Source organism: Trichlorobacter sp. (assembly GCF_034008105.1).
Taxonomy (GTDB): Bacteria; Desulfobacterota; Desulfuromonadia; order Geobacterales; family Pseudopelobacteraceae; genus Trichlorobacter.
Genome location: NZ_JAVEPN010000002.1, coordinates 113,273 through 170,943 on the forward strand (window position 1 = coordinate 113,273; position 57,671 = coordinate 170,943).

51 protein-coding genes (2 of these 51 running past the window's edge) are annotated in these 57,671 nt (G+C 59.9%); 29 read left to right on the forward strand and 22 right to left on the reverse strand.

Features of this window, described 5'->3' with window-relative positions:
• On the forward strand, positions 1-975 hold the 3' portion of the coding sequence (locus RBQ93_RS02160) for a 3-deoxy-7-phosphoheptulonate synthase (RefSeq protein ID WP_320370364.1). It extends 78 nt beyond the left edge of the window; the window shows 975 of its 1,053 coding nt (coding positions 79-1,053); the start codon falls outside the window, past its left edge; the stop codon is at positions 973-975.
• A 17-nt stretch (positions 976-992) separates the two neighbouring features.
• Here RBQ93_RS02160 and sppA read toward each other — a convergent pair whose 3' ends face one another.
• A complete protein-coding gene (gene sppA, locus RBQ93_RS02165) occupies positions 993-1,880 on the reverse strand; it encodes a signal peptide peptidase SppA (protein ID WP_320370365.1) in 888 nt (295 codons plus the stop codon).
• Between the two features lie 44 nt (positions 1,881-1,924).
• On the opposite strand from sppA, the gene RBQ93_RS02170 reads away from it, so the two are divergent.
• Positions 1,925-2,395: a metallophosphoesterase gene (locus RBQ93_RS02170; protein ID WP_320370366.1), complete on the forward strand. Its 471-nt coding sequence runs from the start codon at positions 1,925-1,927 to the stop codon at positions 2,393-2,395.
• Here the strand turns inward: RBQ93_RS02170 and pssA are convergent.
• The 8 genes from pssA to ilvD all read right to left on the reverse strand — a co-directional run bounded on the left by pssA (position 2,383) and on the right by ilvD (position 10,002).
• Complete coding sequence (gene pssA / locus RBQ93_RS02175) at positions 2,383-3,186, reverse strand: CDP-diacylglycerol--serine O-phosphatidyltransferase (protein WP_320370367.1); 804 nt, start codon at positions 3,184-3,186, stop codon at positions 2,383-2,385. The genes RBQ93_RS02170 and pssA overlap by 13 nt on opposite strands.
• A 23-nt stretch (positions 3,187-3,209) precedes the next feature.
• Positions 3,210-3,869 (reverse strand): phosphatidylserine decarboxylase family protein, encoded by a 660-nt coding sequence (locus RBQ93_RS02180; RefSeq protein WP_320370368.1) that lies wholly within the window; start codon positions 3,867-3,869, stop codon positions 3,210-3,212.
• An 85-nt stretch (positions 3,870-3,954) separates the two neighbouring features.
• A complete protein-coding gene (gene ilvC, locus RBQ93_RS02185; protein WP_320370369.1) occupies positions 3,955-4,965 on the reverse strand; it encodes a ketol-acid reductoisomerase in 1,011 nt (336 codons plus the stop codon).
• A gap of 155 nt (positions 4,966-5,120) precedes the next feature.
• Positions 5,121-5,555: a hypothetical protein gene (locus RBQ93_RS02190; protein ID WP_320370370.1), complete on the reverse strand. Its 435-nt coding sequence runs from the start codon at positions 5,553-5,555 to the stop codon at positions 5,121-5,123.
• Positions 5,556-5,659: 104 nt separating this feature from the next.
• Positions 5,660-6,157: an acetolactate synthase small subunit gene (ilvN, locus tag RBQ93_RS02195; RefSeq protein WP_320370371.1), complete on the reverse strand. Its 498-nt coding sequence runs from the start codon at positions 6,155-6,157 to the stop codon at positions 5,660-5,662.
• A gap of 22 nt (positions 6,158-6,179) precedes the next feature.
• Positions 6,180-7,880: a biosynthetic-type acetolactate synthase large subunit gene (ilvB, locus tag RBQ93_RS02200; RefSeq protein ID WP_320370372.1), complete on the reverse strand. Its 1,701-nt coding sequence runs from the start codon at positions 7,878-7,880 to the stop codon at positions 6,180-6,182.
• An 18-nt stretch (positions 7,881-7,898) separates the two neighbouring features.
• Complete coding sequence (locus tag RBQ93_RS02205) at positions 7,899-8,312, reverse strand: DUF995 domain-containing protein (RefSeq protein ID WP_320370373.1); 414 nt, start codon at positions 8,310-8,312, stop codon at positions 7,899-7,901.
• A 28-nt stretch (positions 8,313-8,340) separates the two neighbouring features.
• Positions 8,341-10,002, reverse strand: a complete 1,662-nt coding sequence (gene ilvD, locus RBQ93_RS02210) for a dihydroxy-acid dehydratase (protein WP_320370374.1) — start codon at positions 10,000-10,002, stop codon at positions 8,341-8,343.
• A gap of 252 nt (positions 10,003-10,254) precedes the next feature.
• Between ilvD and RBQ93_RS02215 the strand changes: the two genes are divergently transcribed.
• From RBQ93_RS02215 to corA, 6 genes are all read left to right on the forward strand, one after another.
• Positions 10,255-12,744, forward strand: a complete 2,490-nt coding sequence (locus tag RBQ93_RS02215) for a glycogen/starch/alpha-glucan phosphorylase (protein ID WP_320370375.1) — start codon at positions 10,255-10,257, stop codon at positions 12,742-12,744.
• 74 nt (positions 12,745-12,818) lie between these two features.
• The gene (locus RBQ93_RS02220; RefSeq protein WP_320370430.1) at positions 12,819-14,069 is read left to right on the forward strand and encodes a replication-associated recombination protein A; all 1,251 of its coding nucleotides are present in this window, start codon (positions 12,819-12,821) and stop codon (positions 14,067-14,069) included.
• Positions 14,070-14,112: 43 nt separating this feature from the next.
• Positions 14,113-15,207 carry a 6-phosphofructokinase gene (locus tag RBQ93_RS02225; RefSeq protein WP_320370376.1) on the forward strand — a complete coding sequence of 365 codons (1,095 nt, stop codon included), beginning with the start codon at positions 14,113-14,115 and terminating at the stop codon, positions 15,205-15,207.
• Between the two features lie 166 nt (positions 15,208-15,373).
• Positions 15,374-16,201 carry a hypothetical protein gene (locus tag RBQ93_RS02230; protein ID WP_320370377.1) on the forward strand — a complete coding sequence of 276 codons (828 nt, stop codon included), beginning with the start codon at positions 15,374-15,376 and terminating at the stop codon, positions 16,199-16,201.
• A gap of 293 nt (positions 16,202-16,494) precedes the next feature.
• The gene (gene pfkA / locus RBQ93_RS02235; protein ID WP_320370378.1) at positions 16,495-17,454 is read left to right on the forward strand and encodes a 6-phosphofructokinase; all 960 of its coding nucleotides are present in this window, start codon (positions 16,495-16,497) and stop codon (positions 17,452-17,454) included.
• A 2-nt stretch (positions 17,455-17,456) separates the two neighbouring features.
• Complete coding sequence (gene corA, locus RBQ93_RS02240; protein ID WP_320370379.1) at positions 17,457-18,530, forward strand: magnesium/cobalt transporter CorA; 1,074 nt, start codon at positions 17,457-17,459, stop codon at positions 18,528-18,530.
• On the opposite strand, the gene RBQ93_RS02245 is transcribed toward corA, so the two are convergent.
• On the reverse strand, positions 18,531-18,800 hold the full coding sequence (locus RBQ93_RS02245) for a hypothetical protein (RefSeq protein ID WP_320370380.1): 270 nt from the start codon (positions 18,798-18,800) through the stop codon (positions 18,531-18,533).
• Between the two features lie 33 nt (positions 18,801-18,833).
• On the opposite strand from RBQ93_RS02245, the gene tilS reads away from it, so the two are divergent.
• The 15 genes from tilS (at position 18,834) to RBQ93_RS02320 (ending at position 33,850) form a co-directional block, all read left to right on the forward strand.
• Complete coding sequence (gene tilS / locus RBQ93_RS02250; RefSeq protein WP_320370381.1) at positions 18,834-20,246, forward strand: tRNA lysidine(34) synthetase TilS; 1,413 nt, start codon at positions 18,834-18,836, stop codon at positions 20,244-20,246.
• Between the two features lie 120 nt (positions 20,247-20,366).
• Positions 20,367-22,280 (forward strand): ATP-dependent zinc metalloprotease FtsH, encoded by a 1,914-nt coding sequence (gene ftsH, locus RBQ93_RS02255; RefSeq protein ID WP_320370382.1) that lies wholly within the window; start codon positions 20,367-20,369, stop codon positions 22,278-22,280.
• The gene (gene folP / locus RBQ93_RS02260) at positions 22,277-23,479 is read left to right on the forward strand and encodes a dihydropteroate synthase (RefSeq protein WP_320370383.1); all 1,203 of its coding nucleotides are present in this window, start codon (positions 22,277-22,279) and stop codon (positions 23,477-23,479) included. The genes ftsH and folP overlap by 4 nt, the downstream gene beginning before the upstream one ends.
• 10 nt (positions 23,480-23,489) lie before the next feature.
• Positions 23,490-24,269 carry a diadenylate cyclase CdaA gene (cdaA, locus tag RBQ93_RS02265; RefSeq protein WP_320370384.1) on the forward strand — a complete coding sequence of 260 codons (780 nt, stop codon included), beginning with the start codon at positions 23,490-23,492 and terminating at the stop codon, positions 24,267-24,269.
• On the forward strand, positions 24,266-25,624 hold the full coding sequence (glmM, locus tag RBQ93_RS02270) for a phosphoglucosamine mutase (protein WP_320370385.1): 1,359 nt from the start codon (positions 24,266-24,268) through the stop codon (positions 25,622-25,624). Before cdaA ends, glmM begins: the two co-directional genes overlap by 4 nt.
• Positions 25,625-25,626: 2 nt before the next feature.
• Positions 25,627-26,343, forward strand: coding sequence for a pyridoxine 5'-phosphate synthase (locus tag RBQ93_RS02275; RefSeq protein WP_320370386.1), 717 nt, complete (start codon positions 25,627-25,629; stop codon positions 26,341-26,343).
• The gene (locus RBQ93_RS02280) at positions 26,340-26,714 is read left to right on the forward strand and encodes a holo-[acyl-carrier-protein] synthase (protein ID WP_320370387.1); all 375 of its coding nucleotides are present in this window, start codon (positions 26,340-26,342) and stop codon (positions 26,712-26,714) included. The genes RBQ93_RS02275 and RBQ93_RS02280 overlap by 4 nt, the downstream gene beginning before the upstream one ends.
• Before the next feature lie 3 nt (positions 26,715-26,717).
• The gene (locus RBQ93_RS02285; RefSeq protein WP_320370388.1) at positions 26,718-28,307 is read left to right on the forward strand and encodes an NAD(P)H-hydrate dehydratase; all 1,590 of its coding nucleotides are present in this window, start codon (positions 26,718-26,720) and stop codon (positions 28,305-28,307) included.
• A gap of 10 nt (positions 28,308-28,317) precedes the next feature.
• Positions 28,318-28,767, forward strand: a complete 450-nt coding sequence (locus tag RBQ93_RS02290; protein WP_320370389.1) for a CBS domain-containing protein — start codon at positions 28,318-28,320, stop codon at positions 28,765-28,767.
• A gap of 11 nt (positions 28,768-28,778) precedes the next feature.
• Positions 28,779-29,240 carry a tRNA (adenosine(37)-N6)-threonylcarbamoyltransferase complex ATPase subunit type 1 TsaE gene (tsaE, locus tag RBQ93_RS02295; RefSeq protein ID WP_320370390.1) on the forward strand — a complete coding sequence of 154 codons (462 nt, stop codon included), beginning with the start codon at positions 28,779-28,781 and terminating at the stop codon, positions 29,238-29,240.
• 121 nt (positions 29,241-29,361) lie between these two features.
• Positions 29,362-30,576: an aspartate kinase gene (locus RBQ93_RS02300; RefSeq protein ID WP_320370391.1), complete on the forward strand. Its 1,215-nt coding sequence runs from the start codon at positions 29,362-29,364 to the stop codon at positions 30,574-30,576.
• A gap of 6 nt (positions 30,577-30,582) precedes the next feature.
• Positions 30,583-31,227 carry a molybdenum cofactor guanylyltransferase gene (locus RBQ93_RS02305; RefSeq protein ID WP_320370392.1) on the forward strand — a complete coding sequence of 215 codons (645 nt, stop codon included), beginning with the start codon at positions 30,583-30,585 and terminating at the stop codon, positions 31,225-31,227.
• A 104-nt stretch (positions 31,228-31,331) separates the two neighbouring features.
• Positions 31,332-31,511, forward strand: a complete 180-nt coding sequence (locus tag RBQ93_RS02310; protein WP_320370393.1) for a hypothetical protein — start codon at positions 31,332-31,334, stop codon at positions 31,509-31,511.
• 98 nt (positions 31,512-31,609) lie between these two features.
• The gene (locus RBQ93_RS02315) at positions 31,610-32,578 is read left to right on the forward strand and encodes a hypothetical protein (protein WP_320370394.1); all 969 of its coding nucleotides are present in this window, start codon (positions 31,610-31,612) and stop codon (positions 32,576-32,578) included.
• A gap of 24 nt (positions 32,579-32,602) precedes the next feature.
• Positions 32,603-33,850, forward strand: coding sequence for an MFS transporter (locus tag RBQ93_RS02320; RefSeq protein ID WP_320370395.1), 1,248 nt, complete (start codon positions 32,603-32,605; stop codon positions 33,848-33,850).
• On the opposite strand, the gene RBQ93_RS02325 is transcribed toward RBQ93_RS02320, so the two are convergent.
• The 3 genes from RBQ93_RS02325 to RBQ93_RS02335 are packed head-to-tail and all read right to left on the reverse strand — an operon-like array spanning position 33,814 to position 40,654.
• Positions 33,814-36,885, reverse strand: coding sequence for a CHAT domain-containing tetratricopeptide repeat protein (locus RBQ93_RS02325; RefSeq protein ID WP_320370396.1), 3,072 nt, complete (start codon positions 36,883-36,885; stop codon positions 33,814-33,816). The genes RBQ93_RS02320 and RBQ93_RS02325 overlap by 37 nt on opposite strands.
• A 19-nt stretch (positions 36,886-36,904) precedes the next feature.
• Positions 36,905-37,288 carry a hypothetical protein gene (locus RBQ93_RS02330; RefSeq protein WP_320370397.1) on the reverse strand — a complete coding sequence of 128 codons (384 nt, stop codon included), beginning with the start codon at positions 37,286-37,288 and terminating at the stop codon, positions 36,905-36,907.
• Positions 37,289-37,339: 51 nt separating this feature from the next.
• Positions 37,340-40,654 carry a caspase family protein gene (locus tag RBQ93_RS02335; RefSeq protein ID WP_320370398.1) on the reverse strand — a complete coding sequence of 1,105 codons (3,315 nt, stop codon included), beginning with the start codon at positions 40,652-40,654 and terminating at the stop codon, positions 37,340-37,342.
• A gap of 210 nt (positions 40,655-40,864) precedes the next feature.
• Here RBQ93_RS02335 and RBQ93_RS02340 point away from each other — a divergent pair, with 210 nt between their 5' ends.
• Positions 40,865-41,365 (forward strand): BPTI/Kunitz domain-containing protein, encoded by a 501-nt coding sequence (locus RBQ93_RS02340; protein WP_320370399.1) that lies wholly within the window; start codon positions 40,865-40,867, stop codon positions 41,363-41,365.
• Here RBQ93_RS02340 and RBQ93_RS02345 read toward each other — a convergent pair whose 3' ends face one another.
• Positions 41,366-42,592: a glycosyltransferase family 9 protein gene (locus RBQ93_RS02345; protein WP_320370400.1), complete on the reverse strand. Its 1,227-nt coding sequence runs from the start codon at positions 42,590-42,592 to the stop codon at positions 41,366-41,368.
• A 38-nt stretch (positions 42,593-42,630) separates the two neighbouring features.
• Positions 42,631-45,330: a valine--tRNA ligase gene (locus RBQ93_RS02350; protein WP_320370401.1), complete on the reverse strand. Its 2,700-nt coding sequence runs from the start codon at positions 45,328-45,330 to the stop codon at positions 42,631-42,633.
• A gap of 213 nt (positions 45,331-45,543) precedes the next feature.
• Between RBQ93_RS02350 and RBQ93_RS02355 the strand changes: the two genes are divergently transcribed.
• The 5 genes from RBQ93_RS02355 (at position 45,544) to RBQ93_RS02375 (ending at position 52,018) form a co-directional block, all read left to right on the forward strand.
• On the forward strand, positions 45,544-45,864 hold the full coding sequence (locus tag RBQ93_RS02355) for a hypothetical protein (protein ID WP_320370402.1): 321 nt from the start codon (positions 45,544-45,546) through the stop codon (positions 45,862-45,864).
• A gap of 87 nt (positions 45,865-45,951) precedes the next feature.
• Positions 45,952-46,053, forward strand: a complete 102-nt coding sequence (sbtA, locus tag RBQ93_RS02360) for an SbtA family thio(seleno)oxazole RiPP natural product precursor (protein ID WP_320370403.1) — start codon at positions 45,952-45,954, stop codon at positions 46,051-46,053.
• 325 nt (positions 46,054-46,378) lie between these two features.
• Positions 46,379-47,911, forward strand: coding sequence for a thio(seleno)oxazole modification radical SAM maturase SbtM (gene sbtM / locus RBQ93_RS02365; protein ID WP_320370431.1), 1,533 nt, complete (start codon positions 46,379-46,381; stop codon positions 47,909-47,911).
• 75 nt (positions 47,912-47,986) lie between these two features.
• On the forward strand, positions 47,987-50,023 hold the full coding sequence (locus RBQ93_RS02370) for a bacteriohemerythrin (RefSeq protein WP_320370404.1): 2,037 nt from the start codon (positions 47,987-47,989) through the stop codon (positions 50,021-50,023).
• Positions 50,024-50,029: 6 nt separating this feature from the next.
• The gene (locus tag RBQ93_RS02375) at positions 50,030-52,018 is read left to right on the forward strand and encodes an ATP-binding protein (RefSeq protein ID WP_320370405.1); all 1,989 of its coding nucleotides are present in this window, start codon (positions 50,030-50,032) and stop codon (positions 52,016-52,018) included.
• Here the strand turns inward: RBQ93_RS02375 and rfaD are convergent.
• The 7 genes from rfaD to RBQ93_RS02410 form a co-directional block, all read right to left on the reverse strand.
• Complete coding sequence (gene rfaD / locus RBQ93_RS02380; RefSeq protein WP_320370406.1) at positions 51,970-52,971, reverse strand: ADP-glyceromanno-heptose 6-epimerase; 1,002 nt, start codon at positions 52,969-52,971, stop codon at positions 51,970-51,972. The genes RBQ93_RS02375 and rfaD overlap by 49 nt on opposite strands.
• Positions 52,968-54,188: an L-2-hydroxyglutarate oxidase gene (lhgO, locus tag RBQ93_RS02385; protein WP_320370407.1), complete on the reverse strand. Its 1,221-nt coding sequence runs from the start codon at positions 54,186-54,188 to the stop codon at positions 52,968-52,970. The genes rfaD and lhgO overlap by 4 nt, the downstream gene beginning before the upstream one ends.
• Complete coding sequence (locus RBQ93_RS02390) at positions 54,185-54,772, reverse strand: aminodeoxychorismate/anthranilate synthase component II (RefSeq protein WP_320370408.1); 588 nt, start codon at positions 54,770-54,772, stop codon at positions 54,185-54,187. Before RBQ93_RS02390 ends, lhgO begins: the two co-directional genes overlap by 4 nt.
• Positions 54,773-54,847: 75 nt before the next feature.
• Positions 54,848-55,612 carry an SDR family NAD(P)-dependent oxidoreductase gene (locus RBQ93_RS02395; protein WP_320370409.1) on the reverse strand — a complete coding sequence of 255 codons (765 nt, stop codon included), beginning with the start codon at positions 55,610-55,612 and terminating at the stop codon, positions 54,848-54,850.
• Between the two features lie 92 nt (positions 55,613-55,704).
• A complete protein-coding gene (locus RBQ93_RS02400) occupies positions 55,705-56,250 on the reverse strand; it encodes a 2-oxoacid:acceptor oxidoreductase family protein (protein WP_320370411.1) in 546 nt (181 codons plus the stop codon).
• Between the two features lie 158 nt (positions 56,251-56,408).
• Positions 56,409-57,227 (reverse strand): 2-oxoacid:ferredoxin oxidoreductase subunit beta, encoded by an 819-nt coding sequence (locus tag RBQ93_RS02405; protein WP_320370412.1) that lies wholly within the window; start codon positions 57,225-57,227, stop codon positions 56,409-56,411.
• A gap of 2 nt (positions 57,228-57,229) precedes the next feature.
• Positions 57,230-57,671 carry the final stretch of a 2-oxoacid:acceptor oxidoreductase subunit alpha gene (locus tag RBQ93_RS02410; protein ID WP_320370413.1) on the reverse strand. The gene runs 692 nt beyond the window's last position, so the window shows 442 of its 1,134 coding nt (coding positions 693-1,134); its start codon lies beyond the right edge, outside the window; the stop codon is at positions 57,230-57,232.

A 57,671-nucleotide genomic window follows, 5' to 3' on the forward strand; every position in this document is an offset into this window, starting at 1 on the left:
ATGTCGGACAGCTCGCGCGAGTTCGTCTCCCGCAGCCGGGAGCGGATCAAGGAGATCATTCAACGCAGCGATCGCCGGCTGATGGTGGTGGTGGGCCCTTGCTCAATCCATGACCCGGCCATGGCCCTTGAGTACGCTCAACGCCTGGCCGCCCTCTCCCGCCGGGTCGATGACCAGTTGCTACTGGTGATGCGGGTCTATTTTGAAAAGCCCCGCACCACGGTTGGCTGGAAAGGTCTGATCAATGATCCGGACATGGACGGCAGCCACCTGATCTCAAAAGGGCTGGGCATCGCCCGTAGCCTGCTCTGCAAGATCACTGAACTCAACATCCCGGTGGCCAACGAGATGCTGGACCCGATCACCCCCGAATATGTAGCTGACCTGATCTCGTGGGGGGCCATCGGCGCCCGCACCACCGAATCGCAGACTCACCGGGAACTGGCCAGCGGTCTTTCCTTCCCGATCGGCTTCAAAAACGGCACCGACGGCAACCTGCAGATCGCCATCGACGCCATGATTGCTGCCCGGGCCTCCCACAGCTTCCTGGGTATCAACCGCGAGGGCAGGACATCGATCATCCAGACCGCCGGCAATCCCGATGTGCATATCGTGCTGCGGGGCGGTTCACGCAAACCGAACTATCACCCAGAGGATATCCTCCATACCGAAGAGATACTTGCCAAAAACGGCCTGCCGGCCACCGTCATGGTGGATTGCAGCCATGGCAACTCCAACAAGGACTACCGACGTCAACCCGAGGTGCTGGAAGCGGTCATCTCACAGGTGGTGGCCGGCAACCGCTCCATTTCCGGCCTGATGATTGAAAGTTGCCTGGAGGAAGGCAACCAGAAGATCTGCGCCGATCAGAACCAGCTGAAATACGGTGTATCCATCACCGATGCCTGCATCAACTGGGAAACCACCGAAAAGATCCTGCTGGATGCCCATCACCGGCTACAAAAACGCAGATAACCCGGAAGCAGATGATCCTACTCGTAGGTCACCTGCAGGCCGCGTCCAAGCGCCTTGTTCAACACGCCGTCGAATCGTTGCTCGGCCCCTTCAACCAGCAGGTCAAGGTAGTTGACCTTTTTCTTGGGGGGCAGGAGTATTTCAGGCTCACCACTGATACCGGCCAGTCGTCCGGCCTCTTCGACGGCATCCTGCAGGTTCCCCAGCCTGTCCACCAGCTTGACCGCCTTGGCCTGCTCGCCGGAGAGAATCCGGCCATCGGCAAGCTGACGCACCTCCTCAACCGGCAGCTTGCGGCCCTCGGCCACGGCACGCACAAACTGCTCGTGGGTGCTGTCGATCACCGCCTGAAACATGGCGCGGTCTTCAGCGGACAGCGGCCGGTCCGGCGATCCGGCATCCTTGAAGGTGCCGGTCTTGATGGTGGCTGACTTGATGCCAACCTTGCCCAGCAGCCCTTCAATGTTTGAAAATTTGATCAGCACACCGATGCTGGCGGTGATGGTACCCGGATTGGCGTAGATTACGGTGGCCGGAGCGGCAACATAGTAGCCGCCGGAGGCAGCCAGGCTACCCATGGAGACCACCACCTTCTTTTTGGCTGCCAGCCGCTTGACCTCCTGATAGATTTCCTGCGATGGTCCAACAACGCCACCCGGTGAATCCACCCGCAGCACCACCGCCTTGACGTTGTCCTTTTTCAGGAAGTAGCGCAACTGGCGTACCGGCTCACTGGGATCAACGATCATCCCCTTGATCTCTACCAGGCCAATCCCCTGGCCTCGGGGGAAGTCGGAATCATCACTCTTCAGGAGCAGACGGCCCAGCATGACTGCACTGACCAGCATCAGCAGCAGTGCAGCAAAAAGGCCGACTATGATCAGCAGAATTTTTTTGGCGGACATGTATGCTGCCTCCGGATAGAACCATCACTACGAAAGGAAAGGGAATGCGTATTCTGGTAGTTTCAGACAGTCACGGTAATGACGGCATGCTATTCAGAGCCCACCAGCAGGCTGGCCCCGTCGATGTCATCATCCATACCGGCGATGGAGAGCTGGACGCTCAACTCCTTGAGGAAACCCTTGGTGAAACGGTGCTGCGGGTGGCCGGCAACTGTGATCATGGCTCCAGCGCGCCGCGCGAGCTCCTGATCACCCTGGCCGACCGGCGAATCCTGATTACCCATGGCGACCGTTATCTGGTCAAAAGCGGGCTTGAACAGCTGTTGAGTTACGGCAAGCAACATGACGCCGACGTGATCCTGTTTGGCCATACCCATCTGGCGTTGTCTGAGCAGCGCGACGGCATACAGCTCTTTAACCCGGGTACCCTGTGGGGCCGCGCCCCCTTCCTCTCCTACGGCATTCTTGAGCTCACACCGCAGCAGATCAGGGCAACCATCCATCAGCTGGAATGAGTCTGCTCCTCATGCCCCTTGTGCATCGCCTTTTCAAGCCGCATCCGGCGCGGCAGGCCAACAAAAAAACCGATCGGCCCTGACAGCACGTAACAGAGCATGATCACGAACACCATCACGGCCGGTTCAGCAGCCACAATGATCAGCAGCACCACCGCCAACACCAGAAAACCGAACGGCTGCCGCTTGATCAGCTCAGGGTCTTTAAAGGAGTAATACTTGACGCTGGAGACCATCAGGAAGGCCAGCAGATAGATCAGGGCCAGGATGGCCAGCCGCTTATAGGAACTGGGCCAGCCGAAATGGTTGAATAGCAGCACGGTGGAGGCCACCATGCTGGCTGCAGCCGGAATCGGCAACCCCACAAAGCGCTTGCTTTCAACCGTTTCAACCTGGACGTTGAATCGGGCCAGCCGCAGGGCCCCACAGACTACAAACAGAAAGGCCGCCAGCCAGCCGAGACGGCCAAAGGGCTTCAACGCCCAGGCATACATCATCAGGCCCGGCGTCACACCGAAGGCCACCAGGTCGGCCAGGGAATCAAACTCCACCCCAAACTGGCTGGTGGTGCCGGTCAGACGGGCCACCTTGCCATCCAGACCATCGCAGATGGCCGAGATGAAGATCCAGACCGCAGCGGAACCATAGTTGCCGCTCAAGGTCTCGATCATGCTGTAGAACCCCGCAAACAGGCTGCCGGCTGTGATCAGGTTGGGCAGGATATAGATGCCACGCCTGATGTTTTCCTGTCGTGCCTTGACGGTGACTACCGTTTCTTCAGCTGGTTCCATAGACGCTTGCTCCTTGCTACGGCTCACGAAAGCTTGGTCAGCGCAGTGACGCCGGCAGTGGTAGTCTGCCCCACCGCCACCATCGGCTCACACATGGTCGGCAGATAGACATCCACCCGGGAACCAAAACGGATCATACCGTAACGCTCAGCACGCTCCAGCCGATCCCCTGGTTCCACATAGCACAGTATCCGTCGTGCTATCAGACCAGCGATCTGCACAAAGGCCACCTTCACGCCGCTTGCGGTCTCCATCACCAGGCCACACTGCTCGTTTTCAGAGGAGGCCTTGGCATGGCGGGCATCGTAAAACCTGCCCTGCTTGTAAAAATGTTCCACCACGGTGCCGGTCACCGGAGCGCGATTGACATGCACGTTGAAGACCGACATGAAGATGCTGATCTTGAGACAATCGCCCAGATGCTCCTGATGTGCCGGCCCCACGTAGACCACGGTACCGTCGGCCGGAGCCACCACCAGACTGCTATCCGCCGGCGGTTGCCGTTCTGGGTTACGGAAAAAGGAGATAATGAATAGCAACAGCGCAAAGGTAATCACTGCCGGCACGGCCAGGGCCACCGAGTGCAGCAGCAGGGCGCCGACACTCAGAAACAGGAACAGACCGCCGCTATAGGCGATAAACGGGTATCCTTCGGGGGTAATCAAGGCATTGGATGGGCGCATGGCATACCAGTTACAGATAAATTCTGTAGAATGTAGAAAACCCCGCTCCCAAAAGAGCGGGGTTCGAACTCAACAACAAGGCTGATTAGTTCTTTGACTTATCAACGATTTTCTGGATCCAGGGCATCATGGAACGCAGTTTTTCACCGACCTGCTCGATCGGGTGGGCAGCGTTCAGGCGACGACGGGCCGTCATCTCGGGATAGTTGGACATCCCCTCCAGAATGAAACGCTTGGCGTACTCGCCATTCTGGATGTTGTTCAGGCACTCCTTCATGGCTGCACGGCTCTGGTCGTTAATCACCCGGGGGCCGGTGACATACTCGCCGTACTCGGCGTTGTTGGAGATGGAGTAGTTCATGTTGGCGATGCCGCCTTCATACATCAGGTCGACGATCAGCTTCAGTTCGTGCAGACACTCGAAGTAGGCCATCTCCGGGGCGTAACCGGCCTCAACCAGGGTCTCGAAGCCGGCCTTGACCAGCTCCACCGCGCCGCCGCACAACACGGCCTGCTCACCGAACAGGTCGGTCTCGGTCTCGTCCTTGAAGGTGGTCTCGATGATACCGGTGCGACCGCCGCCGATGGCACTGGCGTAGGACAGGGCTACTTCGCGGGCCTTGCCGGAGGCGTCCTGGAATATGGCGATCAGGTCAGGGATGCCGCCGCCCTTGACAAACTCGGAGCGCACCGTGTGGCCCGGAGCCTTGGGAGCGATCATGATCACGTCCAGGTCGGCCCGCGGCACGATCTGGTTGTAATGGATGGCAAAACCATGGGCAAAGGCCAGGGTGGCGCCCTTTTTCAGCTTGGGCTCGATCTCGTTGCGGTACAGCTGCGACTGGAACTCATCCGGGGTCAGGATCATCACCACGTCAGCCGAAGCCACAGCCTCGGCGACGCTTGCCACTTTGAGGCCGGCGTTCTGGGCCTTGACGGCGGAGGCGGAACCTTCGCGCAACGCAACCGTCACATCAACGCCGGAATCCTTCAGGTTGCAGGCGTGGGCATGGCCCTGGGAACCGTAACCGACAATGGTTACCTTCTTGGATTTAATCAATGCAAGATCACAATCCCGATCGTAATACACATTCATGGCTGTTACATCCTCCTCAAAATATCCGGAAAACCGGTAATGAATCTACGACAAAATGAGCGAAATAAATACTATGTTTCCATACCCTTGTCAATCAGATAGCTGTTTTGCACCCGGAACAGAGGGCACGAGTCAGCCACCTGGCAGAACAACAACTATTGACCATTAAGTCGCTGTAAAAACTCTCGATACAACCACTTGCCGGCACGGTCACCGTCGGCCTCGCCAACCACGATACTCTCCAGCACGCATTGACGATCGGATGAAGCAACGAGAAAGCTGCGTACATCACGTGGCGGCACATCGAGGTAGAAACGCTTCGGCAGCCGGTCCAGCATGGCATTGGTGTCCCAGCGGTCCACCAGGGCATTCCTGAATCCGGCTCGATAGGCATCAACGTCACATATCCAGCGGCTGGGGCGGAAGGTCAGATCTTTGAGCTGATACCGCGTTTCCCCCACCGTGCCGATCATCACCGGGTCCCCCTGCCAAGCGCCTTCATCCGGGCGCAGATTGAGCAGTGAACAGCCACTCATCAGCACACCCAAGGCCAACAGCAGGCCATATCGCCGCATCCTGTTCAGCTTCATGCCATCCTCGTTAACAACAGCAGCAGGCTGATCACTAATGTCAAAGGCCGCCTGTGCTCGACACACAGGCGGCCTTACACGTAACGTCCTGAGCGAGAGGAATCCTACCCCTTCCAACCTTTTGCGCCACGGCCGATGGCAACCGCCCCGGTCCGCACCAGCTCCTTGAGCCCCAGCGGACGCAACAACTCCATAATAGCATCGATCTTGATCGGCGCGCCGGTGGCCTCGATGGTGTAGGACTTGGGCGTAACATCGATGATCTTGGCCCGGAAGATATCCACGATCCGCAGCACCTCGGCCCGACTCTCGTCCTCGGCCGTGACCTTGATCAGGGCCATCTCACGCTCGATGGCGCTGCCGTCGCTAAAGTCGATTACCTTGATCACATCCACCAGCTTGTTGAGCTGTTTGGTGATCTGCTCCAGGATATTGTCATCGCCCCGCGTGACGATGGTCACCCGGGAAAGCCCCTCTTCATTGGTGGGGGCCACGGTCAGGGAGTCAATATTGAACCCCCGTCCCGAAAAGAGGCCGGAAACCCGGGCCAGCACCCCAAACTCGTTTTCCACCAGCACTGATATGGTATGACTATGGTGCATGAGCTTCATTTCCTCCGCTACACTAGGCGTTCAGAACCATTTCATTCAGGGATGCACCGGCCGGAACCATCGGCAACACCTTCTCCTCACGGGCGATCTTGAATTCCATCACCACCGGACCGTTGTGGGCCAGGGCCTCCTTGATCACCTGCTCAACCTCAGCCGGCTTTTCGGTCCGTAGGCCTTTGGCGCCATAGGCCTCGGCCAGCTTGACGAAGTCGATCGGCAACTCCATGCAGGTCTGTGAGTAACGCTTGTCGAAGAACAGCTCCTGCCACTGACGGACCATCCCCAGGAAGTTGTTGTTGAGGATCACGATCTTGACCGGCAGACGGTTCTGGACCATGGTGGCCAGCTCCTGAATGTTCATCTGCACACCACCGTCGCCGCAGACGCAGATTACCTGGCGTTTGGGGAAGGCAGCCTGGGCCCCCATGGCAGCCGGCAGACCGAAGCCCATCGTACCCAGACCACCCGAAGTCAGCAGGGTGCGGGCATGGTGGAATTCGAAAAACTGGGCAGCCCACATCTGATGCTGGCCCACGTCGGTGGCCATGATGGCATCGTCGTTGGAGAGTTCACGCAGTTTCTGGATCACGTACTGCGGTTTGATCACGCTGGTGCTCTGCTTGTAGGAGATCGGATGTTTCTCTTTCCAGCCGCTGATGTCCTCATGCCAGGCGGCCAGATTCTTCAGCAGAGCCTTGATGCCCGGAGCCTGCTTGTCCAGCTCGGCCAGCATCTTGGCCAGCACATCTTTCGTATCGCCCACGATCGGCAGATCCACCCGCACGTTCTTACGGATCGAGGTGGGATCGACGTCGATATGGATGATCTTGGCATGGGGCGCGAAGGTGGCGATCTTGCCGGTTACCCGGTCGTCAAAGCGGGCACCCACCGCCACAATCAGGTCGGAATGGGTCATGGCCATGTTGGCGGCATAGGCGCCGTGCATCCCCAACATCTTCAGGGCCAACGGATCGTTTTCCGGGAAGGAACCTAGCCCCATCAGGGTGGTGGTCACCGGGAACTGCAACCGACGGGCCAGGGCGGTCAACTCATCGGCCGCATTGGCCAGGATCACGCCACCGCCGACGTACATCACCGGGCGGCGGGCAGCCAGCATCATCGAGATCGCCTTCTCCACCTGGCGCGGATGCCCACCCAGGTTAGGCTTGTAACCACGGATGTCCACACTCTCCGGCCACTTGAACTCGGCCTGGGCGATCTGGACATCCTTGGGGAAGTCGATCAGCACCGGACCGGGACGGCCGGAACGGGCGATATAGAACGCCTTGCGGACAATGGTCGGGATATCCTTGGGGTTGCGCACCAGGAAGCTGTGCTTGGTGATCGGCCGGGTGATGCCGATCATGTCCACTTCCTGAAAGGCGTCGTTGCCGATCAGCGGAGTGGGCACCTGGCCGGAGATGATCACCATCGGGATCGAATCCATGTAGGCCGTGGCGATGCCGGTCACGGTGTTGGTGGCGCCGGGGCCTGAGGTGGCAATGGCCACCCCCACCTTGCCGGTGGCCCGGGCGTAGCCGTCGGCGGCATGGGTGCCGCCCTGCTCATGGCGGGGCAGGATATGCCGGATCTCCCGCACATTCATCAGTTCATCATAGATATTGATCACGGTGCCGCCGGGGTAGCCGAACACCAGATCAACTCCCTCGCGCTTCAGGGATTCAAGGAGGATACGCGCGCCATTCATTTTCATACGAAAACCTCGATCAGTTTAGAAATTGTTAGGGTTGCCGGTCAGGATGTTAATGACCGTGTATTGCACGTCGCCGTTGGCATCCACCAGCTTGCGCTGCTGGCTGACGTTGTCGAAAAAGACCTTGTAGCAGGCGCTGGGGGCATAGCTGCTATTCCAGTTGCTGAAGCAGAGCTGCCCCTCGGGAGTGATGTTCCAGTTGGCCTTAATCTTATCGCCGTAGGCACCCTTACCCACCACCACACCGCTGCGGTCAAAGTAATAGACCTTGCCATCGGCAGAGGTAACCGTATTGCTGACAAAGACATCCTTGACCTCACGGGCCGACAGCAACAGCGAGCTGGAATCACGCAGAGCCTGCTCATCGGTGGTGCAGGCTGCGACAGTCAGGGCCATAAGCAAAGCAGCACACAGGGCCAGTAGCTTTTTCATGGCAGGATACCTCCGTTCGAGTTAGTAGTTAGTCCGCAGTTGTCACTGCGCCAGTATAGGCGGATGTCACCACCTTGGCATAACGTGCCAGCCAGCCGGTCTTTATCTTGGGCTCCGGGGCTTTCCAGGCTGCCTTACGGGCAACCAGGGTGGCCTCATCCACCAACAGGTCCAGCTTACGGTTCGGGATGTCCAGCAGGATCCGATCGCCGTCCTGCACCAGGGCGATCGGACCGCCTTCGGCCGCCTCGGGCGAGATATGGCCGATGCAGGGACCACGGGTGCCTCCGGAGAAACGGCCGTCGGTGATCAGGGCCACCGAATCGCCCAGTCCCAACCCCATAATGGCGGCGGTGGGGGCCAGCATTTCGCGCATACCGGGGCCACCCTTGGGGCCTTCATAGCGGATCACCACCACATCGCCCGATGTCACCTTGCCCTCCATCAGGGCGGCCATGGCCAGTTCTTCCGAATCAAAGCAGCGGGCGTTGCCCTCAAAGAGCATCATCTTGTCCGAGACGCCGGACTGCTTGACCACCGCGCCCTTGGGGGCGATGGAGCCGAACAGCACCGCGATGCCGCCCTCTTTCTTGACCGGGTTGGTCAGGGGACGGATGACGGTTTCATCGACATTCTCGATGCTGGCGGCCAGCTGGTGGGTGGTCAGGCCGAACAGGGTCTGGGTGTCATTGATCTTGTCCCCCAGTTGCTTCAGCACACCGCTGACGCCGCCGGCAATATCCAGGTCTTCCATGAAATGCTCACCGGCCGGATTCATGGAGGCCAGCTGCGGGGTCTCCTTAGCCAGGACATCGAAGGTCTCCAACGGCAGTTCCACACCAGCCTCGCGGGCAATGGCCAGTAGGTGCAGCACGGTATTGGAGGAGCCGCCCAGGGCCAGATCAACCCGGATGGCATTCTCAAAGGCCGCCCGAGTCATGATATCGCGGGGCTTGACATCGTTGTGCACCAGCTCAACGATCTTCTCACCGGAGGCAAAGGCGATCCGCCGCTTCATGGCCGATACCGCCAGGGCGGTGCCGCAACGGGGCAGACTCATCCCCAGCGTCTCGGTCAGGATCGCCATGGTGTTGGCGGTAAACAGGCCCTGGCAGGAACCCATACCGGGGCAGGCGTTGTCCTCGCAGACCTGCAGCTCCTTGGCATCGATCACCCCGGCCTTATAGCGGGCCATGGCCTCAAAGGTGTCGGTCACAAAGGAATAGGCCCGCCCCTCCCGCCCTCTCCCGCTCATCATCGGACCGGCGGTCACGATGATACAGGGGATATTGAGGCGGGCGGCAGCCATCAGCATGCCGGGGGTGATCTTGTCGCAGTTGGTCAACAGCACCAGACCGTCCAAGCGATGGGCCTCAGCCACCGACTCCACCATATCGGCAATCAGCTCACGGGTCGGCAGGGAGTAGTGCATCCCCTTGTGGCCCATGGCAATACCGTCACAGACACCGGGAATACCAAAAAACTGGGCATAACCGCCGCCACTGTGGATGCCCTTTTCGATAAAGCGCTCCAGATCCCGCATGCCCACATGGCCGGGGATCAGATCGGTAAAGCTGGTGGCCACGCCGATGAACGGCCGATCCATCTGGCTCTGCGGTATCCCGGTGGCCTTGAGTAATGCCCGGTGCGGTGTCCGCTCCAGGCCTTTCTTGATCATATCACTCCGCATAAGCCGCTCCCAAAAGCCAAAAATTAGTTTGCCGCTGTCAAATCAAGCGGTTGCCTGGCAATTAAAGAAAATTACTTTAATACAACCAAGCCAGGGGTGTCAACCGCGATGCCACCAACCTGCGCCATGAGACACAGCGGACCGTCACACGTCCGGCACCATTCTTTTTAAGGCGCTTTACTTGAAGCCCTCCCGGTTTGCCAGTATACTTCAAGGCCACTGACACCAACTTAGCCCGGCAAAGGTTATCCCATGCTCCCCAATCAGCCCCAACAACAGCCCTGCACGCCCCCCACCACCGATGAGCTGCGGCGGTCATTCCTCTACCACCTGCACCACACCCTGGTAAAGGACAAGTATTCCGCCACCAAGCCTGATCTGTACATGGCCCTGGCCTATGCCGTGCGTGACCTGCTGGCCGAACGCTGGCTGGATACCCAGCAGGCCTACTACCGCAATGACGCCAAACGGGTCTATTACCTCTCAATGGAATTTCTGATGGGGCGCACCCTCAATAACGCCCTGATCAACCTGGGACTACGGGAAGAATGGGATACCGTACTCAAGGAGTTGGGGCTGGATATTGCCGAATTGCAGGAAATGGAGTGGGATGCTGGCCTTGGTAACGGCGGCCTGGGGCGGCTGGCGGCCTGTTTTCTCGATTCGCTGGCCACCATGCAGCTGCCGGCCTATGGCTACGGCATCCGCTACGAATACGGCATGTTCTATCAGAAGATCGCCGACGGCGCCCAGGTCGAGGTGCCGGACAACTGGCTGCGCTATCCCAACCCCTGGGAGTTCGACCGCCAGGAACACCTGCACCCGGTCAAGTTTGGCGGGCGGGTGGTTGAATTCACCGACCGTGACGGCACGGTGCGCCACTCCTGGGTCGACTGCGACGAGGTGATGGCCCTGGCCTATGACTTCCCGATCCCGGGTTACCGCAATGACACCGTCAACACCATGCGGCTCTGGAGTGCCAAATCCAGCCGTGATTTTGACCTGCGCTTCTTTAACGAGGGCAATTACATCGGTTCGGTCGAATCCAAGATGAAGACCGAAAACATCTCCAAGGTCCTCTACCCGGCCGACCATATGGCCGAAGGCAAGCAACTCAGACTGCGTCAGGAGTATTTCCTGGCCTCGGCCACGGTGCAGGACATCTTCTACCGCTTTGCCAAAAAGCACGACGATCTGTCCCAATTACCGGACAAGGTGGCGATCCAGCTCAACGACACCCACCCGGTGCTGGCAATACCGGAGTTGATGCGAATCCTGGTCGACGAAAAACGCCTCAACTGGGAAGATGCCTGGCGGATTACCACCCAGACCTTTGCCTATACCAACCACACCATCCTGCAGGAGGCCCTGGAAACCTGGCCGGTACCGATGCTGCAACGCCTGCTGCCGCGTCATCTGCAGCTGATCTTTGAAATCAACGCCCGCTTTATGACCGAAGTTGCAGCTCGCTTCCCCGACGACGCTGCACGGCTGCAACGGATGTCGCTGATCGACGAGTTTGGCGAAAAACGGGTGCGGATGGCCCACCTGGCCATCGTGGCCAGCCATTCGGTCAACGGTGTCTCGGCCCTGCACAGCGACATCCTCAAGACTGATCTGTTCAAGGATTTTTATGAGCTCTGGCCGGAACGGTTCAACAACAAGACCAATGGCATCACCCAGCGCCGCTGGCTCAAGCATTGCAACCCCTGGCTGTCGGATCTGATCAGCGAGGCGATCGGCGACGGCTGGACCCGCAACCTGGATGAGCTGCGCAAACTGACGCCACTGGCTGAAGACAGCGCCTTCCGCACGCGCTGGATGGAGATCAAGCGTCGCAATAAGCAGCGTCTGGCCGAACATATCTACAAGCGTAACTGCATCCAGGTATCGCCTGATTCAATGTTTGACTGCCAGACCAAACGGATCCACGAATACAAACGGCAACTGCTGAACATCATGCAGGTGATTGCCCAGTACAACCGTCTCAAGGAATATCCGGGTCTGGGGCTGCCGCCCCGCACGGTACTGTTCAGCGGCAAGGCGGCCCCCTCCTACGCCAGCGCCAAGCTGATCATCAAGCTGATCAACGGGGTGGCCAACGTGGTCAACAACGACCCGGCCACCAATCAGCAGCTTAAAGTGGCCTTCCTGGCCAACTACAGCGTCTCGCTGGCCGAGCTGATCTTCCCGGCCGCCGACCTGTCGGAGCAGATCTCCACCGCCGGCACCGAGGCATCCGGCACCGGCAACATGAAGTATGCCCTGAACGGGGCGCTGACCATCGGCACCCTGGACGGCGCCAATATTGAGATCATGGAAGAGGTCGGCCGAGACAACATCTTCATCTTCGGCCTGGATGCGGCGGGAGCCGCCAAGGTGCGCAGCGAAGGCTACCGCCCCCAGGACTACTACTACCGCCTGCCGCAGCTGAAACAGGTGCTCGACCAGATCAGTTCAGGCATGTTCTCTCCCGCTGACCAGGGACTGTTCCATCCCCTGGTGGATCAACTACTGAATTCCGATTACTACCTGCTGCTGGCCGATTTTGACGCCTACCTGGATGCTCAGGCCGAGGTGGATCGGCTCTACATGAACCCGGAACAATGGGCCAGGAAATCAATCCTGAACACGGCCGGCATGGGCAAGTTTTCCAGCGATCGCACCATTGCCGAATATGCCGATGATATCTGGGGGATTGAACCGCAACAGATCACACGCCAGGGAGTGTACCACTGGTGAGTAAGAAAAACGTCCCATTGTTCCAAGCTGCACCTCCCGTCCCCTCTGTCGAGACGGCGCCGCTGGCCGAACGGATGCGCCCCCGCTCGCTGGATGATTTCTACGGCCAGGGGCACCTGCTGGGGCCAGGTAAGGCGCTACGCAGAATGATTGAGGCCGACCGGGTGCCCTCACTGATCTTCTGGGGACCACCCGGCTGCGGCAAGACCACCCTGGCCCACATCCTGGCCCAGGAGACCAAGGCCCGCTTTGTCTTTTTCTCGGCTATCATGGCCGGTGTCAAAGAGGTGCGCGAGATTTTTAAAGAAGCCGAGGAAACGGCACGCACCGGTCAGCGCACCATCCTGTTTGTAGATGAGATCCACCGTTTCAACAAGGCCCAGCAGGACGCCTTCCTGCCGGCGGTGGAAAAAGGGTTGGTTACCGTCATCGGCGCCACCACCGAAAATCCCTCCTTCGAAGTGATCGCCCCCCTGCTCTCCCGCTGCCGGGTGCTACGGCTGCAGCAGCTGCAGCCGGAAGAGCTCTCAATGCTGATCCGGCGTGCCTTGGCTGATTCCGAGCGGGGCCTGGGAGGCCTCAACCTGACCATCAGCGACGAGGCGGTGGTCTTTCTGGCCGAAGCAGCCCAAGGGGACGGACGCAAGGCGCTCAATACCCTGGAGGTAGCTGCTGGCCTCACGCTGGACGCAGCCATCTCCCTGGAGGTCATGCAGGAAGCACTGCAGCAGAAGGCGCTCTTGTACGACAAGGGGGGCGAGGAGCACTACAACGTCATCTCGGCCTTCATCAAATCGATGCGGGGCAGCGACCCGGATGCGGCCCTCTACTGGCTGGCCCGCATGCTGGAGGCCGGCGAAGACCCGCTGTTCATCCTGCGGCGGATGATCATCCTGGCTTCGGAGGATATCGGCAATGCCGACCCCCGCGCCCTGCAGATGGCTGTTTCCGCCCTACAGGCTTTTCAGGTGGTGGGTATGCCGGAAGGTCGCATCATCCTGGGGCAGGCGGTCACCTACCTGGCCACGGCCCCCAAATCCAACGCCGCCTACTTGGGGATCGACGCTGCCTTGGCCGAAGTCAGAAAATCAGGCGCCCTGGAGGTGCCGCTGCCTATCCGCAACGCCCCCACCAAGCTGATGAAAGAGCTGGGCTATCACCAGGGCTACAAATACACCCACGACTTTGAAGGAGGGTATACTCATCAAGAGTACCTGCCGGAAAAATTGCAGGGGCGGAAGTACTATGATCCCAAGGGTCACGGTTATGAAAAAAACATCGTCGAGCGGATGGCCTGGCTGAAAAAGCTGGGCAACAAGGACTGAGACAGTACCCAAGCCCCATATATCAACCTACAGGAAGAAAACCATGTCCAAACGGATGAAGATCTGCATCAACACCGGCGGCGGTGACGCACCCGGCCTGAACGCGGTGATCGAGGCGGTCACCATGGCGGCCTACAACCGGCAGTGGGAGGTCTACGGCATCAAATCCGGCTATGCCGGCCTCTTGAACACCGATGAGATCATCCACCTCACCCCGGACAAGGTGGACGGCATCGCCAGTATCGGCGGCACCATCCTCGGCACCACCAACAAGGGCAACCCTTTTTCCATGCCGGTTTGCAACGCTGTCGGCGAATGCGAGTTGCGTGACGTCTCCGACAAGGTGATAGAGAACTTCAGGCGGCTGCGTTTCGACGCCCTGGTGGCGGTTGGCGGCGACGGCAGCCTGGAGATCGCCCACCGCTTTGCCGAAAAAGGGATGCCGGTGGTGGGGGTGCCCAAGACCATCGACAACGACATGGGCGGCACCGTGATCACCTTCGGCTTCGACACGGCGGTCAGCATCGCCACCGAGGCCATCGACCGGCTGCACTCCACCGCCAAGTCACACGACCGGGTGATGGTGGTGGAGGTGATGGGCCGCAACGCCGGCTTCATCGCCTTAAACAGCGGCATCTCCGGCAACGCCGATGTGATCCTGATCCCGGAGATCCCTTTTGATATCGAGAAGGTCTGCGACAAGCTGATGGAAAACGAGCTGAACGGCCGCAAGTACGCCATCGTGGTGGTGGCCGAAGGGGCGGTGCCCAAGGGTGGCGACGTGATCATCAAGGGGGGCGCGGTGGATGGCCGCCAGCATGTGGTGCTGGGCGGCATTGCCGAACATGTGGCCAAGGAGATCTCCAAACGCACCGGCAAGGACTCCCGTTCGCTGGTGCTGGGCCACCTGCAGCGGGGCGGCTCCCCCACCACCTTCGACCGGCTGCTGTCGCTACGTTTCGGCGCCGCAGCGGTGCGGGCCATCGAAGAAGGCAAGTTCGACCAGATGGTGGCGCTCAAATCGCCGGACATCGCCCTGGTGCCGCTGGCTGAGGCCCTGGGCATCCAGAAACGGGTGCGGCCCGACGGCGATACGGTGCTGACCGCCCGGGATCTGGGGATCTGCTTCGGGGATTGACGTGCCTCGGAAGTCACTGGGCGACAATTCTGTATTTTGCTCCTGAACTCGGCAAGCATCTTATATAGGAAACTTGCCGGGTTACTTATATAAGAAACAAATATCCTATATAGTAAACAAGTTTCTTATATAGGAAAACCGTATATAAACGAGTTAGGAGTTGAGAATGAGCAATAATCTTGGAAACAACCTTAATCAGATAGTGTTCTCAGCCAGGGCGGTCATGTTTGACCAAGGCGAGTTGGCACAACTTACATACGGCGCTTTTGATATTGCTGCACGAAGCATGCAGGAAATGGAGCAAGATGAGGTCGAAGTTACTTTCCCTGTAGGGTACAATCCAGATAGAACTCCCATGTCTAGCACCAGGAAATACCGCAAGGATCAGTTACTTTCGAAGTATCAGTTTCTTGCATATCATCAGTTAAGTGTGAATGCGATAGTCCAATTGGTGACAATTGTTGAAACGATGCTAGGCGATGTCCTCCGTGCAGTTATAGCCCGTTATCCACAAAAGCTTGGAGGGAAGAGAACGCTATCAATTCAAGCAGTACTGGAATCGACATCGCTTGAAGAAGTTCACATGCGCGCTACTGACACATTGCTGAATGAACTATCATACAAATCTCCATCAGAGTTTGCTGAAGTGTTCGATCAACTACTGTCGATAAATCTTCTTAAATGTCCAGCATTTCACAGATACATGGAAGTAAAAGCAACGCGTGACATATTCATACATAATCGAGGCGTTGCCAACGATGTTTATGTACGAAAGGCAGGAACACATGCACGTGTAAAATCCGGCATGGGATTGCCGGCTGACGTACAGTATTTTCTTGAGTCATATGAGTATTGCCTACAGATTGCGGATTGGCTTGAAGACGAACTTCATAGCCATTGGCACAGCTCTGAATATGAGGACAGGAAAGCTCCGCAACTGGAATTTCCATTAAATCCAACTTCTATTCCTAACCAGGAAGATGCACCGGCCTAAAATTCGGCTGGTGATCTCCCGGCTCGTTATGCACGAATAAAGAGGGAATTCTGGGGAGAGTATACCTAATTGACAACCACCTCCTGTCTGCCATGTTGATCGCATGACACACATTGAAGGTAATGTCGGTCACAATCCATTACATTCCCTTCAATGCTGGACCGGCACCTCCCCTAGCCGCGTCTCCCCCCCACCGACGTTACAGCCCCACCGTTTGACCACCTATGGACAGCCGCCGGTTTTGCTGTAGTATTATGCAAACAAGGCATACCGCTCCAGCAAGGAGATGCACCATGAAACGTCTGGCCATCCTGACCAGCGGCGGCGACTGCTCCGGCATGAACGCCACCATCCGCGCCGCAGCCCGCACCGCCATCTCGCAAAACGTGGAGATGATCGGCTACCGCAAGGGCTACGCCGGACTGGTGAAGAACGACTTCATTCCGCTGGACACCATGGCGGTGGCCGGCATCCTGCAGCGGGGTGGCACCTTCCTGCAGTCGGCCCGCAGTCAGGAGTTCCGTACTGAAGAGGGGCGCAAAAAGGCCCTGGACAACCTGATGCGCGAAGGGGTTGAAGGGCTGATCGTGGTGGGGGGCGATGGTTCCCTGACCGGCGCCCTGGCCCTTGACCGGATGGGTTTCCCGGTGATCGGCATCCCGGCCAGCATCGATAACGACATCCCGTTCACCGACATGTCGCTGGGGGTGGACACGGCCCTCAACAATATTATCTACGCCGTGGATTGCATCAAGGATACCGCCTCCTCCCACGACCGGGCCTTTATCGTTGAGGTGATGGGTCGCGGCTCCGGCTACCTGGCCTCCACCGCCGCGGTGGCCACCGGCGCCGAGTTTGCCATTGTCCCTGAAATCGAGTTCGACCTGTCGGAGATGTGCGGCCACCTGCGCCAACGGCACCAGGAAGGCCGCAATAACGCCATTATCCTGATGGCCGAAGGGGCCGGCCAGGCCCACGAGCTGGCTGCTGGCATCAAGGATACCATCGGTTTCGAGGTACGGGTGACCGTGTTGGGCCACTACCAGCGCGGCGGTTCGCCCACCGTGTTTGATCGGCTGCTGGGCAGCCGCTACGGCAAGCGGGCTGTGGAACTATTGCTCTCCGGCACCAAGGGAGTGATGGTGGGGCTTTCCTGCCACGCCATGGTGACCACCCTGTTGGAGGCGGTGATCAAGGGCGAGAAACGCCCCCAGGATGAGATCCTGAAGATGGCCGAAGTCTTGGGAATCTGACCATGCGACACGCCAAGCGGGTATTTCGCAGCCGTTCAGCCAAAGAGGGCTTGCCTCCAGGCACGCTGATTCACATCGGCGAAACCAGGACCGCCGCCCCCCAGGTCAGCTTGTTTGAGTACGGTGAGTGGGGTGTGCGCGAACAGACCTTCGACAGGGCCGACTCAACGCTGCCACCCCACCGCGAGGATGCGGTTACCTGGGTGGATGTGGAAGGGGTCCATCAGGTAGAAACCATCCGCAGCCTGGGTGAGTGCCACAACCTGCACCCGCTGGTGCTGGAGGATATCGTCAGCACCGTGCAACGCCCCAAGGTGGAGGATTACGACGACTACCTGTTCGTGGTGGTGCGGATGCTGCTGCCGCTGGAACAGGGAGACTTTGCCGCCGAGCAGGTCAGCATGGTACTGGGCAAGGGCTACCTGTTCACCTTCCAGGAAGGGATTCGGGGTGACGCCTTTGAAGCGGTGCGGGAACGGATTCGGACCGGCAAAGGCAAGATACGCAGCATGGGGGCCGATTACCTGGCCTACACCCTGCTGGATGCCATCATTGACCGCTACTTCACGGTGTTAGAGGGATTTGGCGAGCGCCTGACCAGCATCGAGGAGCAAATCGCACTGCACCCGCAACCCCGGGGGCTGGTACAGTTGAATGAACTCAAAAAAGAGGCGATCTACCTGCGCAAGGCGGTCTGGCCACTGCGGGAGGTGCTGTCGTTCCTGGAGCGTGACGACACCGAGCTGATTAGCGACACCACCCGCATCTATCTGCGTGACGTCCACGACCACGCTGTGCAGGCCATCGATACGGTGGAGACCTACCGCGACCTGCTGGCCGGTATGCTTGACCTGTACCTGTCAAGCCTCAGCAACCGCACCAACGAGATCATGAAGTTTCTGACCGTGATCGGCACGATCTTCATGCCGCTGACCTTCATCGTCGGCCTGTACGGGATGAACTTCAGGCATATGCCGGAACTGGAATGGCCCTACGGTTACTATCTGGTGCTGCTGGTCATGGCCCTGTTGTCGCTGGCCATGGTCGTATACTTCCGCCGCCGCAAGTGGTTATAGCTAGCCGTAGACCGAGAAGCGTGGTACCTTTTGCGAGCCCAGCAAGGCCGCTTTCTCTCGTGCTGAGACCGCTAGGGAAGGCTGCGGCTGTTCCGCTGACGCTGCCACCGAAAGCGTTACCCGGTCCTCCGGCAGGCTGATAGGCCTGCCCTGCCCCTGCGGCGGCTGCCGCTTACGGGACGGCGCTTCATCATCCTGCTGGCCTACCTGCCGCAAAACGGCAGTCGGTACAGTCTGGGACGTCAGTTGAGTCAGGGCGGTTGTTGCCATGCTTGTCACCTATCAGGTCTATCACTAGCTATCATGTCCCAACACAGCCTGCATACATCTGTCGCAAACGCCATCCGGGAACGTAGCCTGGCTGCTCTGGGAGACTGTCTGATCGTGGCCGTTTCCGGCGGTGCCGATTCGGTGGCCCTGCTGGATCTGCTGGCCACCCTCCCCTGCTCTTCTTTTCGGCTGATTGTGGCCCATCTGAACCATTTGTTGCGCGGGCCTGAAAGCGATGCCGACCAACAATTCGTGGCTGAGCTGGCTGCACGCTACCGCCTGCCCTGCGAGATCAGGCGGGTGGATGTGCGCAGCCTGGCCAGCCAGCAACGCCAGTCGCTGGAAGAGGCCGGCCGCGAGGCCCGCTACACCTTTTTTCACGAACTGCGACAACGCCACCAGGCTGCCGCCATTGCCATTGCCCACCACGCCGACGACCAGGCCGAAACCCTGCTGATGCGCCTGTTGCGCGGCACCGGCACCAGTGGCCTGTCGGCCATGGCACACCGCACCGATCAGGCCATCATCCGCCCCCTGCTTGGGCTGCATCGTGATGAACTGCGCGCCCATCTTGCCAACCACGGCATCCCGTTCCGCGAAGACGCCAGCAACCAGGACCGTTCCTTCCTGCGCAATCGGATACGTCACGAACTGCTGCCGCTGCTGACCAGCTACAACCCGGCCATCAGCGAACGTCTGGCCGCCACCGCCGATCTGCTGGCAGATGATGAACGACTGCTGGAACAGCTGACCCAGCAGACCTGGCAGCAGTTGGCGCAGCAGGGCGATGGCTGGGCCAGCCTGTCCCTCGACCTGCTGACAGAACAGCCCAGCGCCATGCGGATGCGGCTCTATCGGACCGCCCTTGCCGCGGCCAGCGGCGACCTGCGCCGGATCGAACGCAAACACTGTCTGGCCGTGGACCATCTGCTGCAGACAGGGCAAACCGGCGGCCGGATCGCCCTGCCCAAAGGTTTGACTGCCCTGCTGACCTCCGATCGTCTGCTGATCGCCCGCCGCGACCTGCTGCGCCCCCAGCCTCCCGTAACGATCACCATCAGCGGACCGGGCCGCTACGACCTGGGCAACGGCCTGCAGCTGCTGGTTGAACCGGCAGACGCGCCTGCGGCCTGGAACCAGCTACCGCCCCACTGCTGCTTTGTAGACCATGAACAGGCCCCTTTCCCGTGGCAGTTGCGGCCGGCAAAGGCCGATGACCGACTTGAGCTCCTCGGGATGAACGGCAGTCGACTGGTGCGGGATATCCTGGTGGACACCAAACTGCCGCGCCATCTGCGGAGCTGTCTGCCGTTACTGCTATGCGCGGAGAAGCCACTCTGGCTGGCGCCGCTGCGCAGGTGCCGGCTGGCCCTGCTGTCACCCGAACAGTCCGGCGGTATGCGTCTGACGCTGCTTGGACGGGAGCGACTGCCGCTTTTCCCCTAGCTCCCCGTGGTATACATGCGGTTAAAAGCCTTGTCCCCACGTGGGAAGATATGTTATTTTTTCCCAATTTAACGCACCCAAACGTCTAAACCACCTTAACTGCTTAGTGGAGGCTCACCCTTGAACCAGTTCTATAAAAATCTCGCCCTCTGGCTGGTCATCAGCCTGATGATGATCATGTTGTTCAACATGTTTCAGAAACCGCGCCAGACCGAGGACAAACTCAGCTTCAGCGAGTTCATGACCCTGATTGACGACGGCAAGGTCAGCAGCGTTACCCTGCAGGGCAACGATGTAACCGGCAAATACACGGCCAAGGACGGCAAGGAGAAGCAGTACCGCACCTATAAGCCGACCTTTGACGCCGACCTGACTCAAAAATTGCTGGAAAAGAAGATCACGATCCAGGCCAAACCCGAAGAGGAGCGTTTCTCCTGGTTCTCCCTGTTCATCTCCTGGTTCCCGCTGTTGCTGCTGGTGGGCATCTGGATCTTCTTCATGCGCCAGATGCAGATGGGGGGCGGCAAGGCCATGTCCTTCGGCAAGAGCCGCGCCAAGCTACTGACCGAGGCCCAGGGCAAGGTCACCTTTGAGGATGTGGCCGGCATTGAAGAGGCCAAGGAAGAACTGGAAGAGATCATCGCCTTCCTGAAAGATCCAAAGAAGTTCACCAAACTGGGGGGCAAGATCCCCAAGGGTGTACTGCTGGTGGGCCCTCCGGGCACCGGCAAGACCCTGCTGGCGCGGGCCGTGGCCGGTGAGGCCGGCGTGCCGTTCTTCTCGATCTCCGGCTCCGACTTTGTGGAGATGTTCGTCGGCGTTGGCGCCAGTCGGGTACGGGACCTGTTCCTGCAGGGCAAGAAAAACGCCCCCTGCATCATCTTCATCGACGAGATCGACGCCGTGGGCCGTCACCGTGGCGCCGGCATGGGCGGCGGACACGATGAGCGCGAACAGACCCTGAACCAACTGCTGGTGGAGATGGACGGCTTTGAATCCAACGAAGGGGTGATCCTGATCGCCGCCACCAACCGTCCCGACGTGTTAGACCCGGCCCTGCTGCGTCCCGGCCGCTTTGACCGTCAGGTAGTGGTTCCCCGCCCCGACGTCAAGGGACGGGAAAAGATTCTGTCGGTCCACGCCAAGAAGGTGCCGCTGACCCCCGAAGTGGATCTCGCTATTATTGCGCGTGGTACGCCAGGCTTCTCCGGTGCCGATCTGGCAAACCTGGTCAACGAGGCGGCCCTGCTGGCAGCCCGTAATGACAAATCATCCGTCAATATGCAGGATTTTGATGCCGCCAAGGATAAGGTCCTGATGGGTGCGGAGCGCCGCAGCATGGTCATCTCCGACGAAGAGAAAAAGAGCACCGCCTACCACGAGGCCGGCCACACCCTGGTGGCCAAGATGACCCCCGGCAGCGACCCGGTACACAAGGTCTCCATCATCCCGCGGGGCCGCGCCCTGGGGGTCACCATGCAGCTACCGATCGAAGACAAGCACAGCTACAATCGCGAGTCGTTGTTAGGGCGCATCGCCGTACTGATGGGCGGCCGCGCAGCTGAAGAACTGATCTTCAAAACCTTTACCACCGGCGCCGGTAACGACATTGAACGTGCCACCGAGATGGCCCGCAAGATGGTCTGCGAGTGGGGTATGAGCGACCGGATGGGACCGGTCTCCTTTGGCAAGAAGGATGAGTCGATCTTCCTGGGCCGCGAGATGGCCATGCACAAGAACTTCAGCGAAGAGACCGCTGAAAAGATTGATGAAGAGATCAAGCGGATCGTGGATGAGAGCTATAGCCGCGCCCTGACCATCCTGCAGGAGAACGAACAGATCCTGCACAACCTGTCAAACTGCCTGGTAGAGAAGGAAAACCTGACTGGCGCCGAGGTAGATGATATCATCGCCGGCATCGCCCCGCTCTGCACCGGTAAAAAGCCTGAAGCAGAAGCCACGCCGGAACCGGCTGCAGCTGAACAGCCGGAACAGGCCGACGAGCCGGCCAAACCGGTGGATATCCAGGCGTGATCCGCCCCCTGATCCTGCGCAGCACGGCAGAGGCCCGCCGTGAGCTGGAGCGGATCGGGGTCGACCCGGCCGGTATCGCACGGATGCTGCCCAAGCTGGAACCGTTGCCGATCCTGGTACCTGGGCTACGGCCAGCGGCCGCCAACATCCTCAAGCAAGAACTGCTCTCCCTGGGCGGGGACGCCGCTGTGGCCCGCGGCACGGTGGCCTGCAGTATCGACAGAACCGATGTCCTGCTGATCGGCACCCGCAAGCAGCTATCCGGCCTGTGCGCCAAGCTGGCCCAGCAGCCGTTTGGCCTGGCGGCACTGGCTGAGCAGGTGCGCCAACTACTGGCAACACTGGCAACCCCCAGGCCGACCTGGAGGCTTGCCAGACGGGAACTTCCGCTGCAGCGGCCGTTGATCATGGGCATCCTCAACGTGACCCCCGATTCCTTCTCGGACGGCGGGCGTTTCTCAACCGTTGAGACTGCCGTTGCTCATGCCCTGCAGATGGTGGAGCAGGGGGCCGACATCATTGACATCGGCGCCGAGAGTACCCGGCCCGGCGCACCGCTGGTTGCTCCCGATGAAGAACTGCGGCGCCTGCTACCAGTGCTGGAAGCGCTGGCTGGGCGAATCGCTGTGCCGATCTCGATCGACACCTGGAAGGCTCCGGTGGCCGAGGCTGCGCTTAAGGCCGGAGCCGAGATCATCAACGACATCAGCGGCCTGACCTTTGACCCTGCGCTGGCCCAGGTAGCGGCCAACCACCGGGCCGGACTGGTGCTGATGCATACCCGGGGCACACCGGCAACCATGCAGCAGGACACGGGCTATCAGGACCTGCTGGGCGAGATTGCCGATTTTTTGCAGGCTTCACTCCAGGCGGCGCTTACGGCCGGCTGCAGCCCCGAACAGCTGGTGCTGGACCCCGGCATCGGTTTTGGCAAAGACACCACCGGCAATCTGGAGATTCTGCGCCGGCTGCCGGAACTGGCCAGCCTGGGCTGCCCCCTGCTGGTGGGCAGTTCACGCAAGCGGTTCATCGGTACGGTGCTGGAGCGGGAAAAACCCGAAGACCGCCTGTTCGGCACCGCTGCCACCGTGGCGCTGGCTGTGGCCCATGGGGCACGTATCCTGCGGGTACACGACGTGCAGGCCATGCGGGATGTGGTCGACATGACCCATAGCATTATTTCTCCAACCATCGACTGACGGCAACGCCATGCAGACACCCCTTGACATAACCGGCTGCCTGGACAACATCTTCCTGGCGCTGCTGGTGTTCGGCCTGGCGCTGATCATCAAACGTGAAGTGGCCTTCCGCCTGCTGGCGGTGATGGCGCTGCTGACCCTGTTGTCGTTTGCCGCCCGACTGGCCGCCATCCAGCCACTGATCCGCTCCATCGACACCGTGATCGCCTCGATGCCGATCATCCTGGCGGTAATCTTCCAGAACGACCTGCGCCGCACCCTGCTGGCCATCGGCAAACGGCAATCCACCGCCCCGGCACAGGACAGTGACGGCACCGTGGATGAAATACTTCGTGCCCTGGCCGACATGGCCGGTCGCCGCATCGGCGCCCTGGTGGTGATCGTACGCCACCAGCCGATCGACCACCTGCTGCAGGTCGGCACCGATCTGGACGCTAAGGTCACCAGCGAACTCTTGAACTCGATCTTTCTGCCCTATTCGCCGATCCATGACGGCGCAGTGATCATCCACAAGGGCAAGATCACCCGGGCCGGCTGCCTGCTGCCCCTTTCCCACAACCCGGATATTGCCAAGAGCTTCGGCACCCGTCACCGGGCCGCCCTGGGGCTATCCGAGCTGTCCGACGCCCTAGTGCTGGTGGTTTCGGAAGAGACCGGCAAGATCTCGGCGGTTCACGACAGCACCATCACCTATGACATCGAAACGGCCGAGCTGAAACGGCTGCTGAAAAAATCCCTCGATCAACGGCGTTCATCCCCGAGCGCCCCTGCTGAAGGAGCATCACCATGAAAAAACTGTTCGGCACCGACGGCGTGCGCGGCGTCGCCAACGTGCACCCCATGACCACCGAGATGGCCATGCAACTGGGCCGGGCTGCGGCCTACATCTTCAAAAGCTCCGGCCCCCGCCGTCACCGGATTGTGATCGGCAAGGACACCCGTCTGTCCGGCTATATGCTGGAGAGCGCCCTATTGGCCGGCATCTGCTCGATGGGGGTCGATGTGCTGCTGGTGGGACCGCTGCCCACACCGGGCATCGCCAACATCACCAAATCGATGCGGGCCGACGCCGGGGTGGTGATCTCCGCCTCCCATAATGCCTTTCAGGATAATGGCATCAAGTTCTTCTCGGCCGACGGCTTCAAGCTGCCGGACGAGATCGAACTGAAGATCGAAAAGCTGATTGACTCCAAGAAGATCGACTCGCTGCGTCCCACCGCCACCGAGGTGGGCAAGGCCTTCCGGATCGACGATGCCGCCGGTCGCTACATCGTGTTCCTCAAAAACAGCTTCCCGGCCGACCTGGACCTGTCTGGCCTGAAGATCGTGCTGGACTGCGCCAACGGTGCCGCCTACAAGGTGGCCCCGGCCGTCTTTGAAGAGCTGGGGGCCGAGGTGATCCCCCTGGGGGTCAGACCCAACGGCAGTAACATCAACGCCGGTTGCGGCTCGCTGCATCCCGAGGTGATCAGCGAGGCGGTCAAACAGCACCAGGCCCATATCGGCATCGCCCTGGACGGCGACGCCGACCGGGTAATCGTCTGCGACGAGTTCGGCAACGAGGTCAACGGCGATCAGATCATGGCGATCTGCGCCACCGACATGCTGGCCCGCAAAACCCTCAAGAAGAAAACCCTGGTGGCCACGGTGATGAGCAACATGGGGCTGGACATCGCCCTGCGCAAGGCAGGTGGCAAGATCATCAAGACCGCCGTCGGGGACCGCTACGTGGTGGAGGAAATGCGCAAAGGCGGCTACAACCTGGGGGGCGAGCAGTCGGGACACCTGATCTTCCTGGACAACAACACCACCGGCGACGGCGTACTGGCGGCACTGCAACTGCTGGCGGTGATGCGCCGCCGTGAAAAGCCGCTCTCGGAGCTGGCCGAGGTGATGATCCCCCTGCCCCAGGTGCTGGTTAACGTACGGGTGCGGGAACGCAAGGATATCATGACCCTGCCCAGCGTGGCCAAGACGATCCGCGACGTGGAACAGAAGTTGGGGGATGAAGGGCGGGTACTGATCCGCTATTCCGGTACCGAGCCGCTGTTGCGGATCATGCTGGAGGGGCAGGATAAATACGAAATCACCACCTGGGCCAACGAGATCGGCGACCTGGTGAAGCAACAGATCGGAGCACACTGACCATGCCGAAGTTGGGACTGAACGTTGATCACGTGGCCACCGTGCGCCAGGCGCGGGGCGGCGCCGAGCCCGATCCGGTCACGGCAGCCGCCATCGGTGAGCTGGCTGGAGCCGAAGGGATCACCATCCACCTGCGGGAAGACCGTCGCCACATCCAGGACCGCGACCTGGAACTACTGCGCCAGACAGTCAAAACACGCTTGAACCTTGAAATGGCCGCCACCGCCGAGATGGTGGCGATTGCCAGCCGCATCAGGCCGGAACAGTGCACGCTGGTGCCTGAAAAACGGCAGGAGCTGACCACCGAGGGGGGGCTGGACGTGATCGCCAACTTCCAATCGGTGCAATCTGCGGTACACTCGCTGCAGCAGGCCGGTATCATCGTTAGCCTGTTCGTGGACCCAAACCCGGAACAGATCAGCGCCGCCAAGAAAACCGGCGCCGAGGCGATCGAGATCCACACCGGCGCCTATGCAGAGGCACGGGATCAGGCCAGCCGCGACAAGGAGCTGGCCGCCATCCGTGAAGCCGTTGGCCTGGGCAATGAACTGGGCATGACCGTCCATGCCGGCCACGGCCTGAATTACGTCAACATCGCCCCCCTGGCTGGCATGCCGGGGATCGAGGAGTTCAACATCGGCCACAGCATCATCGCCCGTGCGGTGTTGGTGGGCCTGGATCGGGCGGTACGGGAGATGGTGGCACTGCTGCGGCAATGATCATCGGCACCGGCATTGATACGGTCGAGGTGGCCCGTTTCCAGCGTTTTCTGGATCAGGGGAACCAGCGTCTGCTGGACCGGCTGTTCAGCCCGCAGGAGCAGGACTACTGCCGCGCCAAGAAACAGGCCGCTGCCTGCTACGCTGCCCGCTTCGCCGCCAAGGAGGCCTTTTTGAAGGCGCTGGGCACCGGGCTGCGGGACGGCATCAGCTGGATTGAGATCGAGGTGGTCAATGATCCGCTGGGCAAGCCTGAACTCAACCTGACCGGTTCTGCCCAACAGCAGCTGGACCAACGAGGGGGTAACCGGGCCCACCTCTCCCTCTCCCACGACGGCGGACAGGCCGTTGCCATCGTGATACTGGAGTAGCCCATGCAGGTCGTCACCGCCCATACCATGCAGGAGCTGGATCGCCGGGCCATCAACGACTATGGCATTCCGGGCCGGCAACTGATGGAAAACGCCGGCCGGTCCTGCGCTGAGCGGATCGCCCGCGACTTCGGCCTTCCCGGCGACAACTACGCCGTGATCCTTGCCGGCAAGGGCAACAACGGCGGTGATGGCTACGTGATCGCCCGCCACCTGCTGGACAAGGGCTGGCAGGTGCTGGTGATCGTACTGGCAGAGCGCCAGGAGATCAGCGGCGATGCCCAGACCATGCTGGAGCTGCTGCCGGCCACGCTGGTCAGCTTTTGCACCGGCCAGAAAGCGCTGACCACTCACCACGCTGCAGATATTCAACGGGCCACCGTGCTGGTGGATGCCCTGCTGGGGACCGGCCTCAAGAACCATCTGCAGGGAATCTACTTGGAGGCGGTGTCACTGATCAACGCTGCAGCGGCACCGGTGGTGGCGGTGGATATCCCCTCCGGCGTGCACGGCACCAGCGGCGCCATCCTGGGACAGGCGGTCCGGGCCGACCTGACCGTCAGCTTTGCCTGTGCCAAGCTGGGGCAGCTGCTCTACCCCGGCGCCCTGCAGACCGGTCGGCTGGAGGTGGTGGATATCGGCATCCCACCGCTGCTGCTGGCCGAGGCCGCAGGGTACGACTACCTGGACGAGGAACTGGTGGCACAGCTGCTCCGCCCCCGCGACCGCCAGGCCCACAAGGGGACCTTCGGCCACTGCCTGCTGATCGCCGGCTCCAGCGGCAAGAGCGGCGCCGCCGCCCTGGCTGCCAACGCGACTGTCCGTGCCGGCGCCGGCCTGGTCACCCTGGCCTGTCCTGCCACCATCAATCCGATCCTGGAGATCAAGACCACCGAGGCGATGACCGCCCCCGTGCCCGACAACGCCAGTGGCCAGCTGAGCGATGCCGCGCTGCCCCTGCTTGAGCAGCTGCTGATTGACAAAAACGCGGTGGCGTTGGGCCCCGGCATCGGCCGCCAGCCGGAAACAGCCAGGCTGGCGCAGCGCCTGATCGAAACAATCACCCAGCCGCTGGTGATCGACGCCGATGGCCTGAACGCACTGTCAGACGATATATCCGTACTGCAACGCACGGTGTCCCCCAGCGTTGTGCTGACCCCCCACCCGGGGGAGATGTCCCGGCTGTTGGGGACAGCGCTGCCCGATGCCCCGGAGGCACGGATCGAGGTAACCCGACAGTTTGCCCGCAGCTACGGTGTGCACCTGATACTAAAAGGGGCCCGCACCATCATCGCGGCCCCGGACGGCAGGGTGGCCATCAACGGCAGCGGTAACCCCGGCATGGCCAGCGGCGGCATGGGTGACGTGCTGACCGGCGTGTTGACCGGCCTGCTGGGCCAAGGGTTTACCCCCTGGCAGGCCTGCCAGTTGGGTGTCTTCGTCCACGGCCTGGCCGGCAATCTGGTGGCCGCCGACAAAGGCGAGATCGGCATGCAGGCCGGCGATGTGGTTGAGTCCCTGCCCTATGCCTTCAAGCAACTCATGCAGAGAAACAGCAGGCACCATCAACCCGAACCATCATCCCAGAAATGAGGTACCAGCCATGAAAACCGTTGCCGATATCATGACCCGCGAAGTGATCACCGTCAGTAAAGAGACCACGGTCCGCGACCTGGCCGAACTGTTCGTCACCAAACGGATCGGCTCCCTGCCGGTGGTGGACGAGGCCGGCAACGTGATCGGTATTGTCACCGAATCGGACCTGGTGGAACAGGGCAAGAACGTTCACCTGCCCACCGTTATCACCCTCTTTGACTGGGTGATCTACCTGGAGACCGAAAAGAGCCTGGAGCGGGAACTGAAAAAGATGGGTGCCCGCACCGTGGGCGACATCTTCCAGCAGGAGCTGATCTCCATCGCGCCGGACGCCGCCATCAGCACCGCCGCCGACCTGATGAGCAACCGTCATGTCAACTCGCTGCCGGTGCTGGAAAACGGCAAGCTGATCGGCATCGTCTCCCGCATCGATATCATCCGCACCTTGCTGGTCTAGCAGCCGTGCTGGTGTTCGAAACCGATTCACCGCTTGCGACCGAACAGTTGGGGGCCCGCCTGGGCTCCCTGCTTCGTTCCGGTGATCTCATCACCCTAGTGGGCGAACTGGGGGGCGGCAAGACCTGTTTCGTGCGCGGCGTGGTGCAGGGGGCCAACCCGGCCTGCGCCGACCAGGTGGCCTCGCCGACCTACGCTCTGATGCACCACTATGACGGCCCGGTGCCGATCTATCATTACGACTGCTACCGCCTGCGTGGAGCCGAAGACGCCCTTGAGATCGGCCTGACCGACCAGCTGACCGGCGAGGGCATCTGCCTGGTGGAGTGGCCGGAGCGGATCAGCAGCGAACTGCCGGCTGACCATCTGGAGATCCGCTTTGACCATGCCGGTGATGATCAGCGACGGATCAGCTTGCTGCCACACGGCCTCCGTGCCCATAAACTGGTCATTCACCTCTCGCAGACCCCATAAAAAAGCCTTGTCTCCATATTCCTGTTCTGCTATTTATAAAAACCTTTATATTTCCCGGATTACTGCATCATCACGCATCATACAAAAGATGCGTTGAAGACTTTGAGCGAAGGAGCGCGGTATGGCACTGGTAGTCCAAAAATACGGCGGCACCTCGGTCGGCACCACCGACCGGATCAAGAATGTTGCCAAGCGGATCATCAAGACCTACGAGGCCGGCAACGAGGTAGTGGTGGTGGTTTCGGCCATGTCCGGCGAGACCAACAAACTGGTGGCCCTGGCCAACGAGATGGTCGACATCCCGGACAACCGGGAATACGACGTGGTGGTGGCCACCGGCGAGCAGGTCACCATCGGTCTGTTGTCGATGTACCTCAAATCCCTGGGCTACAAGGCCAAGTCCTACCAGGGCTGGCAGGTGCCGATCATCACCGACAGCACCTTTGCCAAGGCCCGTATCGAAAGCATCGACGGCAGCAAGATGCAGGCCGACCTGAAGGCTGGCAACATTGTGGTGGTGGCCGGTTTCCAGGGTGTCGACAAAGACGGCAACCTGACGACTCTGGGCCGCGGCGGCTCCGACACCTCGGCGGTGGCCCTGGCAGCGGCACTCAAGGCTGATGTCTGCGAGATTTACACCGACGTAGACGGCGTCTACACCACCGACCCCAACGTCTGCAAGGACGCCCGCAAGGTGGAAAAGGTTTCCTACGACGAGATGCTGGAACTGGCCAGCCTGGGCGCCAAGGTGCTGCAGATCCGCTCCGTTGAGTTTGCCAAGAAATATAACGTGGACGTGCATGTCCGCTCCAGCCTGAACGACAACACCGGTACCATGGTTACCAGGGAGGATAAAGATATGGAAGGGATTCTCGTTTCCGGGGTCGCCTACGACAAGAATGAAGCCAAGATCGCCGTGCTGGGTGTGCCTGACAAGCCGGGTATCGCCGCCAAACTGCTGACCCCGCTCTCCGACGCCGCCATCTCGGTGGATATGATCGTGCAGAACGTGAGCCACGACGGCACAACCGACTTCACCTTCACCGTCACCAAGGCCGACCTGAAAAAGGCCCTGCTGATCACCAACGAAGCCGCCAAAGAGATCCAGGCCAAGGAAGTGCAGTCCGACGAGAACATCAGCAAGATCTCCATTGTCGGCCTGGGTATGCGCAGCCACGCCGGTGTCGCCACCCGCATGTTTGCCGTGCTGGCCAAGAACAACATCAACATCGGCATGATCTCCACCTCCGAAATCAAGATCTCGGTGGTGATCGACGAAAAATATACCGAACTGGCCGTGCGGGTGCTGCACGAGGAGTTCGGTCTGGCCGGGTAGGCACCCGTGTCTAACCAGCAGCAACACGGGGATGTCGGCCTTGCCGGCATCCCCGTTTCGTTTCCTGCCATCACCGGCGCCATCCTGGCCGGTGGCCAGTCCACCCGTATGGGCAGCGACAAGGCGCTGTTGGAACTGCATGGCCAGCGGATGCTGGAACGGGTGCATTGCACCATGTCCAGCCTGTTCGGCAGTACCCTGCTGGTGACCAACCAGCCGGAACGCTACCGTTTCCTGCCCTGCCCTGCCGCGCCTGATCGCTTCGTGGGGGCCGGCTCCCTGGCCGGCATCCAGGCCGCCCTGACCCATGCCACAACCGACCTGGTATTCGTGGTGGCCTGCGATATGCCGTTGCTCAGCCCAGCGGTCATCTGCTATCTCTGCAGCCTGAGCGAGGGCTACGAGATTGTCGTCCCGGAAAGCAGCAGTGGTCTGGAGCCGTTACACGCCCTCTACCGTCGCAGTTGCCTGCCGGAGATGGAGACGATGTTGACCGGCAGCCGCAAACGGATCATCGAACTGTACGATCTCAAAAAAACACGCCGGGTAACGTGGCATGAGATCGCCCCGTTGCCCGGCGCAGACCGCACCTTCCTCAATCTGAATACCCCCGCAGAATTCCAGGCCGTAACCGACGCGTTGACCAGCTGACCACGACAGATAAAACAACCCTGTTTTTAGTACAAACTATGCTATACTTGCAGCTGCGTGGTGATGGTAAATCTGTAACGAATCCAACGGCGTGAGGTGAGCGTATGAAAACCCTGGCTGATCTGGCTCGTACCAAACTGAGTGTTACCGGTGACGTTGAGCAGGCGCACTATGACCATGGCCTGCAGCGTCGTAACCTTGATCTGACCACGCAGGAAATTACCCATTGCTACAAGAGCAGCACCATGTTCGACGGAGAGGGCTCCAACGAGGCCGACCGCTAGTCGGTCAGCCAGCCGTATGGCATTACAACCGGCGAACAGCAACAAGCTATCGATCTGCGACCATCACCACGCCCATACCATCGCCGAGCGGTAACCCTATGCCTCCTGTCACCTTCATCTACACCAACTCCCTTGACCTGACCGCCGACCTGCTGATCTCACGGCTTGGCTCAGAGCATGTCTTCCGCTTTAACATCGACCTCTGGCGCGACTATCAGATCAAGGTCGATGCAGACGGTCTCTTCATCCAAAACCCGGCCGGACGCTCGGTACAGCAGTCAGAGATCGCCAAATTCTACTGGCGTCGCCCCCATACCACGGCACGGCTCTATCCGCAGCGGGAGATACCCAACGAGATCAGCTACATCGAGGAGGAGATCAGCTATGCCATGCGCGATACGCTGAACCTGCTCTGGGCCGACGGCAAGGTGGTGCTGACCGAACCGATGGCCGACTCGCGGATCGGCAAGCTGGTCCAGTTGTCGCTGGCACGCAAGTATTTTGTCGTGCCTGCCTACCGCTTTGTGCTTGGCAGCGCCGACTTGCTCGCCGAGACCACCGCTGCGATGATCGTCAAGAGCCTCTCCTCGGAACGGGTCAACCGTGAAACGACCCTCTTCACCACCCAGGTCGACCAGCGGGAGCTTGACCCGCAGACCCCCTGGTTCATCCAGGAGTATGTCCCGGCCTCCCATGACATCACGGTGGTCTACATCAGGGGCGACCTGTTCGCCTTCGAGCTGGACCGCAGCCCGTTCGTCGGGCAAACCGCCGACTGGCGAGAGGTGGCGCCGGAGATTGCGGTGGACGGGTGGCAGCCGCATCAGCTGCCGAGTGAACTGCAGGGCGCCATACAAGGCTTCATGCAGGACTTAGGGCTGCATTATGGACGGCTTGACCTGTTGCTGACCACGGAGGGCTACCGGTTTTTGGAGGTCAATGCCAACGGTGAGTGGGCCTGGCTTGATTTTGACAACCGACACGGGCTGCTGGAACGGATGCTGACCGAACTGTCCCCCCTGACCCCCTGCCATCCGATCCCGATCAATCGCCAGATCACCCGCTAAACGGTAACACGCCAAGCCGATCCCATGACCGTCAACCAGCGCCACCTCTTAGGCAGTCCCAGCTTCCTCTGCTATTTCAGCTCCCGCACCATCTCGCTGTTGGGCGATACGATCCACTACATCGCCCTGATGTCCCTGATCTACCAACAGACCCGTTCCCCCCTGCTGTTGGGCGGGGCGCTGGTCACGATCCAGTCGTCACAGATCATCTTCGACCTTTTTTCAGGGATCGCCGCCGACCGCTGGAACCGTAAATGGACCATGATCGCCTGCGATGCCTACCGTGCCGCCGCCGTCATCGCCATCCCGTTCGTGCTGCCCTCAACCGGCCTGCTGTTCCTGCTGCTGTTTTCCATGGCCTGTGCCGAATCGTTCTACAACCTGGCCCGCGCCTCGCTACTGCCCGATCTGCTGCAGGGTGAACAGCAGCTGGTGCAAGCCAACTCGCTGTTGCAGGCGGCAACTACCATCGTCATGATTGCGGGCCCGCTGCTGGCCGCTGCGGTGGTGGTCAACTACGGCACCACTGCGGCATTCCTGCTGGACGGCGGCAGCTTTCTGCTGGCCGGCCTGCTGATCCTGCCGCTCAGAGACCGGCAGGCGCGCATCGTCCGCCTCAAGGACGGCATATTCAAAGAGCTGGCAGACGGCTACCGCTACTTTGTGCGACAACCGCAGATCGTGGGGGTTGCGATCACCACCAGCCTGCTCTTGAGCGCCATGTTCCTGCCGATGAGCCTGAAGATCGTCTTTGCGGATCAGTTTATTACCGGACAGGGCGTTGATGCCACCAGCGTACTGGGCTATCTCAGTACTGCCAGTGGTCTGGGGGGCTTGCTCGGTGCGGCGCTGCTGCCAAAACTGACGCGGCACCAGGCGGTCTGGAAGATGATCGTGCTCGGCGCCGTCTGCGCCAGCATCGAGCTGTTCTGTTTCAGTGTTGCAAGTGATCTGTCGCTGCTCTTGGCAGCCACCCTGCTCTCCGGCTGCGCCTTCAGCCTGGTGAATGTTCCGGCCACCAGCCTGCTGCAGCTAACCGCAGCCGACGAGATGCGCGGCAAGGTCTTGGCCCTGTACAGTGTGCTGCTGTCCGGCATCACCACCCTGGCCGTGCTGGCCGGCGGTTTCGCCGGCACCGCCATCGGCCTGCGGCCGGTCTATTTCATGGCCGGGCTGCTCTGCCTGGCAGCGGGCTACGCCGCCTTTATCTTGCTACGCCACCAGCCTGCAGCCGCTTATCCCTCGCCGTGTAGGACAAACACGCCCCAGTAGAACGGATTGGGGTACGTGCTGCGCATCTGCCCCCGGGCCAACTTGAGTGCCTGGGCGTGGGGCACCCCCTGCTTCAGGTAGCCGTAGAAGTAGGTCACATACTCCACCGCCGGTTCCGAGGCCACCTCCCACAGACTGACCACCACACTGCCGGCGCCGGCTGACTGGAAGGCTCGGGCAAAATTGACCACCCCCTCCCCTTCCACCTCCTTGCCGACACCGGTCACGCAGGCCGAGAGCATCACCAGGCGAGCGCTGAGCCGCAAATCAAGCACCTCACTCAAGGTCAGGAAGCCGTCGTTGCCGCCCTGTTTATCCTGTTGGCTGAGCAGGATGAACGGCTCGTTCACCTCGCGGATCAGGCCTGGCAGCGAGGCATGGGTGGCGAAGTGCAGATAGCGGTAATCCCCCAGCGGCGACCGTTTGAGCATTGCCTCGCTGGCCTGTTGACGCAGCAGCACATCGGGTGGCTGCACGACCGTGCCCAGTAGGGCCGCAACCCGGCGCACCTCGGTCTCGGTCTCCGGCAAGGGGGGAAACAGGATCTGCTGTCCGTGCTGCTTAGGGGTGATGGCCAAGCCACGGAACCCCTGCTGCACCCCGGCTGACGAACCGAAATCCGGATTTCCCAAGGCAAACAGCGTACGGGACGGCTGACCTGCCGGCAGGGTGCGTTTGAGCGACAGCAGGCTGGCCGACTGATAATAGGCGATGGCGAAACGCTCGCCCAGATAGCTGCTGTCGCTGAGCGATGAACCCTTACGACTGGCCAGAATCTCAAACGGCAGCGTCCCCAGGATGCCGTCCGGCACGATAATCAGCCGGTCCGCTGGCCGGGCCGCTGCCAGACCGTCGGCCAGCAGCAGCTGATAGAGTTCGCTGGCCAGTTGCACCGAAAAATCCTGCGGGTGGCGATTGGTGAGTGGCTCCAGGAATCCCTTGATCTTGTCTTCCAGCTCGACCTGTCTAATCGGAAGCCGCAGTACCCGCTGCACGCCCCCCTTGCGCACCACAAACAGGTAGCTGGCCTCCTCGCCCAGGGCATAGGCCAGCAGCAGCTCATCATCGGCCAACGGCAGCTGGTCGGCCGCCACCGGCCGCGGGTAATTGATGGCCGCATACAGGGGATGCTCGCGCTGCAGACGGGCCACCAGACGTTCCAGCTGTTGGTCCAGCTCGCGGCGCTGCTGCTGAAACTGGGCGTACTGGGCAGCACCGCTACGCAGTGCCTGCTCACGGCCGGCATGCAGGGCGGCCAGCTGTTGCCGCAGGCGCTGTTCTTCCTGACGGACAACGTTGGGAATATCACCACCGGCAACCATGCTACGGCCGCTTGCGGCAACCCGCTCGATCAGACTGCGCGCCTTGACGGCCTCGGCAAAGTAAAAGGCAGCCGCGCCATTACTGGTGCCATAGGGGCGCGCCTCGCCGACAACCGGCTCTCCACGCAAGGCCTGCTCGGCAACGCTGGACACCAGGGCCCGGTAGCTGCGAAACCTTCCCCCGGCGCCACCGGCGGTCAGGAAGGTCCCACGCTCGCCCGCTGCACTGCGCAACCCTTCCAGCAGCCCGTAGGCCTTCAACAGTTCCCGGGTGGCTGCTGCATAATCGCCCAGCCCCATCAGCGCCCGGCCGGTCTGCATGGCATATTCTGCCAGGTCGGGGTCTCCGGCCTGTCTATCAGGCGGATACTGTTTCAGTAACGTCAAGGCCTGCTGATAGCGGCCAGTCTGCAGGTAGACCTCCACCAGGCCGGGATGCCGCAGGTGGATACCACTCTTCTGCACCTGTATCTGGCGACGCTCCTCAAACAGCCGCTCGGCGGCTGCCGGATCACCCTTGAACAGGTAGCTGGCCCCCAGGTTGGTCAGCGACTGGGCGATCTCCAGCGGATTGCCCATTGTCCTGCGCAGCTCAAGCACCTGCCGGTGCCAGTGGATCGCCTCGTCATAGCGCTTGGCCTGGTAATGGGCCATGGCGATGTTGTTCAGGTTGATGGCAATCTCCTGCTGGTTACCACTGGCACGATTCAGAGCCAAGGCTTCCTGATAGCGCTGCAGCGCCTGATCCTGCTGCCCCAGGGCGGTAGAGACCTGCCCCAGGTTGTTAACAGCCACCGCCTGCAGACTTTTGCGACCCGCCTGCCGTGCCAGGTCCAACGACTGCTGAAAGTAGCTGCGGGCCTGTTCATACTGACCGACACGCATCTGCACCAACCCCAGATTGTTGAGGATGTTGGCCTGCAACTGCCGATGGCCGATCCGCCGCGCAATGGTCAGCGCCTCATCAAAGGCGCTCAGCGCAGACCCCGTCTTTTTCAGATCATACTCGTTCAAACCCTTGCGATTGAGGCTGGAGCTCAGGTCCCCATCCAGCCGGTTCCTGCGCTGGATCGAGATCGCCTCGTCATAATAGCCGGCTGCTTCCCTGTAGTTACCCGAGCTGTTGGCCACCTGACCAAGGGTGGCCAGCGCATTGGAGATGCCCACCGCGTTGCCGAGCCTGCGATTGATGGCCAGCGACTCCTGCAGGACGCGGGTTGCCTCACCATAGCGGCCCAGCCGCAGCTGCACGGTGCCGATGTGAAACAGCAGCAGGGCGTTCATATCCTGCGCGCCTGTCCGACGGCTCAACGCCAGGGCCTCTTCGAACAGCGGCAAGGCCGGCACGGGTTGATCAAGCCCCTTATAGAGCACCGCCCCCAGGTTCAGCAGGTCGTTGGTCAGGTCTTCCGGCACATTGCGCTGCCGGCTCAGCTGCAGGGTCTGTTCGTAGTAGCTGCGTGCCCGCTCGTTCTGGTCCAGGGCGTCGTAGACCACCCCCAGGCCATTCAGGTTGGCCCAGCGGCAATCAAGCTCACCAGCACACAGGGCCAATGAGCGTTCATACAGCCGGATCGCCTCCTGATGCCGCCCGGCATCGGAGGCCTTGCTGGCCTGCTCCCAGAGGTTTTCTGCCTCGCTGGTGGCAGCACTGCCCGGAACGGCAGCCAGAACTACCACCATAGAGACCAGAACGGCAACGATACGGATCATGATGACACCTCCCGGATACTCAACGACCAGTCCAACCTGCCGTAACCTGCTTGCCCACACCACCTCGGACTTCATACCAGTCGTCCGGCATGGCGAAGCGGTACACTAATCTGAAGGTCTGGTTCTTCTGCCCGATTCCGCCCCCCTTGCTTTCTTCGCCGGGGTCTACAAAGTACAGCATACTGCCCTTAGCGAGACGAGTGCCTGCAGCCGACGGTTCCCAGCCCTCAAGGGTTGTGGGGCATGCCCCGTGAGCATTGCATAACACACTAATTTGATTTCCAGCCTCCAGGATTTCCGCTTTCCCACCGGCATAGAATCGCACCAGATCATGGCCTACAAAAACATAGAGTGCCAAGAGCGCTGCAACGATCATCAGAAGCTTAAGCGGGCTTATCTTCATGGTATCTCCTTTGGCACATGGGCTCTTGCAAACCTTCTTTACCGCCACACACTAGCGTGACCTGCCAACCGGAAACCCCTGACCGCTGATGGAAACGGTGGGGAATTGGGCCCGTTTAAATATCTTCTCAGCCAGGTTAGGCACTTCATCCTCCACATAGGCGGCCAGATCCGTGGTCCTGACATATCCCGTCTTGCCTTTATCGGCCTTCCCCTGCAACCCCTGCACCAGTGCCCAGGTAAACAGACCATGTCCCTGATAGCCTTCCAACGCCTCCTGCACCGAGGTGGAGGCAGACAGGATGGTGGAGCCTACCGCGCGGGACAACACCTTCATGGCAGTATCCTCACTCATGCCGCGGGTCAGGAGGGCGGTCTGCATGGCCTGGCCCAGTTGGCCGGCATTGCAGGTATCAATCACGATCAGCTTCTTGGTGGAAGGGATGTTGGCCACCAGTTCTTTCAACTGTATCTGCGAAAGTGCGTCATTTTTCAGTTTTTGCGTACTCAGAGCGCCGACGTTGGCGGTGATCAGGAAGTACTCCCCTTCGTCAACCGTACCGTGGCTGGCGATATAGAGGATGAACAGGTCATCAGGGTTGATCGTCTGGTAGCGTTGCAGGGCGCTGACAAGCGCATCCCGGCTGGTGGCTTCCCGGGTGGTCAGTAACGTTATCTTGACCTGCTCAAACAGCCCCAAAGCCCCCGAGCGCAGGGTGTCGGCAAACAGGTTGGCATCGGCCACGGCATACTTCAGTTGCAGCTTTGGGTTGCGGAACTCTTGGATCCCGATCACCAGAGCATGCAGGGTCGGCTTGCGGAGTGCGGCAAAGCTGGCCTGTACCTGATGGACAGCCTCGTTACTCTGCATGGAGTTATCGGCATTGAAGGCAACCGCCCGGATACTGTTGCTGCCGGGGGAAAGCTTGAGGGTGTAGCTGCGATAGACGGCAGCGCCGCCCTCCTTCTGCACCGCCTTCAAGGAGCGACTACTGTCCAGCAGCACTGCCGAGCCGTTCAGAAACAGCCGCACATCACCGATACCGCCGCCCTGCTCTTCCAACTTTAAGGTCAGCTTGAAGCTTTCGGTAGCAGACGTCACCGGCGTCTGGACGATGCTGACCCGGGGTGGCTGCTTGATCTCGGCCAGGGTACGGTAGCCCTGCAGTGAGCCGCCGGACAGGGCCAACTTGACCAGATCTGGACGGAAGAAGGCCTCACGGTAGTTTTCGATGCCGTAGACATTGGGACCAACACGCACGTTGAGATGTTTGTCGCCGTTGGCAGAGGCGTTGTAGTAGCCCTCCGGCGTGACGGCAACCCACTCACCGCCCTTAAAGGCAACCATCTGCAGCAGTTCACGGCCCGATGCCAGATCCCATACCCTGGTGGTTGCATCATAGCTGCCGGAATAGACAAACCTGCCATCAGGTGAAAAGGCCACCGAGCGTACCGCTGCGCTGTGACCATTAAAAACCTTGAGCTGTCGGCCGGTGCTCACCTCCCATAGGCGTACCGTCTTGTCCCAGCTGCCGGAGGCAGCCAGCCTGCCGTCAGCAGAAAAGGCGACCGTTGATGCCTCGGCAGCATGATGTCCGGCAAAGCTTCTGATCAAGGCCCCAGTGGCCACATCATACAACCTCAGCATACCTATAAAACCAACGTTTCCCAACTTACTGCGTTCATTAACGACCGCCAGGATACTGGACCCATCGGGCGAGAAACAGACCTTGTGAGCTGACCCCGCAATCTTTTTCAACTCTTTGCCGCTGGCAACCTCCCACAGACGGATAGTTTCGTCCACACTGGCCGATGCCGCCAATCTGCCATCCGGAGAAAAAGCCACCGACCAGACCGGCTCGAGATGTCCCTTGAACCTTCTGACAAGATCTCCTGTGGCAGCATCCCACAGGTTAAGCGGGTTATCCTTAAATTTTTCATGGCCGGAGAGGATGGTGCTGCCATCGGGAGCAAAGGCCAGCGACATGCCGACACCGATATCAGTCATTTTTTCCTTGCCGAACTGCCGTTCCTGCAGCGTCTGCAACCTTTTCCCGGTCTGGGCATCCCACAACTGCATGTTATGCCAGTTCGACGAACTGACTATTGAGCGCCCATCAGGGGCATAGGCAATCACCTCAAGCATGGCAGGATAGTGCTCCTTGCCTTGTATCGACTCGCTCACCTGCCGCAACTGGCTGCCGCTTGTCAGATCCCAGATACTGAGCGGCGCGCCCTTCTCCTGCAGTTCGTTTTGAGCGATGGCCAGTGAACGACCATCGGGGGCAAGGGCCACGGCAGATACACGACCGGTTTCACCATTATAGCTGCGCAGCAACGCCCCTGTAGCAGCATCCCACAGGCGCACCACACCGCTCCAGTCGCCCGACGCGATCTGTCGGCCGTCAGGCGAGAACGACACCGAACTGGTATCGCTAGGCTGATTACCAAAGGCACGCACCTCTTTCCAGCCGGCGACATTGATCAGGCGAATAGTACCACGACTGAATGAACCTGCTGCTGCCACAACGGTCGTACCGTCAGGCGAAAATGCAAGCGAGTTTACATCACTGTCCAGAACAAGTTTCTGCAACTCCCGTCCGGTACGCAGCTCCCACAACCGCACGCTGTTATCTTTGCCCCCACTGCCAGATACAATGAAGGCGCCATCCGGCGAGACCGCTACCGAAGTAACCGAACTGATTTTATTGGTGTACCCCTTTGGAGCGGGTGGCTGTTTGTGCCCGATAAAACGCCTGATCTCTTTGCCTGTGCCTCTATCCCAAAGCCGCAGCGTCGTATCCCAGCTGCCCGAGACCAGGGCTTTGCCATCCGGTGTGAAGGCCACCGCCATAACCTCTTCCGTATGCCCCTTAAACGTTCGCAGCTGCTTGCCGGTTTGTACCTCCCACAGGCGGACGGTCTTATCCCAGCTGGTCGATGCCAGATGACGGCCATCGGGGGAGAAGGCGAGTGCATGCACCGAACCGGTATGGCCCCGAAGCGTTTTCACCTGCTTACCGGACGCCACGTCCCAGAGCGCAATGATCGTATCGCGCCCGGCGCCGGCTACATACCTGCCGTCCGGAGAAATGGCGACAGCAAGGACAAAAGAGGGAAAGCCCTTGAATATCCGATATTCCTTGCCGGTAGTCACCTCCCAGAGCCGCATGGTCGTGTCGTTGCTGCCAGACAGGATATATCGGCCATCGGGCGAAAAAACCACCGCATTGACAAAATCGGTATGCCCCAGACGGGGAGCCACCTCCAGGGTTGCAGCAGACAGCGAAGCTGGTGCCCCCAACCAGAAGAGAAGCGAGCAAAAGATGCCGATGGCTAACTGTTTTGTTTGTACCCGCACTGGCATGACAAACTCCTGACTTTTTACTGCAATCCCATAGGGATACAACCCGAAAATGACCCTGTACAGCCTCAGGTTTTCTGTTGTATGTCCCGCATCCTGCTCAACTTCCGCCACTGTTAATGTATCACAAACCCGTTGTTTTGCAGGCTTCTGTTGCAGATTCAAACCCTGCTGTTATAGTTCAGTCAGTGCCCATTCTCAAGAAAGCGAGATATGACCATGCGTCTTACCAGCTCTCTCGTATTGACCTGCTGCATGACTATCGCTCTGGCAGTGCCCTCCCCGGCAGCCGAACTCCCCGAACGCTGCCGAGAAAAACCGGTTAACGGCCCCTGCAAGGCGCTGATTGAAAAATACCATTTCGACCAGCAGAGCCAGAAGTGCAAGCCGTACTTCTACGATGGTTGCGGTGAGGTGGTGCCGTTCGACACACTAGAAGAGTGCCGGCAGCTCTGTGAAGAAGGCCGGCCGGAACCAAAAAAACGGGGGACGTCAGGACTGTACTATGATCCGATTGAGGAGGACCCCCGTCACGCCGAGGTATTCAGCAAGATCGATGCAGAGGTGAATGAGGCGCTTGGTATCACCACAAAAGGTGGTGGCAGGGGTTACATTCATGTCATCTGGGAAACAAAAAAGAGACTACTGAAACATAAGTACAATATTGACTGGCGTACACCAGCCGAGCTGAATCCGCACGTGATGTTCGACTGATTACCGCTCCTGCAGTGCAGCAGCCACCCGTTCCAGCACTTCGGCCCAGTTGCCGGGCTGCTGCTGACGGAACAGGCGCAGGGTTGGATACCAGGGGCTGTCCTCCCGCTTCAACAGCCAACGCCAATCGGGAGCTGCCGGCAGCAACAACCAGGTTTCAATCCCCAAGGCTCCAGCAAGGTGCGCCACCGCCGTATCAATAGTGATTACCAGATCGAGTTGAGTCACGAGCGCAGCGGTATCGGCAAAATCCTGCACCAGCATGGTCAAATCGAGCAGGTCAATCGCAGGCTGTGCGCTCACCTCTCCCACTTGCAACGAAACAAACGAAGCTGCCGTGCAAGCGGCCAGTGGGGCAAGCATCGCAGCCGGAATGCTGCGACCGGGATCAGGATAGGTCTTGCCAGCCCAACAGAGGCCAACTCGTAGTTTGCCGCCACGCTCAGGCAGTACGCTCTGCCAGAACGGCAATCGTCCTGCAGGCGGTTGCAGATAGGAGACCGAAGCGGGGATGGTCTCCAGGGTAGTGCCAAACAGGCGGGGCAAGGACATGAGCGGCTGGTGGCAATCAAAGGGGGGTAGCGGCTGCCCCATCGCCACAATGGTGAGGCCGGGACTCAAGGTCTCCATCAGGGCGGTCAGTTGCGGATGGCATTCAAACACCACCTGCGATGCGCTGGCCGCCAAAAACGGCAGATAGCGGCAAAACTGCAGGGTATCGCCGAAGCCCTGCTCGGCATGGATCAGGATGGTCTTGCCGGTCAGCGGCTCGCCCTGCCATTGCGGCTGCATAAACTGGCGCTGTGGAGAGGTGAAACGCCGCTTCTTCCAGCGCCATTCGTACTCCTGCCAACCCATGGCGTAGTTGCCCTGCAACAACAGCAGCAGGGCCTGATTCCAATGGGCCTCGGCATGGTCGGGCACTGCCTGCAGGACGATATCGCAGGCCGCCTGTGCCTCGCTCAGATACCCAAGTGACTGCAGGCAGCTTGCCAGGGCCACCCGGGCGTCATGCAGTTCCGGGGCAAGCTGCAGGGCGCGGCGATAACTCTCGGCGGCCTCTGCGTGGCGGGCCAGTTCCAGCAGGGTGGTGCCCCGGTTATTCCAGAGCAGTGCCAGGTTGGGCCAGCGGGAGACGGCATCATCGTACAACTGCAAGGCCTGCTGATACTGCCCGGCTTCATGCAGCGCCACCGCCTCCCTGACTATCCGGTCAAACTCACCCATGCCCTACCTCGTGAACCACCCTGCGTCAAAAGAACGTGCTACAGCAGCTTGCGAATCTTCTCCAGACTCTCTTCCAGCACCGCCTGCTTGGCGGTGACCTCTGCCAACTTTGCCCGTTCCTTTTCAACAATATCGGCCGGAGCTCGGTCCACAAAGCTGGGGTTTTCCAGTTTTTTGGAGAACAGCTCAATCTCCTTCGCCAGCTTGGCGATCTCCTTTAAGAGCCGCTTCTCTTCCTCGGCCACATCCACCAGCCCTTTGAGCGGCACATAGACCTGAATCTCACCGACCACCTGAATGGCGGCATCTTCCGGTTTGGGCAGCTGCAGGCCGCAGGTCAACTGACCGACCCGCGCCAGCCCCTTGATCTTGGACTCGAACTTGGTGACCAGCGCCAACGCCACCTCCGAGCCGCAGGAAAGCGTTACACCGATCTCCTTCGACGGCGGCACCTCCATCTCACCACGGATGGTACGGATGGCGGAGATCACCGCCATCACCTGCTCCATGCGGGCGGCATCGTCGGCGAACTGCCAGTCCTCACGGGGGGTCGGATAGGGGGCCAGCATGATCGAGGGAGGCCAATCGCCACCTGAACCACGCACGGCACAGCGATCGCCCTTGGGCAAGGTCTGCCAGATCTCCTCGGTGATAAACGGCATGAAGGGATGCAAGAGCCGCAGCAGATTCTCCAGTACGGCCCACAGCACATACTGGGTGGTCTGACGACGTTGCTGGTCATCGCCATGCAGGTCCTGCTTGGACAGCTCCAGGTACCAGTCGCAGAACTCGCTCCAGGTGAACTGGTAGAGCGTCATGGCGGCTTCGTTGAAGCGGTATTCATCCAGCGCCCGGTTGGTCTCGCGGGCGGTCTCGTTCAGCCGGTGCAGAATCCACTCGTCGGTCTCGGCCAGCTGCAGCTGGCTGCAATCGATCCGGCTCGGATCAAAGCCTTCCAGGTTCATCAGGGTGAAACGGGCTGCGTTCCAGACCTTGTTACAGAAGTTGCGGTAACCGGAGATCCGCTCCTCGGCCAGCTTGATGTCACGCCCCTGGGCGGCAAAGGCGGCCAGGGTGAAGCGGAAGGCATCGGTGCCGTACTGATCGATCACGGTCAAGGGATCGATCACATTACCCTTGGACTTGGACATCTTCTGCCCCTGGGCGTCCCGCACCAGGGCATGGATATAGACATCCCTGAACGGCACCTCACCCATGAAGTGCAGTCCCATCATCATCATCCGGGCCACCCAGAAGAACAGGATGTCAAACCCGGTCACCAGGCAGGCGGTCGGGTAGAAGGTTTTCAACTCTGCGGTCTGGTCAGGCCAGCCCATGGTGGAAAAGGGCCACAGGGCCGAAGAAAACCAGGTATCCAGCACGTCGGTTTCCTGACGCAGCTCGTCGCTACCGCAATGGGAACACTGCCTGGGATCCTCTATCGCCACCGTCACCTTGCCGCAGTGGTCGCAGAACCAGGCCGGGATGCGATGGCCCCACCAGATCTGGCGGGAGATGCACCAGTCGCGGATGTTCTCCATCCAGTCGTAATAGGTGTTCTCCCACTGTTTCGGCAGGATGCGGGTACGGCCGTCCTTAACCGCCGCAAGCGCCTGCTCGGCCAGAGGGCCCACCTTGACGTACCACTGCAGCGACAGGTACGGCTCCACCACGGTTTTACAGCGGTAACAGCCCCCCACCGACAGGCCGTGGTCGTCGATCTTGTCCAGCAGCCCGGCCGCCTCCAGATCTTCAACGATCTTGGTCCGTGCGGCGAAGCGGTCCATCCCTTCGTACTGATGACCGGCGGCAGTGATCACACCGGACTCGTCCATTACGTTGATCTTGTCCAGACCGTGCCGCAGGCCCACCTCAAAATCGTTGAAGTCGTGGGCCGGGGTGATCTTGACCACACCGGTGCCGAACTCACGGTCCACATACTCGTCAGCCACCACCGGAATTTCGCGGTTGACCAACGGCAGCAGCACCCTGGCGCCATGCAGATCGGCGTAGCGCTCGTCTTCGGGATGCACGGCTACGGCGGTATCCCCCAGCATAGTCTCCGGCCGGGTGGTGGCAACGGTCACAAAACGCCCCGGCTGGCCCACCACCGGGTAGCGGATATGCCAGAGGTGCCCCTTCTTCTCTTCGTGTTCCACCTCAATGTCCGACAGAGCGGTATGGCAACGGGGACACCAGTTGATCAGACGGTTGTCACGGTAGATCAGCCCGTCCTGGTACAGCTTGACGAACACGGTGCGCACCGCCTTGGACAGGCCCGCATCCATGGTAAAACGTTCGCGCTCCCAGTCACAGGAGGCACCCAGCCGTTTCAACTGGCCGATGATCTGACCGCCGGATTCCCCCTTCCATTGCCAGACCCGCTCGATGAACGCCTCGCGGCCTAACTCATGGCGGTCCTTGCCCTCGGCGGCCAACTGCCGCTCCACCACATTCTGGGTGGCGATGCCGGCATGGTCGGTGCCAGGCATCCAGAGTACATTATGGCCGGTCATCCGCTTCCAGCGGCAGAGAACATCCTGCAGGGTGTTGTTGAGGGCGTGGCCCATATGCAGCGCGCCGGTCACATTGGGGGGGGGAATCACGATACTGTACGGCTTCCGCGTTGCATCGCCGGCTGCATCGGCATGAAAATACCCCTTCTGCAACCATTCCGCGTACCACCGTTTTTCAACCTCGTGGGGTTCGTACCCCTTGGCAAGTTCTCTGGTTTCCATCTGCACCCATTCCTAGCGAGTCAAGTAATTGAAGCAAAAGTTGTTTTTTATACACCCAGGCAGGCTGACTGGTCAAGGCTCTGCTGCTGAAAGCCAGGTTGTTGAGCACCAGGGTCTACTCATTAAAAATACGCTTGCTTTTTATTAAACGAATGAATAAGTTTACCTTTAAGGTAAACAATACTATCACGAGTAAAACAGGGAGAACACGACATGGACCACCACGCCATCAAAAACTTCGTTGCTGGGCTGGGTATTGCCGGACTGGTAGCAGGGCTGTCAGCACCCGCTGCAGCAGAGCATGTACACCCGGCACAAAGCGCCGACGGTGCCAAGCCAGCCCCACAGGCAGGCCCCAGCGGTTGCGGCGGCATGGATAAATGCCCGAAATGCGCTGAGATGAAGAAAAACAAGAATGACGCCATGAAGGCACCGGCAGCCGAAGGTGCAGCTCCTGCCAAACCGGGGATGAGCGGTTGTGGCGGTGCGTCCGGTTGCGGCGGTGCTGCTAAACCGGAACCACCCCAGCAATAGACCTATCGCTTTTACCGATTTGACATCTGGCTCACTGTGGTAAAATCTCTGCCTGATCGAAGTTGATCCGGAAGGGGGGTGAGCAGCATGGACAAGGACACGATTAAAAAAGCGGTGGCAGGACTCGGCATTGCCAGCCTGATGGCGGGAGTCGCATTGCCGACGCAGGTCCAGGGAGCCAGTGGTTGAGGCGGGAAACAGGGTGCCGGGAGCACCCAGCAACAGGGTTCGGGCAGTGGTTGAGGCGGCAAAACCGGCGCCGGGAGCGCCGAGGACAAAAAGACAGACAAGGACAAAGCTGCCGAAGAACAGAAACCTGTTCAACAAAAACCTGCTGAAAAACCAGGGCAAAAGCCTGGCGCCAGCGGTTGAGGTGCCAGTGGCTGAGGTGGCGCCACGGGTACCGGTGGTACCCAAAACAAGTAGTTGGCTGCAGCATCCGGGCGGCAGACGTTACTAGAAGACGTCCGCCGCCCGTTCATCGAGGCAAAAGCTGCCTGACGAGGTAACTGCCATTTTCCCCACCACCCGCACATTGATGGGCCAGGCTGCCTGGGACCGCACTATCGGTACTGCACAGAAAACGCTCGCCCTGGAAGACATTCCAGACTACCTGGCCAACGGCCAGGACCCGCACCACCTGCCATGGCTTCCAACGCTGGCCCGACTAGAACTGCTTTGTCACCGCTCATTGACGGCTGTCATCCCATCCCGGGAAGAACTGACCAGCCTCTGCCTGAATCCCTCCCTGGAACTGGTCACCCTGGGCTGGCGCAACCTGCCGCCACTCGTGACAGCCATCAGCGAAGAGCGGCTTGCCCAGGTTACCGCAGGTGAAGAAATGGTCGCGGTCTGGCGAGAGCCTTCGAGTAACCGCCTGCGTTGCACTGCGGCCAAGCCGGAACAGCTACTGGCCATCAAACTGGTGGCCGAGGAGATCAGTCCCGAGCAGGCCGCCCGGACCGCAGGGGTCTCCGTCGCTGTTATCGATGATCTGCTGAGTGCCGCGATACACTCCGGCATTCTGCTATCACCGTCATCCCGCTTGCGTCGCCCCACCGACCGTGCTGCGGCCGAGGTCTTTACCCTGCAGTGGCACCTGACCCAGAGTTGTGACCTGTCCTGCAAGCATTGCTATGACCGCAGTCACAGGGCTGACTTCCCCTTTGATCGCGCCCTCGGGCTGATGCAAGAGTTGCGGGACTTCTGCCGGCAGCGCTTTGTACGCCCCCAGGTAACGTTGACCGGCGGCAACCCGCTGCTGCACCCCCGCTTCTTCGAGCTATACCAGGCAGCCGCCGACCACGGCCTGATGATCGCCATCCTGGGCAATGCCAGCGACCGTGCCACCCTGGAACGGATGATGGCAATCCAACCGCCGGTCTATTATCAAGTCAGCCTGGAAGGGCTCGAACAGCACAACGATCAGATTCGCGGCTCAGGCAACTACCGTCGCACCGTAGCCTTCCTGAAACTCTTAACCGAACTGGGTATCCCCAATCTGGTCATGCTGACCCTGACCAAGGCCAACCTTAATCAGGTGCTCCCGCTGGGCCGCGAGTTGGCCGGGATAACCGGTGGCCTTACCTTCAACCGCCTGGCCCTGTTCGGGGAGGGTGCCAAGCTCGCGCTACCCAGTATTGAAGAGTACCAGGACTTTCTCAAGCGCTATCATGCTGCACTTCCGGAGATACCAGTACTGGCACTCAAGGACAGCCTGCTCAACTGTGTGTTTGAGCAACAGGAGCGGCCACTGTTTGGTGGTTGCGCCGGCTTTGGCTGCGGTGCAGCCTTCAACTTCCTCTCGATCCTCTCCGACGGTGAAGTCCACGCCTGCCGCAAGCTGCCCTCTCCGCTTGGCAACATCCGGGAGCAGTCCCTCGAAACAATCTACGGCTCTGAGTTGGCAACCCGCTACCGCTCCGGCTCTACAGCATGCATCGGCTGCGATCTGCGCCCCGTCTGCGGCGGCTGCATGGCGGTCACCGCCAGCTTCGGACTGGACCCCTTCAGCAACAAAGACCCCTACTGCACAAGAAAACAATAGATTCGTCTGCTTGAACTTTAACGCTTCCGCGATAGACTACCTGCAGACACCTTTTACCCCTTCTGGAGGATCAGCATGCTCACCAAGCTTACCATCGCCACCAAGATGATTATCACCTTCCTGATCGTCATCCTGCTTTCCAGTGTATTGGGCATCTATGCCATCGTACAGAACAGCAGAATCGGCACACTGGCCAGCGAGATCGCCACAACGCAGATTCCGGCCATCCATTCCGTAACCGCCATGAACGCCTTACTGGGCAGCCATCGACGCGGAGAGCTGCTGATGGTGATTGCACCACAACCTGCCGACAAGGAAAAGTACGCCCAGCGAAACGAATCGATGACCGAAAAATTCAAGCAGGAACAGGCCGCGTACGAGAAACTGCTCGCCTCCCCGGAGGAAAAGGCCGTCTATGACGAGTTCAAGCAGGCCTGGGAGACCTATCTGGCGGCCTACCCAGCTATCAAGGACGCTGCCCAGCAAGGGGCCGACCAGGCGACGAGCGCGGCGCTGATAATGGGTGCATCCAGCAAGAGCTTCAACCAGGCTCTGGCCGCGCTGGATAAGCTGGAAAAGTTCGCCATTGACCAGTCGGAAAAGGAGAGCAGCAGGGCCCTGGCCATATCCAAGACCACCCGGGTCTGGATTATCCTGATCATCATCGCCAATATCGGCGTCGGACTGCTGATCATCATCAGCTTTGCACGCAGCATGACCAGACCGCTTAAACAGCTGGCCAGCGGGGCTGAAAAGGTGGCCACTGGCGACCTGGGCGTGCAGGTGGAGGTAGATACCGGCGACGAGGTGGGCCAACTGTCGGTGTCATTCCAGAACATGGTCAATTCGCTGCGAGAGCTGATCGGCACACTCTCTGATTCAGCGACCCACGTTGCCGGCTCATCCCGAGAAATGCAGCAGAATGCCCAGGAGATGGTAAGCGGTGCCGAGGATGTGGCCTCGCAGGCCATCACCGTGGCCACTGCCAGCGAGGAGATGTCCGCCACCTCGGGCGATATCGCCCAGAACTGCATGCTGGCGGCCGAAGGTGCCGACCGGGCCAATGAAGCGGCTGCCCACGGGGCGGCAGTGGTGGAAAAATCGATCAGCGTGATGCAACGCATCGCTGAACGGGTACAGGCCTCGGCCCAGACCGTCGAAGGACTGGGAGCACGCAGCGACCAGATCGGTTCGATCATCGGCACCATCCAGGATATTGCCGATCAGACCAATCTGCTGGCCTTAAATGCCGCCATCGAAGCGGCCCGGGCCGGCGAACAGGGGCGCGGCTTTGCCGTGGTGGCCGACGAGGTGCGGGCCCTGGCCGAGCGCACCACCAAGGCGACCCGCGAGATCGACCAGATGATCAAAGCGATCCAGCAGGAGACCAAAACCGCTGTATCGGCCATGGAAGAAGGGGTTGCCGAGGTAGAACAGGGCACTGAAGAGGCAGCCCGCTCCGGCGAGGCACTGCGGCGTATTCAGGATGAAATCAATGCCGTAAACCTGCAGGTACAACAGATTGCCACTGCAGCTGAAGAGCAGACCGCCACCACCAGCGAGATCAGCAACAACATTCATCAGATCACCACCATTGCCCAGCAGACCATGGAGCACTCCCGGACCACCGTGGGGACAGCCCAACACCTTTCCCGTCTTTCCGAAGAGCTGCAGAAGGTGGTCGGCCAGTTCAAGCTCTCCGAATCGGGTAAACTGATTGTCTGGAGCAACAGCTACAGTGTCACGGTCAAGCAGATGGATCAGGAGCACCAACGGCTGATCGACATCATCAACAACCTATATGCCGCGATGCGCGCAGGCCGTAGCAACGAAGCCATCGGCACCATCCTTGACGAGCTGGTGGCCTACACCAAGACCCACTTCAGCCACGAGGAACAGCTGATGCAGCAGGCCAACTATGCCGGTCTGGCCGACCAGAAAAAGGCCCACGAGGCGCTGGTGAACCAACTCAACGATATTTTGGCCAAATACCGGGCCGGCACCGCCCTGGGGCAGGAGATCATGAACTTCCTCAAGAACTGGCTGATCAACCATATCCAGGGGATGGACAAGCAATACGGACCGACCATGCACAAAAAAGGCATTAAATAAGACAATATGCCCAAACGGGGTTGGAACATAGCGGCGTCGGGACATGAATGGTTGCCGCTGCTCGGGCTGGCCTTGGCATGGACCATGGTGATGGGTGGGTCACTGCTCTGGAACCAGCATCTGGTACAGCACAAGGTGCTCGAAAATGCGCGTCTTGAGGCGGAAACCGTCATCAACAAGGATCTGGCATACCGGCGCTGGGCCACCATGCACGGCGGCGTGTATGTGCACCCCACTGCCGAGACCCCTCCGAACCCGTGGCTGAACCACCCTAAGCGGGATGTGACAACAACCGATGGCGGTCAGTTGACCCTGATGAACCCGGCTTATATGACCCGTCAGCTGATGACCCTATTCAGTGAACAGTACGGCGTCAAAGGCCATATCACCAGCCTGATGCTCAAAAATCCCATTAATGCACCTGATGAATGGGAACGTGAGGCACTGCACCAACTGCAACAAGGGGCTACCCACAGCGTAAGCCAGGTGAGTATAATCGACAGCCAACGCTATCTTCGGCTTATCCTGCCGATGTTTATGGAAAAAGGCTGTCTGAAGTGCCATGCCGACACCGGCATACCGGTAGGTGGCATCCGTGGTGGCATCAGTACCGCTGTTCCGCTACTGAAACACGAGCTGGTTGCCGAAGAGGCGCTGAAAGGCTTACGGGTGGCCCATGGTGGCATCTGGCTGCTGGGTCTGGCCCTGCTGATCGGCGGCAACAACCTCTACCGCCGCCAAAAAACAGTCTTGATGTCAACTGAAGGTGCGCTTGCCAACAGCCAGGTGCGGTTTGCCGCACTGACCCAATCGTCACCCACCGGCGTATTTCAGACCGCCTCTGACGGATCCTGCATCTTTGTGAATGACCAGTGGTGCCTGCTGGCCGGCATCACACCGCAACAGGCCCATGACGATGGCTGGCTTCAGGTTATTCACCCTGACGACCGCGCGAACGTGTTTGGTGCCTGGCAGCGCACCATCAGTGAGCAACGACCTTTCAGACTGGAGTACCGTTTCATGCGCCCGGACGGCAAGACAACCTGGGTTTATGGACAAAGCAGTATCATGCAGGATGCAAACGGCAAGGTAATCGGCCATGTGGGCACCGTAACCGACATCAGTGAGCACAAAGAGCTGGAGCAGACCTTGCGCGCAGCCAAGGAGTTGTCAGATGACGCCAACCGGGCCAAAAGCGAGTTTCTGGCCACCATCAGCCACGAACTGCGCACCCCGCTCAACGCCGTGATGGGCGGCGCCCAACTGCTGGAGATGACTACGCTCAATCAAGAGCAGCGCGATTATCTGACCATGATCACTGTCGGCGGCAAACAGGAGCTGGCCTTGGTCAATGACCTGCTGGACCTGACCGCCATCGAGGCTGGCGGTGTTCAGCTCAGCAAGGCTCCGTTTCTGCTGCGCGACTCACTGACAGCGTACATAAAAAAACGACATAAGGACTGCCAGACCAAAGGCCTGCAGCTCAGCCTTAACATTGACGACCAGGCTCCGGAAACAATCCTGGGAGATGAACAACGCTTCATCCAGGCCATCGACATACTGATGGACAATGCCATCAAGTTTACCGATCAGGGGACCATCAGCCTGAGCATCAAACCGCTGCACCTGTCGGGGGCTCAGGCAACCCTTTCAATCTGTGTGGCCGATAGCGGGATCGGCATAGCCCCGGAACAGCATGAGCAAATCTTCATGCCGTTCGTGCAGGCGGACATGTCGCATACCCGCAAACACGGCGGTACCGGCTTGGGGCTCTCGATCTGCCGTCGATTGGCGCTGGCCATGGGTGGGACGATACGCGTTGAGAGTACCGTTGGCAAGGGGAGTAGCTTCTATCTTGAACTTCCGTTCGACCTCTGCGTAGCACGTCCGCCATCGGCACTGACGGTGTCGCAGGAAGCCGCTGAGCAGGACAGACCATCGGCCTCTCAGGCCACTGGTGGCGCATCTCCCAGATGCAGACCCGACAGCAAATAACCTCGTACATAATCTGCCACGGCATCTTCCAGTGACCGCAGTTCATCAGCATAGCCAGCGGAACGCAGTTTGGCGTTGTCGGCGCAGGTATAGTACTGGTAGCGGGGCCGGATATGCTCCGGCATGTCGATGTAGCTGATCTGGGGCGCCTTGCCCAGGGCGGCAAACAGGGCATGGGCCAGATCGTTCCAGGAACGGGCCTGGCCGGTTCCGATGTTGAAAATACCATTGACCTCGGGCCGCTCCAGAAAGAACAGGGTCATGGCCACAGCATCCTTCACGTAAACAAAATCACGCAGCTGCTCGCCGTCACCGTACTCGGAACGGTGGGAACGGAACAGGGTCATGGAGCCTGCGGCCTGCACCTGCTCAAAGGCCTTCAGCACCACCGAACGCATCTCCCCTTTGTGCTGTTCATTGGGGCCGAACACGTTGAAATACTTGAGCCCCGCCACCTTGTCCAGCATGCCATGCTGCTGCAACCACAGGTCAAACAGCTGCTTTGAGTAGCCATAGCCGTTCAGCGGCCGCAGGCTGGTCAACTGTGATTCGTCATCGCTGAACCCCAGGGCACCGTCGCCGTAGGTGGCGGCGCTGGAGGCATAGATAAAACGTGCGTCGTTCTCCAGGGCAAAACGTGCCAGCCGTTTCGAATATTCGAAGTTGTTGCGAATCAGGTAGCTGGCGTTCTGCTCGGTGGTTGAAGAGCAGGCCCCCAGATGGATGACAGCCTGTACCCGCTGGGTACCAACCGGACAACGATCACCGCTCTCCAACAGCGGCAGCAGATCATCCTTTTCAAGGTAATCCTTGAACCGCAAGGGGGCCAGATTGGCCCACTTGTCGCTGGTTCCCAGGTGATCTACGATAACGATATTCTCATGCCCCAGCTGGTTGAGACGCCAGACCACGGCGCTGCCGATCAGCCCGGCGCCGCCGGTAACGATAATCATGGCTGTTGCTCCTTGTTGATATGATGGTCCACAACCCAGGCGGCAAAGGGAAAGCTGCAGGTAAAGGCCGGTGACACGGCATTCAGCACATGGACACTGCGGCCGTCTCCCTCCACCACGAAGTCCTGCACCAACTCTTTGGTGCCTGTATGTAACAACTGCGCCCGGATGCCGGGCTTGCTCCACTGATTGAACCCGGCGGTATCGATCTGCTTGACCATCTTGGTGGCCAAACCGGTAAAGTAGGCCCGGTCGTATTTTTTCAGCTCACCCAACGCCAGTGAACGGAACCCGAAACTGTCGGCCAGGAACAGCCGTGACTCCCAGCCGATGATCTCCAGCAGTTCTCCAGCGTTGAAATGCTCCAGCCCGGTGTAGTTCTGGCGCCAGAAGGCCGGGATGGCGGTGGGACCGATCTTGATGGTGCCGTCCACGGTTACCGTGTAATGCACACCCAAAAACGGATTTTTCAAGTTCGGTACCGGGTATATGTTGGTGCGGATCGGCTTGTCCGGCCTGGTGTATTTCAGGTAGATACCTTTGAAGGGGATGATGGTGTACTGCTGCGAAAAACCGTAGTCGCGGGCAATCCGGTCGGCATACAGGCCGGCGGCGTTGATGATCAATCCGGCCTCGATTAGCAGACCGCCGGTGGTGACGATACTGCTGTCCCCCTCACGGCGCAGATAGCCCTGGCCGAACAGGAAACGAACGCCGACCTGCTGCAGATCATCTTTCAATGCCTGGCAGACCTGGACCGGGTCAACGGTGGCAGTGGTCGGCGAGTAGAGGGCGATCTGAGTAGTGCGGGCGTTGGGATCGATCTCGGCCAGCTCCTGCTCATCGATAATCCGCACATCCACGCCGTTCCGTTCGCCACGACGCTGCAGTTCGCGTACCCCTTCGATCTCACTCTCGTCAGAGGCCACCACCACCTTGTGGCATTCGTTGATCGCCAGCCCCTTCGCCTTGACATACTCCTTCATCATCCGGTTGCCGTCACGGGTGAAACGGGCCTTCAGGGAATCAGCCGTGTAGTAGAATCCGGCATGCAGTACGCCGCTGTTGCGACCGCTGCCGTGAAAGGCCACATCGCTCTCTTTATCGATCACCAGGATGTCGGCCTGGGGAAAACGGTGGCGTAGTTCGCGGGCCAGGGCCAGCCCGATGATGCCGGCACCGATGATCAGATACTCAGCGCGCAGCGGGCTGTTCACAACTGCACCGGATAGCGGCGGGAAAGCTGCAGAAAATTATCCAGCAACTGCATGCCCCCCTCAGTCAGGATCGATTCGGGATGAAACTGCACCCCCCACACCGGCAGCTCACGGTGGCGCATCCCCATGATCTCGCCATTCTCCACCCAGGCCGTCACCTCCAGGCAATCAGGCAACGTCGACCGTTCCACCACCAACGAATGATAACGAGTGGCATTGAACGGATTAGGCAACCCTGCAAACAGCTCCTGACCATCGTGGTGGATCGGCGAAGTCTTGCCATGCATCAGCGAAACGCTGCGCACCACCGTGCCGCCAAAGGCGGCACCAATCGACTGATGCCCCAGGCAGACCCCCAACAGGGGAATCTTGCCGGCATACTCACGGATGGCCGCCACTGAGATACCGGCCTCTTCGGGCGAACAGGGCCCAGGTGAAACCACGATCCGATCGGGTCGTAGCGTAGCAATATCCGCAACGCCAAGCTCGTCGTTGCGCACCACGTGCACCTCTTCACCCAATTGGGCCAGATACTGGACAATGTTAAAGGTAAATGAGTCGTAATTATCGATCATCAAGAGCATGACAACACCTAAACTCCTTGCCTGTACACGTTTCAGGCCCGACTATACCTGTTGATCCTGCCGAACGCAACCACCTCAAGGATTCGTTCGGTGCACCGCCAGCGGTCCCCAGGCCTGATGAATCGTCATCACCTCCAGGTGGTTGACATTGACATGGGTCGGCTGGTCACTAACCCACTTGATGATACCAGCCACATCCTCGGCTGTTAGCGGCTGGCAGCCCTCATACACCCTGCCAGCCTTCTGCTGGTCGCCCTTGAAGCGGATCTGCGAGAACTCGGTCTCTGCCATGCCTGGCGCAATACAGGTGACCCTGACCATGGTACCGAGCAGATCGGTGCGCAGGTTGCGGGAAAACTGCTCCACAAAGGCCTTGGTGCCGCCGTACACGTTACCGCCGGCGTAGGGCCAGGCACCGGCTGTGGAGCCGATGTTGATAATGTGGCCGCGGTTGCGGGCCACCATCCCCGGCAGCAGACAGCGGGTCATGTAGGTGAGGCCTTTGATGTTGGTATCCACCATGGTATCCCAGTCATCCAGCGATGCCTGTTGGGCGGGTTCCAGCCCCAGGGCCAAGCCGGCGTTGTTGACCAGCAGGTCGATCTCGCTAAACCCTGCCGGCAGTGACGCCACGGCAGCCTCCACAGCCGTCCGCTCCCGCACGTCCAGCACCAGCGGCAGTACCTGGACTCGGTCGGCCAACTCCTGTTGCAGGGCCAACAATGGTTCCAGCCGGCGAGCCGCCACAACAAGACGATTGCCTTCCTCAGCAAAGATACGGGCGGCGGCCGCGCCAAACCCTGACGACGCACCGGTGATCAGGATTGTTTTACCCCTCATAGCAACTCCTTTCAGCAGACCACGCTTGACAGCTTACCACAAAAAAAGCCCGGCGCTTACGCACCGGGCCAATTACATGAACATCGTTCCTACTACTTGGAAGCAGCCAGAGCCTTCTCAAAACCGGTGGCATAGGCCTTCTTGTTCAGCTCCAGGAATGCCTCGGGCACGCGGGAGAGAACGGCCTTCTCACCGTTTTCACGGGAGACGACGCCGGTCAGGGCGATCATGGCGCCCAGGGCAACGATGTTGGCAACGATCTCGCGGCCAACTTCGTTCTTGGCGGTGTTGATGATGTCAAAACCAACTTTCTTGAAGTTGCCAGCCGGCAGCTTGGTTACCAAGTCGGTATCGTACAGCAGAATGCCGTCATCTTTCAGATCGGCACTGTACTTGTCGCATGCCTCTTGGGTCAGGGCCAACAGGGCGTCGACGCGGGTTGCCTTGGGATAGTCAACCGGTGCATCAGCGATGATGACCTCGGACTTGGAAGCGCCACCGCGAGCCTCAGGGCCGTAGCTCTGGGATTGGACAGCCTGCTTGCCTTCATGGATCGAGGCGGCTTCGGCAAGGATGATCCCCGCAGTGATCAGACCTTGTCCGCCGGCGCCGGAAAAACGTAGTTCATACCTGGACATCTATGTTCTCCTTTTCAGAGTGATATTCTCTCTAAGGAAACGAGGATTTTTTCGTCCTGGGTTTGACAGTCAAGTGGATGGTGCGGAGGCGTACTTTACAGTACGCCGCACAAACCAACACGCCGACTGGCTATGCCAGGGCGGAAAAAGACCGTTTCCTACTTGTTGCCGCCGGCGCGCTCAATAACCTTGGCGTACTCTTCGCAGTACTCGGGACGCTCCACCTTGTGCAGCACACCGGTCAGGATCTTGCCTTCCAGTTGCTCGGCAGTCATCTTCTCGGCAGCCTTAACCGGCACGGCAACGTCTTTCAGGCGGTTCATCATCTCGACAACCGACTTGTACTTGTTGCGACGGCCGTAGGTGGTGGGGCAGTCATCCAGGATCTCCACCACGGAGAAGCCTTTGTGCTGGATCGCTTCGGCGATCAGCTTGTCGATCTGGTTGGCATGATAGGCAGTACCACGGGCCACGAAGCTGGCGCCGGCGCCGATGGCCAACTTGGCGATGTCGAAGTTGGGATCGGGGTTGCCGTAGGGCGTGGTGGAAGCCTTGTGGCCGGTGGGGGTAGCAGGAGAGAACTGGCCACCGGTCATGCCGTAGATGTAGTTGTTCATGATGATGTAGGTCATGTTGATGTTACGACGGCAGGCATGGATGAAGTGGTTACCGCCGATGGCGGTACCATCGCCGTCGCCGCCCACCAGGATGACGTTCATCTCAGGCTTGGCCAACTTGACGCCGGTTGCGAAGGCAGCTGCACGACCGTGGGCGGTGTGCAGGGTGCAGCAATCGATGTAGCCGGGCAGACGGGAGGCGCAACCGATACCGGAAACGATGGCGGTCTCTTCCTTCTTCAGGTTCAGAGTGTCCATGGCACGGATCAGGCCCTTCATGACAATGCCGTGGCCGCAGCCGGGGCACCAGATATGGGGCAGCTTGCCCGGACGGATATACTTTTCGTAATCAAAAGCCATGGTTACTTAACCTCCTTGATCTTCTCAACGATCTGATCGGGGTTGATCGGCTCGCCGTCGACCCGGTTGATCCCGAGGATCTGGGCCTTGCCCTGGGCGCAACGCTCAATCTCGAGGCTGCACATACCCAGGTTCATCTCCGGAACGATAAAGCCTTTGACCTTGGCGGCCAGGGCCTTGATCTGCTTGTCCGGGAACGGCCAGAAGGTCTTGATCCGGAACATGCCGGCCTTGATGCCTTGCTCACGGGCAGCGTTCACGGCATAGCGGGCCGAACGGGAGGTGGAACCATAAGCCACCACAACCACTTCAGCATCCTCAAGCTTGAACTCTTCGAAATCAACGATCTCGTCCACATTGGCCATTACCTTGCGGATCTGACGCTCTTCCTCAGCCTGTACGTACTCGGCCTTGGTGGTGGGGAAGCCGTCCGGCAGCTTGTTC

Bases quoted from the DNA above. Each gene is read 5' to 3' on its own strand.
- cdaA (WP_320370384.1), top strand. From the start codon at position 23,490: ATGCAGACACCCCTTGACATAACCGGCTGCCTGGACAACATCTTCCTG.
- RBQ93_RS02275 (WP_320370386.1), top strand. From the start codon at position 25,627: ATGCCGAAGTTGGGACTGAACGTTGATCACGTGGCCACCGTGCGCCAG.
- RBQ93_RS02225 (WP_320370376.1), top strand. From the start codon at position 14,113: ATGTCCAAACGGATGAAGATCTGCATCAACACCGGCGGCGGTGACGCA.
- RBQ93_RS02245 (WP_320370380.1), bottom strand. From the start codon at position 18,800: ATGGCAACAACCGCCCTGACTCAACTGACGTCCCAGACTGTACCGACT.
- RBQ93_RS02400 (WP_320370411.1), bottom strand. From the start codon at position 56,250: ATGTCCAGGTATGAACTACGTTTTTCCGGCGCCGGCGGACAAGGTCTG.
- RBQ93_RS02230 (WP_320370377.1), top strand. From the start codon at position 15,374: ATGAGCAATAATCTTGGAAACAACCTTAATCAGATAGTGTTCTCAGCC.
- ilvD (WP_320370374.1), bottom strand. From the start codon at position 10,002: ATGCGGAGTGATATGATCAAGAAAGGCCTGGAGCGGACACCGCACCGG.
- ilvB (WP_320370372.1), bottom strand. From the start codon at position 7,880: ATGAAAATGAATGGCGCGCGTATCCTCCTTGAATCCCTGAAGCGCGAG.
- rfaD (WP_320370406.1), bottom strand. From the start codon at position 52,971: ATGATTATCGTTACCGGCGGCGCCGGGCTGATCGGCAGCGCCGTGGTC.
- RBQ93_RS02290 (WP_320370389.1), top strand. From the start codon at position 28,318: ATGAAAACCGTTGCCGATATCATGACCCGCGAAGTGATCACCGTCAGT.
- RBQ93_RS02170 (WP_320370366.1), top strand. From the start codon at position 1,925: ATGCGTATTCTGGTAGTTTCAGACAGTCACGGTAATGACGGCATGCTA.
- RBQ93_RS02405 (WP_320370412.1), bottom strand. From the start codon at position 57,227: ATGGCTTTTGATTACGAAAAGTATATCCGTCCGGGCAAGCTGCCCCAT.
- RBQ93_RS02300 (WP_320370391.1), top strand. From the start codon at position 29,362: ATGGCACTGGTAGTCCAAAAATACGGCGGCACCTCGGTCGGCACCACC.
- RBQ93_RS02330 (WP_320370397.1), bottom strand. From the start codon at position 37,288: ATGAAGATAAGCCCGCTTAAGCTTCTGATGATCGTTGCAGCGCTCTTG.
- RBQ93_RS02215 (WP_320370375.1), top strand. From the start codon at position 10,255: ATGCTCCCCAATCAGCCCCAACAACAGCCCTGCACGCCCCCCACCACC.
- pssA (WP_320370367.1), bottom strand. From the start codon at position 3,186: ATGGAACCAGCTGAAGAAACGGTAGTCACCGTCAAGGCACGACAGGAA.
- ilvC (WP_320370369.1), bottom strand. From the start codon at position 4,965: ATGAATGTGTATTACGATCGGGATTGTGATCTTGCATTGATTAAATCC.
- glmM (WP_320370385.1), top strand. From the start codon at position 24,266: ATGAAAAAACTGTTCGGCACCGACGGCGTGCGCGGCGTCGCCAACGTG.
- RBQ93_RS02280 (WP_320370387.1), top strand. From the start codon at position 26,340: ATGATCATCGGCACCGGCATTGATACGGTCGAGGTGGCCCGTTTCCAG.
- RBQ93_RS02220 (WP_320370430.1), top strand. From the start codon at position 12,819: ATGCGCCCCCGCTCGCTGGATGATTTCTACGGCCAGGGGCACCTGCTG.
- RBQ93_RS02315 (WP_320370394.1), top strand. From the start codon at position 31,610: ATGCCTCCTGTCACCTTCATCTACACCAACTCCCTTGACCTGACCGCC.
- RBQ93_RS02180 (WP_320370368.1), bottom strand. From the start codon at position 3,869: ATGCGCCCATCCAATGCCTTGATTACCCCCGAAGGATACCCGTTTATC.
- RBQ93_RS02320 (WP_320370395.1), top strand. From the start codon at position 32,603: ATGACCGTCAACCAGCGCCACCTCTTAGGCAGTCCCAGCTTCCTCTGC.
- RBQ93_RS02370 (WP_320370404.1), top strand. From the start codon at position 47,987: ATGCTCACCAAGCTTACCATCGCCACCAAGATGATTATCACCTTCCTG.
- corA (WP_320370379.1), top strand. From the start codon at position 17,457: ATGCGACACGCCAAGCGGGTATTTCGCAGCCGTTCAGCCAAAGAGGGC.
- tilS (WP_320370381.1), top strand. From the start codon at position 18,834: ATGTCCCAACACAGCCTGCATACATCTGTCGCAAACGCCATCCGGGAA.
- RBQ93_RS02395 (WP_320370409.1), bottom strand. From the start codon at position 55,612: ATGAGGGGTAAAACAATCCTGATCACCGGTGCGTCGTCAGGGTTTGGC.
- RBQ93_RS02355 (WP_320370402.1), top strand. From the start codon at position 45,544: ATGGACCACCACGCCATCAAAAACTTCGTTGCTGGGCTGGGTATTGCC.
- RBQ93_RS02285 (WP_320370388.1), top strand. From the start codon at position 26,718: ATGCAGGTCGTCACCGCCCATACCATGCAGGAGCTGGATCGCCGGGCC.
- RBQ93_RS02335 (WP_320370398.1), bottom strand. From the start codon at position 40,654: ATGCCAGTGCGGGTACAAACAAAACAGTTAGCCATCGGCATCTTTTGC.
- RBQ93_RS02375 (WP_320370405.1), top strand. From the start codon at position 50,030: ATGCCCAAACGGGGTTGGAACATAGCGGCGTCGGGACATGAATGGTTG.
- RBQ93_RS02350 (WP_320370401.1), bottom strand. From the start codon at position 45,330: ATGGAAACCAGAGAACTTGCCAAGGGGTACGAACCCCACGAGGTTGAA.
- RBQ93_RS02205 (WP_320370373.1), bottom strand. From the start codon at position 8,312: ATGAAAAAGCTACTGGCCCTGTGTGCTGCTTTGCTTATGGCCCTGACT.
- RBQ93_RS02325 (WP_320370396.1), bottom strand. From the start codon at position 36,885: ATGATCCGTATCGTTGCCGTTCTGGTCTCTATGGTGGTAGTTCTGGCT.
- RBQ93_RS02345 (WP_320370400.1), bottom strand. From the start codon at position 42,592: ATGGGTGAGTTTGACCGGATAGTCAGGGAGGCGGTGGCGCTGCATGAA.
- sppA (WP_320370365.1), bottom strand. From the start codon at position 1,880: ATGTCCGCCAAAAAAATTCTGCTGATCATAGTCGGCCTTTTTGCTGCA.
- RBQ93_RS02340 (WP_320370399.1), top strand. From the start codon at position 40,865: ATGACCATGCGTCTTACCAGCTCTCTCGTATTGACCTGCTGCATGACT.
- RBQ93_RS02310 (WP_320370393.1), top strand. From the start codon at position 31,332: ATGAAAACCCTGGCTGATCTGGCTCGTACCAAACTGAGTGTTACCGGT.
- sbtA (WP_320370403.1), top strand. From the start codon at position 45,952: ATGGACAAGGACACGATTAAAAAAGCGGTGGCAGGACTCGGCATTGCC.
- RBQ93_RS02190 (WP_320370370.1), bottom strand. From the start codon at position 5,555: ATGAAGCTGAACAGGATGCGGCGATATGGCCTGCTGTTGGCCTTGGGT.
- pfkA (WP_320370378.1), top strand. From the start codon at position 16,495: ATGAAACGTCTGGCCATCCTGACCAGCGGCGGCGACTGCTCCGGCATG.
- RBQ93_RS02390 (WP_320370408.1), bottom strand. From the start codon at position 54,772: ATGCTCTTGATGATCGATAATTACGACTCATTTACCTTTAACATTGTC.
- ilvN (WP_320370371.1), bottom strand. From the start codon at position 6,157: ATGCACCATAGTCATACCATATCAGTGCTGGTGGAAAACGAGTTTGGG.